The following is a 56,494-nucleotide window of genomic DNA, read 5'->3' as shown; positions in this document are numbered from 1 at the left end:
CATGCTCTTCGGCGTGCCGGCGGACGAGAAGAAGGACGCGGCCGGTACGGCGGGTACGGACCCGGACGGCATCCTCCAGGTCGCGATCCGCGATGTCCGCGCCGAGGTGGGCGACGACCTCGTCATCATGTCGGACCTGTGCCTGGACGAGTACACGGACCACGGCCACTGCGGTGTGCTCGACGCCGAAGGGCGGGTCGACAACGACGCGACGCTGGAGCGGTACGCCGAGATGGCGCAGGTCCAGGCCGACGCGGGCGTCCATGTGGTGGGCCCGAGCGGCATGATGGACGGTCAGGTCGGTGTCATCCGCGACGCGCTGGACCAGACCGGTCACGAGGACGTGGCCGTGCTCGCGTACACCGCGAAATACTCCTCGGCCTTCTACGGCCCGTTCCGGGAGGCTGTCGGCTCGTCGCTGACAGGCGACCGCAAGACGTACCAGCAGGACCCGGCGAACGCCCGGGAGTCCCTGCGGGAGCTGGCGCTCGACCTCGAAGAGGGCGCCGACATGGTGATGGTCAAGCCGGCCGGTCCGTACCTGGACATCCTGTACCGGGTGGCGGAGTCGGTGGACGTGCCGGTGGCCGCGTACCAGATCTCCGGCGAGTACGCGATGGTCGAGGCGGCGGCGGAGAAGGGCTGGATCGACCGGGACAAGGCGATCCTGGAGACCCTGACCGGCATCAAGCGCGCGGGCGCGAGCATGATCCTGACGTACTGGGCGACGGAGGTCGCGCGCGGGCTGTGACCCGCGAGGTGTGGCTGCGGGCCGGGGATGCGTCGTCCCCGGCCCGCAGCCTTTCCCGTGGGGGGTCTTGTCAGCAGCTGAGGTTGCCGCCGGGGGTGGTGCCGAGGATCTGGACGAACCGCTGGTAGTTGTTGATGCGGCTCTGGACCTGGGCGGGGTTGCCGCCGTTGCACTCCAGGCTGCCGTTGATGCTGCGGATCGTCTCGCCGAAGCCGCGGCTGCCCACCATGGCGTTGTGCGGGGTCACCGTGCCGGGGCCGGTCTGGGTGTTCCAGTACCAGAGGCCGGTCTTCCAGGCGACCGCGGCGTTGTTCTGTACAAGCCAGGGGTTGTTCAGCAGGTCGAGTCCTAGTGCGTCGCCGGCGGCCTTGTAGTTGAAGTTCCAGCTGAGCTGGATCGGTCCGCGGCCGTAGTACGCGGCCTGGCCGGCCGGGCAGCCGTACGACTGGCTCCAGTCGCAGTAGTGCGGGTAGTTGGCGGTGTTCTGCTCCACGATGTGGACCAGGCCGCCGGTCTCATGGCTGACGTTGGCGAGGAAGGCCGCGGCCTCCTGCTTCCTGATGGTGTCGCTGCCCGTCTTCGCGAAGCCGGGATACGCGCTGAGCGCGGCGGTCAGACCGCTGTACGTGTAGAAGGAGTTCCGGTTCGGGAACATCTGGTTGAACTGGGCCTCGCTGACGACGAAGCCGGAGGGGTCGGGCGTGGTGCCGCCGCCGCTGCAGGTGTACGGGTCCCAGTACCAGGTGCTGATGGTGGGGTCGTAACCCGGGTTGTCGTGCTCGGCGATGTAGAACTTGCCGTCGGTGTATTTGACAACGTTGCCAGTGGTGTAGGACCTGCCCTGTACCCACTGGGGGGCGGTGTCGCAGGGACCGGTGGCGGGGGCCGAGGGGGCGGCGGAAGCGGCGGAGGCGGGCATGAGGGCCGCCAGGCCGATGGCGACGAGCATCGCCATCGGCAGGGACATGACACGGTTACGCATCGCGCGCTCAACTCCTCTGCGCGGGTGGGGGGTTGTGGTGCCGCCGCCCACTCAAGCGTTTTGGTCTGGACCAGTCAAGGGTCCAGGCCAATGTGACCGATGTTCAGGCGGGCAGGGGTGGTGATAAGCGCCCGCGCGGCGCACTCTGGAAGCGGAACCACTGGAGGTGATCGGCCATGCAGACACTCGTCGGATGGCACATCGAGATGGAGTTCCGCGAGGAGGGCGACAAGACCAAGGCCGCCGCGATGGTGCGGCTCGGTGACGGCACGGAGTTCCGGGCCCACGGGAACGCCAGCCGCCACCCCTCCGATCCGGAACAGCTGCGGGTGGGCGAGGAGATCGCGGGCGCGCGGGCGCTCATGGACCTCGCGTCGCAGCTGCTGCAGAAGGCGCACGCGGAGATCGACGAGGCCACGAGCAGACCGTCGCACCCGCTGACCTGACCCACCCCGGGCATGACGAGGCCCCCCACCGGGAACCGGTGGGGGGCCTCGCCGTGGCGCGTGTGATCAGAGGCGCTCGGGAGTACGGATGCCGAGGAGGGCCATGCCCTGGTGGAGCGTGCGGGCTGTCAGGTCGCAGAGGAAGAGGCGGTTCTCCACCATTTCCGGAGTCTCGGCCTTCAGGACCGGGCAGTCGGCGTAGAAGGCCGTGTAGTGCGACGCCAGCTGGTAGAGGTATGCGGCCAGCTTGTGCGGCTCGTACGACGATGCGACCTCGGCCAGGACCTCCGCGAACCGGTCCAGGTGCAGCCCCAACGCGCGCTCTGCCGGGGCCAGTCCGAGCTCCGGGTGGGCGGCCGGCTTCGCGTCCCCGGCCTTGCGCAGGATCGACTGGATACGGGCGTACGCGTACTGGAGGTAGACGCTCGTGTCACCGTTGAGAGACACCATCTGGTCCAGGTCGAACTTGTAGTCGCGAGAGGCCGACGTCGACAGATCCGCGTACTTGATCGCGCCGATGCCCACCTGGGCGGCGCGCTCGGCGATCTCCTCCTCGGTCAGGTCCTGGGCCTTCTCCCGTACGACCGCCGCCGCCCGCTCGACCGCCTCGTCCAGCAGGTCCACCAGCCGGACCGTCTCGCCCTCACGTGTCTTGAACGGCTTGCCGTCCTTGCCCAGCACCGTGCCGAAGGCCAGCTGGACGGCCTTTTCCTGGTCGTTCAGCCAGCCCGCCCGGCGCGCGGTCTCGAAGACCATCTTGAAGTGCAGGGACTGGCGGGCGTCCACGACGTACACCAGTGTGTCCGCGCCCAGGCTCTGGACGCGGTCGCGGATCGCGGAGAGGTCGGTCGCGGCGTACCCGTACCCGCCGTTCGACTTCTTCACGATCAGTGGGACCGGGTTGCCGTCCGGGCCCTTCACATCGTCGAAGAAGACGCACAGCGCGCCCTCGGAGCGGACCGCGACGCCCGACTCCTCGAGGATGTGGCAGGTCTCTTCGAGCATCTCGTTGTAGCCCGACTCGCCGACGACATCGGCGTCGCGGATCTCCATGTCGAGCTTGCCGAAGACCGAGTAGAAGTAGATCTTCGACTCGTCGACGAACCGCTGCCAGAGGGCGAGCGTCTCCTTCTCGCCGGCCTGGAGGTCGACGACCCGGCGGCGCGCGCGGTCCTTGAACTCCTCGTCCGAGTCGAACAGGACCCGCGCGGCCTTGTAGATCCGGTTGAGGCTGGACATGGCCTCCTCGCCGGAGACCTCCCTGCTGCCCTCGTGGTCCAGCTCGTGCGGGTGCTCGATCAGGTACTGGATGAGCATGCCGAACTGGGTGCCCCAGTCGCCGATGTGGTGGCGGCGGACCACCTTCTCGCCCGCGAACTCCAGGATCTTTACCATCGCGTCGCCGATCACCGCGGAGCGGAGGTGGCCGACGTGCATCTCCTTGGCCACGTTGGGCTGGGCGTAGTCGACGACCGTGGTGCCCGGGTTCTCGGCGTACGGGACACCGAGCCGCTCGTCCGCGGCCCGCGCGGCGAGGGTCTCGGTGATCGCCCGGTCGGCGATGGTGATGTTGAGGAAGCCGGGGCCCGAGACCTCGATCTCCTTGATCACGTCGTTGGCGGGCAGGCCGCCGGCGACCTGGGCGGCCAGCTCACGCGGGTTCGCCTTGGCCTTCTTGGCGAGCGCGAGGATCCCGTTGGCCTGGAAGTCGGCCCGGTCGCTTCGTCGCAGCAGCGGGTCGGCGGTGCCGGCCTCCGGCAGGGCTGCCGAGAGGGCGTCCGCGACGCGCTGATGGACGGTTGAAGCGAGGGAAGGGACCGAGGCCATGAGGTGCCGTTCCTGTCGGTATGTATGGGTGGGCAGCCTTGAGTATCCCATGGTGGAGACACCCTCTTCGCTGAATAAAGGGCAACCCCGGACAGGGCTGTTCCGTCTGGGAGAATGGCCTACGCCAGCTTTCGAGAAAGAAGGACGTGCCGATCGTGGCTCAGAGCAGCACCGAGACCGACTGGGTCTCCCGTTTCGCGGACGAGGTCATCGCCGAGGCGGAGCGACGTGCGCCTGGCGCGAAACACGCGGGCGCCACTGCCGCTCCGGTGGTCGTCGTCGCGTCCGGACTCTCCCCCTCCGGGCCGATCCACCTGGGCAACCTGCGTGAGGTCATGACCCCGCACCTGGTCGCCGACGAGATCCGGCGGCGCGGCACCGAGGTCCGGCACGTCCTCTCGTGGGACGACTACGACCGGTACCGCAAGGTGCCCGCGGGTGTCCCCGGAGTCGACGACTCCTGGGCCGAGCACATCGGCAAGCCGCTGACGTCGGTGCCCGCGCCGGCGGGTTCCGCGTACCCGAACTGGGCCGAGCACTTCAAGGCCGCCATGGTCGCGGCGCTGGACGAGCTGGGTGTCGAGTACGACGGAATCAGCCAGACCGAGCAGTACACGGCCGGTGTCTACCGCGAGCAGATCCTGCACGCGATGAAGCACCGGGCCGACATCGACGCCGTCCTGGACCGCTACCGCACCAAGGACAAGCCCGCCGCCGCGGGTTCGAAGGGGAAGCAGCAGCAGAAGCCGGTCGACGAGGCCGAGCTGGAGGCCGCCGAGGGCTCCGGCGCGGCGAACGAGGACGACGGCAGCGGCGGCTCCGCGGGCTACTTCCCGTACAAGCCGTACTGCACCGTCTGCCAGAAGGACCTGACGACGGTCACGGCGTACGACGCCGTGACCACGGCCCTCGCGTACACGTGCTCCGCCTGCGGGCACGCCGAGACCGTGCTGCTGAGCGAGTTCAACGGCGGCAAGCTGGTCTGGAAGGTCGACTGGCCGATGCGCTGGGCCTACGAGGGCGTCATCTTCGAGCCCTCCGGCGTCGACCACTCCTCGCCCGGCTCGTCATTCGTCGTCGGCGGGCAGATCGTGCGCGAGGTCTTCGACGGCGTGCAGCCGATCGGCCCGATGTACGCCTTCGTGGGGATCTCCGGGATGGCGAAGATGTCGTCGTCCAAGGGGGGCGTGCCGACCCCCGCCGACGCTCTGCAGATCATGGAAGCCCCGCTGCTGCGCTGGCTGTACGCGAGGCGCCGGCCGAACCAGGCCTTCAAGATCGCGTTCGACCAGGAGATCCAGCGGCTGTACGACGAGTGGGACTCGCTGGAGCGCAAGGTCGCGGACGGCTCGGTGCTGCCGGCCGACGCGGCGGCGTACTCGCGGGCCACCCGCACGGCCGCCGGCGAGCTGCCGCGTACGCCGCGCCCGCTGCCGTACCGCACGCTCGCCTCGGTCGTCGACATCACGGCCGGACATGACGAGCAGACGCTGCGGATCCTCAGCGACCTGGACCCGGCGAACCCGCTCTCCTCGCTTGACGAGGCGCGCCCGCGGCTCGACCGCGCCGAGAACTGGATCACCACCCAGGTCCCGGCCGAGCAGCGCACGCTCGTACGCGAGGAGCCGGACAAGGAGCTCCTCGGCTCCCTGGACGAGCAGGCGCGCGAGTCGCTGCGGCTGCTGCTGGAGGGCCTGGACACGCACTGGTCGCTGGACGGGCTCACCACGCTCGTCTACGGCGTGCCGAAGGTGATGGCGGGCCTGGAGCCGGACGCCAAGCCGACGCCCGAGCTGAAGACCGCGCAGCGGTCGTTCTTCGCGCTGCTGTACCACCTGCTGGTCGGCAAGGACACCGGCCCGCGGCTGCCCACGCTGCTGCTGGCGGTCGGCGCGGACCGGGTGCGGAAGCTGCTGGGCGCGTAGCCGGTACGTACTGCTGGCGTAGCCGGTACGTACGTCAGGGCCGCCACCCGCGAACCAGCGGGGGGCGGCCCTTTTCGTCTAGCTAGGCGATGTGCTCGGCGTCCAGCTCCTGCTGGTAGCGGACCTCGAAGCGCTTGGCGTAGCGGCTCAGCTCGCTGTCGAGCAGGGTGTGGTTGTAGCCGAGGTCGTGGAGGTACGCGCCGAGGGTGCGGGCGCTCGGGGTGAGGCCGTTCTCCCCTATGAACTTGCGGAACGCGAGGTAGTACTCCTCCTCGGGAGGCAGCGCGTCCGGATCGGCCTGCGGGTACTCCGGCTGCTCGGGCTGTGCGTACTGGTCGGGCTGCTCGTACTGCGCGGGCTGCGTCGCGGGCTGCTCGGGCTGCGCTTCGTACCCGCCGAGCGGCCTGGTGCGGCCCGGGCCGGCCGGGACCATGACCGGGGTGGGCTCCAGGCCCTCGACGTACTGCGGGTTGTAGCCGTTGTCGTACGCCGCCTGGGCCGCCGCGGGCGCCGCGAACCAGGGGCTCTCGTGCCCGCTCGGCCCGTCGGCGTCCGGCAGTTCCGGCGCCGCTTCCGCCTCCTGCGCCTGCTCCTGCGGCCGCTCGTCGGCGGTGGCCGACGGCAGCGCCGGGGTGGTGGCGGGCTCCGCCAGGGCGGGCCGGGCCTGGGCCTGGGCGGGGACGGGGGCCGGCGGGAGCAGGGCGGGCTCGATGCCTGCGGCGGCGAGGCCGGCCGGGCCGGTCTCCGACAGCGGGACACCGAAGCGGGCGAGACGCAGCGGCATCAGGGATTCGATCGGCGCCTTGCGCCGCCAGCTGCGGCCGAAGCGGGCCTGGAGCCGGGCCTGATAGATGAGCCGGTCCTGTTCGAGCCTGATGACCTGCTCGTACGACCGCAGTTCCCACAGCTTCATCCGGCGCCACAGTTTGAATGTGGGTATCGGGGAGAGCAGCCAGCGGGTGAGGCGGACGCCTTCCATGTGCTTGTCGGCGGTGATGTCCGCGATCCGGCCGACGGCGTGGCGGGCGGCTTCGACGCAGACGACGAAAAGCACGGGGATCACGGCGTGCATGCCGACGCCGAGCGGGTCGGGCCAGGCGGCGGCGCCGTTGAAGGCGATGGTCGCCGCGGTGAGCAGCCAGGCGGTCTGGCGCAGCAGCGGGAACGGGATCCGGATCCACGTCAGCAGCAGGTCCAGGGCAAGCAGGACGCAGATGCCCGCGTCGATACCGATCGGGAAGAAGAGGGAGAACCTGCCGAAGCCCTTCTGCTCGGCGAGCTCGCGCACGGCGGCGTACGACCCGGCGAAACCGATCGCGGCGATGATCACCGCGCCGGCGACGACGACCCCGATGAGTATCCGGTGCGTGCGTGTCAGCTCCATCGCGGCCACCCGCGATCCCCTCCCACTGTTCCCACTGTCGACATCTGGCGGGCACAGCCTGGCACATGGTCACCGAAGGCGTTGCGCGGGGACGGCCGGAGCCCGGCCCCCGCGAGGGACCGGGCTCCGTAAACCTGCGCAGAAGCCGCGCCGAATCCTGCTTACCTGCTGGATCCTGCTTACCGCTGGTTGGCCGCGGCGATGGCCGCCACGACCTCCTTGGCCGCCTTCTGCGCGTCCTTCAGCATCTCCGCGGTGACCGGGACCTTTCCGCCCTCGTAGGACGTGCCGTTGTAGTCGAGCGTGAGGACGACGTTCTGCGTGCGCACCACGATCGTCTGGTTCCGGAAGTCCACGTTCTTGCGCATCGTGTACGTGACGGACGTCGCCTGGTCGCCGACGCCGGACACGGCCGCGGTCTTCAGGCCCTTGGCGCCCTGCGCCGCGTTCGCCGCCGCGAGCTGCTTGGCGTACTGCTCCTCGGCGCGCTTGTTGCCGCTGCCGAGTGCCTGGTCGGAGTCGTAACGCATGAGGGAGACCGACAGCCAGCGGTACTGGGAACCCTTCAGGCCGTCGTCTTCGAGACCGTTCCAGGAGCAGCTGCCGCGACTGTCGATGTCGTTCGACTTCGACTTGGTGCCGGACTTGTCCTTCGCCTCCGGCACGAGGGCGTTGACGGTCTTCTGCGTGACCGACTTGCAGGGGTCGGGCAGCTTGTCGAACGCCGCCTTCTCGACCGTCGGGGACGGCTTGACGCTGGGCGACTTCGCCGCGGACGAGGCGTCGGAGCCCTTCTTGCCGCCGGAGTCGGAGCCGGAGCCGGAGTCGGAGGAGCAGCCGGCGACGACGAGCATCACCGGAACGGCTGCGCAGGCGAGTATGCGGGTGAGTCGCTGGGCTGATCGGTGCATGGTTCCTTCACTCATCGGTCTGTCTGTCTACTCGTCGAACTGCTCGGAGAGCTTGCGGGCCAGGGCCTGTGCCTTGTCCTGCATGTTCTCGCTGTCGGGGACGGCGGCCGCGAGGGCGGGCTGCTCGGCGTACTCGACCGTCACGATGACGTTGGAGGTGCGGAAGACGACCGTGACCGTGCGGGACTGCGAGGTGGAGCCGGCGGTGGCGAGGCGGTCGTCCAGGAAGGCGTCGCCGCCCAGCCCCTCCAGCAGGCGCGGCTCGAGGCCTTCCCCGGGCGTCTGAGTCGGGTTCTGCGGCGGAGTCTGGGCCGGCGACTGGCTGCTCGGGGGCTTGGCAGTGGTGGCCGAGCCGTTGGGAGCCGTACCGGAGGGAGACTGTGTGCCGTTCTTCCCCAGGTCGTCACGCGGGTCGACGGTCTTCGCGATGTCCGCGGCGGCCACCTTCTTCTCGTACACCTCCTGCGCCTTGTCGTCGTCGCTCACCGCCCGGTCGTACGACACGACGCGCTCGAAGCCGACGAAGAGGTGGCGCGTGGCGTCCGCGGACTCGACCTTCCAGTGGCAGCCGACCCGGCGGTCGCCGTCATGGGTGGCGTCCGCCCTGCCCTGATACGCCTGGTCCTGTTGCTCCGGCGTCAGCTCCTCGGCGCCCGGCAGCATGCCCTTCAGCCGGTCGCGCTCGATGGAGCCGCACGGCTCGGGGAGTGTGCGGTACTTGCCGGGGGGCGCGGCGACGGTGGTCCCGCCCGGCTTGGAATCGACCGGGGTGTCGTCGGTTCCGGAGCCCCCCGTGCAGCCGGCGACCAGCGCTGCGAGGAGCGCGATGCCCGGTACGTACGCCTTTCGCTGCACGGTCCCTGGCTCCCTTCCACAGGAAAAACGGTTGCCGCGTGACAGCGGCCGGTGGACACAATGTGTATCGCACGCACTGCCGTGGACGCCGGTCCGATGTCTCTTTTACTGGCTGAAGCGAGGTTTTTGCGTTTCCATACTTTTCGGGGGAATGAGGCTGTTATGTCGTATGTAGAGGTGCCGGGCGCGAAGGTTCCGATCCGGATGTGGGCCGATCCGGCGTCCGTCGAGGACGTCGCCATGCAGCAGCTGCGGAACGTCGCCACGCTGCCGTGGATCAAGGGCCTGGCCGTCATGCCGGACGTCCACTACGGCAAGGGCGCGACGGTCGGCTCGGTGATCGCGATGCACGGGGCGGTCTGCCCGGCCGCGGTCGGCGTCGACATCGGCTGCGGTATGTCGGCGGTGAAGACGTCGCTGACGGCCAACGATCTCCCCGGAGACCTGTCGCGGCTGCGGTCGAAGATCGAGCAGGCGATCCCGGTGGGCCGCGGGATCACGACGACGCCGTGGAGCCGGGACGGCTGCACGGGTTCCCGACGGCGGGCTGGGACGACTTCTGGAAGCGGTTCGACGGGATCGCGGAAGCGGTCAAGTTCCGCCAGGAACGTGCCACAAAGCAGATGGGTTCGCTCGGATCGGGAAACCATTTCATTGAGTTCTGTCTGGACGAGTCGGGTTCGGTCTGGCTGATGCTGCATTCCGGCTCCCGGAACATCGGCAAGGAGCTGGCCGAGTACCACATCGGCCAGGCCCAGAAGCTGCCGCACAACCAGGGTCTGGTCGACCGGGACCTGGCGGTGTTCATCGCGGACACCCCGCAGATGGGGGCGTACCGGAACGACCTGTTCTGGGCGCAGGAGTACGCGAAGTACAACCGCGCGATCATGATGAGCCTCTTCCGGGACGTGGTCCGGAAGGAGTTCAAGAAGGCCAGGGTGACCTTCGAGCCGGTCATCTCCTGCCACCACAACTACGTGGCGGAGGAGCGGTACGAGGGCATGGACCTGCTGGTCACGCGGAAGGGCGCGATCCGGGCGGGCAGCGGCGACTACGGGATCATCCCGGGCTCGATGGGCACGGGCTCCTACATCGTCCGCGGTCTGGGCAACCCGAAGGCGTTCAACTCCGCATCGCACGGGGCCGGCCGGAAGATGAGCCGGAACGCCGCGAAGCGGCGCTTCTCGACGCGGGACCTGGAGGAGCAGACGCGGGGCGTGGAGTGCCGTAAGGACTCCGGCGTCGTGGACGAGATCCCGGGCGCGTACAAGCCGATCGAGAAGGTCATCGAGCAGCAGCGGGACCTGGTGGAGGTCGTCGCGAAGCTGAAGCAGGTCGTCTGCGTGAAGGGCTGAGGCGCAGCACACCACGTGATCGACAGAGCCCCGGACGACTCCGGGGCTCTCTGGTGTTAAGGGCCGGCGGGCGAACCGATGCGGATCGCAGAGACATCGTGCAAGCGTCGGCCTGGGCGGCGTGCTGGACCGCGCGGCCGGCTGGAGCGGCCTGGCCAGTGTCCTGCCCGGTCTGGGGTCGGGCGTGGCCTGGCGGCCGTACGCTGTCCGGCTCTCGGCCAGGCTTGTCCCCTGTGCGCCGTGCGCCCCCCCGCTGCTCGCGGTGGGGCCGGCCCCGTTCCTGGAGCCCGCGTCAGAGTTCGCGGTGGACCTTGGTGTTGGAGGCCTGGGCGCGGGGGCGGACTACCAGGAGGTCGATGTTGACGTGGCTCGGGCGGGTTACTGCCCAGGTGATGGTGTCCGCCACGTCGTCCGCGGTGAGGGGGTCGGCCACGCCCGCGTAGACCTTGGCCGCCTTCTCGGTGTCGCCGCGGAAGCGGGTGGTGGCGAACTCGTCCGTCCTGACCATGCCGGGGGCGATCTCGATGACGCGGACCGGGCGGCCGAGGATCTCCAGGCGCAGTGTCTCGGCGAGGACGCGGGCGCCGTTCTTCGCGGCGACGTAGCCGGCGCCGCCCTCGTAGGTGGCGTGGCCCGCGGTGGAGGAGAGGACCACGATCGTGCCGTCGCCGCTCTCGATGAGTGCGGGGAGCAGTGCCTGGGTGGTGTTGAGCGTGCCGATGACGTTGACCTCGTACATCGTGCGCCAGTCGGCCGGGTCGCCGGTCGCGACGGGGTCGGCGCCGAGCGCGCCGCCCGCGTTGTTGATCAGCACGTCGCAGCGGTCGAGGGAGGCGGCGAACGCGTCGACCGCCGGGCGGTCGGTGACGTCGAGGGCGTATGCGGTGGCGCTGTGGCCGGCGTCCGTGAGCTCTGCGGCGAGTGCCTCTATCCGGTCCTTGCGGCGGGCGGTGAGGACGACGTGGTAGCCGGCCGTGGCCAGTTGCCTGGCGGTGGCGGCGCCGATACCGCTGCTCGCGCCGGTGACGACTGCAGTGCGTGCGGCGGCGGTCATGGGCAGCTCCTCGTTCGTACGATCGATACGCGGCCAGAATAGGCGGCCGGATCAGTGCCCGCGCGGGGCGTACATGATGACGGCCATCCCGGCGAGGCAGATGAGGGCGCCGGTCACGTCCCAGCGGTCGGGGCGGTAGCCGTCGGCGACCATGCCCCAGGCGAGCGAGCCGGCCACGAAGACTCCGCCGTACGCGGCGAGGATGCGGCCGAATTCGCTGTGGGGCTGGAGCGTGGCGACAAAGCCGTACGCGCCGAGGGCGATGACGCCGGCGCCGATCCAGAGCCAGCCGCGCCCGCCGCCGGTGTCAGTGCCGCGAACGCCCTGCCAGACGAGCCAGGCGCCGCCGATCTCGAAGAGTGCGGCGAGTGCGAACAGGGCGGCGGAACGGGCGACGAGCATGAGAGCACCCTGTCATGGCGGTGCGGTGCCCGTTGCGCCCGTCCACCGGGCCAGTGCCGTGCGCAGCGCGTCGCCGTCCCGCTCCTTGTCGCTCGCCCAGGCGATGTATCCGTCGGGGCGGACGAGCAGCGCGGTGCGGCGCTCGCCGGCCCAGTGGGCGTGCACGATGTGCGCGGGCGCGCCCACCGGCGCGCCGTTGGCAGGGGTGACCAGTACGAACGTGCCGGCCCGCAGCAGTTCGTAGAGGCGGCCCTCGGTGAGGTCCAGGTCGGGGGCGCGCTTGCCCGCGAGGGTGTGCGCTCCGCGTTCCGCCGCGTACGCGATGCCGATTCCGGAGAGCATGCCTCTTGCCTTGGCGGCGGCGGGGCGGACGGTGTTCAGGAGGCGGGCGGCCAGCGCACGGGCTGCCCGTTGCACCGGGTTGTGTGCCATCGCGAGGCGCACGATGGTGCCGCTGCTGCGCAGTACGGCCCGGCCGACCGGGTGGCGCTCGGCCTGGTAGCTGTCCAGGAGGGATTCGGGGGAGTGTCCGCGCAGGACGGCGGCGAGTTTCCAGGAGAGGTTCGCCGCGTCCTGGATGCCGGTGTTCATGCCCTGGCCGCCGGCCGGGGAGTGGACGTGCGCGGCGTCCCCGGCGAGGAAGACCCGGCCGACCCGGTATTCGGGGACCTGCCGCTCGTCGCTGTGGAAGCGGGAGATCCAGCGGGCGTCGTGCATGCCGTAGTCGGTGCCGAGGCGGGCGATCTCCTTGACCTCGTCGAGGTCGACCGGCTCGCTGTCGGCGACCTGGCGGCTGCGGTTCCAGCCCATGACCCGGTACCAGCCGTCGCCGAAGGGGGCGATGAACGCGAAGGCGTCGCCCATGCCGTTGACTGTGAGCAGGCCCTCGGGCTCCTCGGCGAGCCGCACGTCGGCGAGGACGATCGAGCGGATCACGGAGACGCCGGGGAAGGGGAGGCCGAGTGCCTTGCGCACGGAGCTGCGCACACCGTCGGTGCCGACGAGGTAGCGGGCGCGGACCGTGGTTTCGGTGCCCGACACGTCCCTCACTTGGGCGGTGACCCGGTCGGCGTCCTGGCGCAGGCCGAGCAGCTGGGTGCCGTACTGGAAGTCCACGCCCGAGGACAGGGCCCTGCGCTCCAGCAGGTGCTCGACCTCGTACTGCGGGGCGATGAGCAGATACGGGAAGCGGGTGGGCAGGCGCGTGAGGTCCAGGGAGAGCCGCCGGAAGAGCTGCAGCCTGGTGACCTTGCTGCCCTTCTTGGTGAGCTCGTCGGCCAGATCCCGCGCGTCGAGCATCTCCAGGGTGCGGGCGTGCACACCGAAGGCCCGGGTGATGTTGCTGGTCTCGTGCGGGCGGCGCTCGACGACGGTGACGGACAGCCCGGCGGCGGCGAGGTCGCCGGCGAGTGTCATCCCTGTGGGGCCCGCGCCCACGACAAGCACATCGGTGGTGCCGTTCTCTGTGCTGGGCTTGCCGGTCATGGCTACCTCCTGAGTGGCTGTCGACGTCTGGTGCCAACGCTTGTGGGTCAACATGCGTTGGTCAACGCTTGTTGGCAAATGTAGAGCAGTCCGGCCTGGCGTGTCAACAGCTGTTGGCCTACAGTTGTTGGCATGAACGAAGCCCCGCCCGCCCCCCGCCGCTCGGACGCCACCCGGGCCGCGATCCTCGACGCTGCCCGTGAGCGCTTTGCCGCCGACGGCTACGAGCGCGCCACCATCCGTGCCATCGCGCGCGACGCCGGAATCGACCCGTCGATGGTGATGCGCTACTACGGCAACAAGGAGGGGCTCTTCGCCGCCGCGTCCGAGATCGACCTGCGGGTCCCGGAGCTGGGCGGACTTCCGGGCAAGCACATCGGGGCCGTACTCGTCGGCCACTTCCTCGACCGCTGGGAGCGGGATGACGTGCTGACCGCGCTGTTGCGCGTCGGTGTCACCAACGCCGCCGGCGCGGAGCGCATGCAGGCCGTCTTCAAGGAGCAGCTCGGCCCGCTCGCCGCCGGTGTCTGCCCCGACCCCGCCGAGGCCCCGGCCCGCGCCGCGCTCGCCGCCTCGCAGATCCTCGGCATGGCGATGGCCCGGTACGTTCTGTGCTTCCCGCCTGCCGTGGCGATGAGCCGGGAGGAGGTGATCGCCTGGCTCGCACCCACCGTGCAGCGATACCTGACGGCGGAGCAACCGTAGCGGCTACCTGCGTCATACACTCTCTGTATGACGCAGAAGAACGCCGGCCGGCGCAGCGGGCTGATGGCCGAGCTGTCCGCCGAGTCGCGCCGCTACATGGCCTCGTACGCTCTGTTCAACCAGGCCCTCGCGGACCATCTGCAGCTCCACCCCACCGATCTGCAGTGCCTCAATCTGCTCGGTCTGGAACCGGGACCGGTCACCACCGGCCGGATCGCCGAGTTGACCGGTCTCACGACGGGATCGGCGACCCGGCTCGTCGACCGGCTGGAACGGGCGGGCTACGTCGCCCGCCGACGCGACACCGAGGACCGGCGCAAGGTGCTCGTCGCCACGGTGCCGGAGCGGATGGCGGAGTTCGGCGCGCTGTGGGACAGGCTGGGCGGCCCCTGGGACGCGCTGTTCGACGGGTACGCGGACGACGAAGTCGCCCTGCTCATCGCTCACATGCGCCGGACGGTCGAGCTGAGCGCCGCGCAGGTGCAGCGCCTGCGCACGGGAACCGTCTGACGGCAGTGTGGCTACGCCGCCGCGTCGCCGAATTCGCGCAGCGCGTCCTCGACGATCGCCTGCAGGCGCGCGTGGTGGGCACCACGCCAGTACACCCGCTCGCAGTTCGCGCACTGCGCGAAAACGTCGTACGTGCGCCGTGTGCCGTGCTCCAGGAGTTCCCCGACCGACTGCTTGTCGGCGTCGCGCAGCGGCCCGTTGCAGGCGGTGCACCGTGTCCATGGGGCGAGCTCCGGGGTGAACCGGCCCAGTACGTCGCGCAGCTGCTCGTCCGGCCGGTCGCTGTAGATGTACGCCCCGGCCCAGATCTCGCGCCGCCGCAGCAGGCCGCGGTCCCGGGACAGCAGCACCCGCCGTTCCGCCGCCGAGCGGGTGGCGAGCGCCGGGTCGCCGATGTCCTCGTTCTCGTACGCCGCGTCGACGCCGAGCAGCCGCAGCCGCCGGGCGAGCGTCCCGAGGTGTACGTCGAGCAGGAAGCGCAGCGGCGCGCCCGGCACCCGCTGCGGCCGTGCGACCCCGTACACCTCTACCGTCTCGCCCGCGCGCGGCACATGTGAGACGGGCATCTCGCGCCCGTCGACGAGCAGCCGGCCGACCTCGGTCAGCGGCACGCCCATCGACTCGACGACATGGCCGAGGCTGGACGACCCGTCGGTGACGGCCTTCGTCGGCCCCTGGCGGCGTTCGGGAGCGGCGAAGAGCTGCAGCTCAGGGGCGAAGGTGAGGTGGATCTCCGGACCGTTCACGCCGCCAGCATGCCACCGGCCGAAGCGCAGGGCCCACAGATTTCCAGTCGCGGAACGCCGCCGCGTTCTCCTCCGCCCAGGTGGCGAAGGTGCGGCCGGGGTGCCCGGTCAGGTCCTCGGCGGTGCGCGTCAGAGGCACCGGCGAACCGTCCGAAGCGCGCCAGTAGTTGAGAAGCGCGTCCGCGAAGTGCTCCGGTACGTATCCGGCGACCTCGGCCTTCCAGTCCTGCGGGCTCACGGTGTGCACCGTGATCGGCCGGCCCGTCACCCCCTCCAGGATGGCGATCTGCTCGGCGAACGTGATCGATTCGGGGCCGGTCAGCAGATGGCGCCGGCCACGCACCGCGGCCCCGGCGGGCGCGGTGAGTACGGCGAGCGCGGCCTCCGCGAGGTCCGTCTCATGGATCGCGTCGCAGTGACTGCCGGGGTACGGAAGGTTCACCGCCCCGGTCGCCCGGACCGACCAGGACCACTGCTGGGCGTTGCCGGCGAAGGCCCTGGGCCGCAGGATCGTCACCTCGACGGCCGGGGAGGCCGCGCGCAGGGCCTCCTCCACCGCCAGGTGGGAGGGCGCGATGGGGCTGGCGGCGGCGTCGGGCGTGAGCACCGCGCTCGAGGGTGCAGGCCGGCGGGCTGGGGTCGCCCGCTGCGGCGGTGGAGGGTTTCGGCGGGTTCGCCGCGCAGTACGAGCAGATCGAGAAGGTCTCCGCCCACCACGGCAACAACTGGGAGATCCTGCTGTACGGGCAGCTGCGCAAGGACCGCTCGCTGATGTTCGACCTGACCGCCCCGGGGCGCCTTCAGCTGACCTCGACGTCGGAGGACTGGCGGGTGCTGAACGCGCTGGCGCACGCCAAGGCGCACAAGGCCGCCCGCGACTACATCCCCGAGCTCGACGAGAACGGCGATGCGGTGGACGTCTCCTTCGCCACCCTGAACTGGCAGAAAGCCATCCGGGACAAGGACCGGCCGGGCTACTTCGTGCGCAGGCACTTCGAGGCGATGGTCTTCGCGAACCTCGCCGACGAACTGCGCACCGGTGACATCGCGGTGCTCGGCTCCGAGGAGTACGCGGACTGGTCCAAGCAGCTGCTCGTCTGGGAGGACGTCAGGGACAAGCTCGGCGACTACCTGGTGGAGGTCGGTCTCAAGGAGCCGGGGGACGACACCGAGTACGACGCGGCGTCCTTCCGGCGGCAGCTCCAGGACATGCTCACCGCGGCCGCCGCGTCGGCGGATGCGGGATACCCGGACAACGAGGGGCTGTTCATCGACCCGAAGACCGGCGTGCCCACCCTGAGCCCGCACAAGGCCGACGGGCAGCGTCCGAGCGCGAGGAAGCTGGAGCAGGAGATCAAGGCGAGGCTGCCGGAACGCTCCCTGATCGGGATCCTGGCCCGCACCGCGTTCTGGATCGAGTGGTGGCGCCGCTTCGGGCCGGCCTCCGGCAACGAGCCCAAGCTGACCGACCCCTTCGGCCGCTACGTCATCACCACCTTCGTCAAGGGCACCAACCTGGGCCCGTATGAGGCAGCGAGGCACATCCCCAACGTGTCGGGGCACGAGCTGTCGCTGGCGGCGAACCGGCACTTCTCCATCGCCCTGCTGAACGAGGCGATCACCGACGTGGTCAACGCGCACGCCAAGCTCGACATCTCCCAGGCGTGGGGAGACGGGACCACGGTGGGCGCGGACGGCACCCACATGGACACCTACCTCAACAACCTGCTCTCCGAGACCTCGGTGCGGCTCGGAAAGTCCGGCGGCATCGCCTACCACCACATTTCCGACACCTATATTGCGCTCTTCACCCATTTCATTCCGTGCGGGGTGTGGGAGGCCGTCTATATCATCGAGGGGCTGCTGAAGAACGCTTCGGAGCTGAAGCCGACCACGATCCATGCGGATACGCAGGGCCAATCGTATCCAGTTTTTGCATTGGCTTATTTGCTGGGCTTCGATTTGATGCCCAGGATTCGGAACTGGAAGGATCTGACGTTCTACCGGCCGTCCCGGCAGAGCCAGTATGTGCACATCGACGCCCTGTTCGGCGAGAGCGGCCAGAACGTCATCGACTTCGCCCTGATCGAGTCGCAGTTTAGGCACCTGATGCGCGTCGCGGTCTCCGTGCGCGAAGGCCAGCTGTCCTCCACGCTGCTGCTGCGCCTGCGCTCCGGCTCCCGCCGCAACGCCACCTACACCGCGTTCCGGGAGGTCGGGCGGGTGATCCGTACCGTGCAGATGCTGCGCTACCTCTCCGATCCGGCGATGCGCCGGCGCGTGACGGCGGCGACCAACAAGGTCGAGTCGTACAACGGATTCATGCAGTGGCTCTACTTCGGCAACCGGGGCATCATCACTGACAACGACCCCGTCGAGCAGGAGAAGTCGATGAAGTTTAATGCCCTGCTCACGAACGCGGTGATTTTCCATCAGGCCACGGACATCGCCATGATCGTGCGGGAACTTCAGGCCGAGGGAACGAAGGTCGAACCCGAGGATCTGGCGGAAATCTCGCCGTACATCACGGAAAACATCAACCGGTTCGGTGAATACTCCACACACGAACTCGGAATCATCCCGGACGCGTACGAGCCGCATCTGGACGTCGATTTCACCAAGCTCCGCGACGGCGAAGCCGCGTGAGACCCGGCCCGGGAGGGGTATCGAGAAGACCGGCGGAGTGATGGTCATCGACCTGCGCGAGGCAGTACAGGCGGTACGCCGGGCGGGTTCGGCATCATGAGGGCCATGGACGATGTCGAGCTCACCGAGGACGAGATCAACGACCTGCTCATCGGTGAGGACCGCGAGGCCGGGTGGGATGAGGAGGACGGCTACGAGTGGGTGGGCTGATCACCGCATCGCCAGTGTCCCGCCGGCTCTGCGGCGCTGATGGCGTTCTCGTCGGGTCTCGAACGGTCGGCCCCGGCGGCGCCCCACGGGGGGAGGGCGCCGCCTGGCCGACTGTGCGAACGCCCTGACGCGGGGCCGGTCAGTGGGCGGGGATGACGTAGGCGCGGGCGAAGTGGGTGCCGATGTGGGCTTCGTGGAGGTGTCCGGCGATGGCGCGGTCGCCTTCGACGCCCAGGACGACGTGGATGTGTGCGAAGCCGTTGCGGATCTCGCCGGTGCCGGTCATCTCGCCGGGCAGGTCGTACTTGGTGATGGTGTCCTTGAGCGCGTCGCCTTCGGGCATGGTGGAGACGGTGAAGGAGTCGGCGGCCCCGATCAGGGAGACGATCGCCGCGTCGGTGATGCCGGCCTCGGCGGCCTGGCGGTTCAGCTCGTCGACGAGCTCGCCCTGGGGGATTTCAAAGACGATCATGCGGGACTCCGTCCGATCATGGGGCTCAGCTCCCGCAGCATGACCGAGGAGCACCAGCGGGCGCCAGAGTCTTGAGGGTTGAGGGCCTCTTTCGCGAAGCGGGTGGCGAGGAAGTCCGCTCGGTGGGCGTACGTGGCGGGCCGGGAGGCGATGCGTCCGGCGGTCGTCCAGTCCACGGCGCAGACGCGGGAGGTCACCGCGGTCATGTAGAGGTGGCGGACCTCTTCGTCGTGGGCGAGGACGCGGGCGACGTCGTCGGCCTGGCCCTGACCGGGCACCTTGGCGAGGATGCCGGCGGCGTTGACGCGCAGGATCGGTACGTCCCCGTCGAGCATCCACCGGCGCAGGTTCGCCGCGGACGCCTTGTCCGCCAGCGAGGCGGTGACGATGTCCGCGCCGTGGGTGGTCTGGACGCGGGCCAGGGGGCCCGGGTCGCGGCCGGCGATGCTGGCCGCCATGTCCGAGGCCAGTGCGCCGTGCGGGAGCGCCAGGGCGGACAGTCCCAGGAAGGCTCGTCGGTTCACGCGGTCGAGCGTAGCCTCCGCTGCCAGTTGCCCGTCAGGGACGCCCAGCACGCGGGACAGGTGCCCGATCCAGTGCTTGCCGGGGATGACCTTCCCCGTCTCCCACCGCTTGACCGCGTCGCGGCCCGGTGCCCCGGTGGGGTCACCTGCGGAGAGGGCCAGCTCGTCGGCGAGCTGGGCTTGCGTCCACTGCTTGAGGCTGCGCAGATCACGGATCAACTGTCCGATCGGCATGGGCACATGATGCCCCTCAAGATGCCCCTCCGCGGTGGTCTCGGCACGGTTCACCCTTGCGGGAGCCCCGAACAAGGAGGTTGCGCCATGGGCACCGCACACCGGTCCGTTTCCCACCGCACACTGCCCGCCTGGCTCAGCGAGGGCGCCGCGGTCGTCGACGAAGGCGGCCACGGCCGCCGGGGCATCGTGCAGTTCATCGGCGCGTGGGAGGACCCCGCCACCCGCCGCGTCACCGACTGCGCCGTCTTCCTGCGCCCCGAGGGCGGCGGCAAGGAATGGATCGTCGCCGACCACTGCACCCTCGCCAGGGGCTGACGACTTCCCGTCCTGACCAGGGGCGGGCAGGCGGGCCCCGGCCCGCGGCACCACCGGTACGGGCAACCGGTCCGCACCGTCGCAAATCGCAGTGAACGAAGGAGAAGGCCCGTGGAGCAGTCCAAGTCCGAGCTCGCCGCCCAGGCCGCGCCCGTCTGGGCACAAGCGCCCGGCATCGCCGGGATCGTCGCCCCCTCCGGCGTCGTCCGCATCGAGGACGTGGAGGACGAGGGCCCCTGACCCAGCCGCGGGACCGCGAGGTTCCGCACGTTGACCGGCGCGGGGAGACCGGAGAGCAACGGCCCGGCTCCCCGCGCCGACCAGTCCACAGATGCCCTGAAGGCAACGGTGCCGGAGACATCTCGCGGGAAATCCGGCTCCGGCCCATTTTCCGCCCAGGTACGGGAGGTTGTGCGGTGATCCACGTGTACGTCGGGCCGACCCTGTCCCGCGACGAGTCGCTGCTGAACGCGCCGTCGGTGCGGGTGCTGCCGCCGGTGCGGCACGGAGACCTCTTCGACCCCGCTGTCGCCGACGGCGACACCGTGGTGATCCTCGACGGGGTTTACCACCAGGCGCCGGCACTGCGGCACAAGGAGATCCTGGCCGTACTCGGCCGGGGCGTGCGCGTCTTCGGCGCCGCGAGCATCGGCGCTCTGCGTGCGGCCGAGCTGCACGAGTTCGGGATGCTCGGGGTGGGCGCCGTCTTTAGCGCCTACGTGAGGGGCGACATCGACGGCGACGACGAAGTGGCGGTCGGCCAGGAGCCGGGCGGCGGCTTACGGGCGCTGACCTGGCCGCTGGTGAACTTACGGCATGTGCTTGGGATCGCCGAGCACGAAGGCGACGTGACCGGCGAGACGGCGTCCGGGCTGCTGGAGGCGCTGGGTGCCGTGTACTACCCGCAGCGCACGATGGCCGCGGTGCTGGCCGTCTGCCGCCGGCACGGGGCCGAAGCCTTCGGAGCCTGGCTCGCCGAGCGGCGCCGGGCGGACCGGCACTTCGGTGACCTCAAGCGGCTTGATGCTCTCGAAGCAGTCCAGGCCGCGCTCGACGGCCCTCCGCCGGGTCCCGGCCTGCCGCCGGGGACACCTTGGGACACGGGCTACTACCGGCGGTGGGCCAACTTTTTTGCCACGGAGAAGGCGGACGGCCTGGAGCTGGCGACGGCGCACCGGATCGCCTACCAGCAGATCTTCGACCCGCAGTTCCCCGCCGTGTGGCGGACCCACCTCGATTACCTCTCGCGTCACCCCGACGACGGCAGCGAAGGGGTGCCGCTAGCCGAGCGGATGACCCGTCTGACCGGCGAGCACCCCGGCCCGCTTCCTGTCCACGCGGTGTTCCGGCCGCCTCTCGACCTGCGCGATGCACAGGCTGTGGCCCGGCTGCTGGCGGGCGAGACGGCCGCCGACCGGGCGACGATCGCCCGCTACGAGGTGTGCAACACCGAGGCCCGACGGTCCACCCCGGGCTTCATGCCCGAGGCCGTCGACGGCGAGGTCACCCGCCGCACCCTGCTGCGGCTGTGGCGATGCGATCTGGGCCGACTGGAAGAGGAGGCCGCGGGCCGCGGCTTCCGGAGCAGCGCAGACGCGATCGAGGAGACGAAGCACTTCATGGCCGGACTCTTCCACGACCAGACGCAGGCTGCCTCCGCGAAGGAGCTGGCCTGCGATGCGATGTGAGCGGGTGCTGCTGGATGGCACGGTGCGGGCCCTCAGCCCCGAGGACACCTGGGCGGGCCTCGCGCCACAGCTGCCGCGCTACGGGATCACGCGGGTGGCCTCTTTGACCGGGCTCGACTACCTGGGACTGCCCGTGTGGACGGCGATCCGGCCCGGCTCCCAGACCCTGACGGCCTCCCAGGGCAAGGGCTCAACCGACCTGCTCGCGAAGATCTCCGCCGTGATGGAGGCCGTCGAGCTGTGGCACGCCGAACAGCCCATGGCGCCCGCGATGTCCGCACCGGCCCGGGACGTCGAGCTTCCCTATCCGCTGGCGGCGCTGCCGGTGAAGGTGTGGCACGACGCGCTGGAGCGGGTGCCGTTGGAGTGGACGATGGGCGCGGGCGTCATCAGCGGCCACACCGTGCCGGTGCCGCTCGGCCTGCTACAGCGGTCCGCACGCCGCCCGACGTGGCAGCCCGACGTCTTCCGGGCGACCAGCACTGGCCTGGCCTGCGGCAACGGGCGCGAGGAGGCGATGCTGCACGCGATGTACGAGGTCGTCGAGCGCGACGCCCTGTTCGCCGACGAGAGAAGCGGCGGGGCCCGTCGCACGCTGGTCGACCCCCGGTCGGTCGACGATCCGTACTGCCGCACGCTCATCGACCGGCTGCTGGGTGCGCACGCCGCCCTTGAGCTGGCGGTGGTGGACAACGCGTACGGCATTCCGGTGTGCCTGGCCTACCTCTGGTCCGAGGACTATCCAATCTGGTTCGCCGGCGCCGGGTGCCACACCGACCCGCACATCGCCCTGTCCCGGGCGATCTCCGAGGCGGCCCAGTCCCGGCTCACCTGCATCGCCGGAACCCGGGACGACCTGGTCTCCCACGAGGAGGCGTTCGACGCGCCCCCTCCCCGCCCGCAGGCCGCCGAGGACCTGCACCCCTGGGCCGAACTGGCGAACGGCTGCGAGCCGTGGCGCGGATGCTTCGCCGACCAGGCCCAGGCGGTCGCCGCGCGGATCGGGCAGGTCACCGGACATGAGCCGGTCTGTCTCGACCTGTCGGCCCCCGCCGATCCCCTGGCCGCAGTCAAGGTCATCTGCCCCGGGACGAAGTCACGGACCAGGAGGTCGATCCCGCGATGAGCACGCTGTCCCTGCGCGAACAGGAACTCCAGGCGCACTTCAACGCCTTCCACGCCGCGCGGGCGTCGTCGGATCTGGCGTCGAGGCTGTACGCCGAGGCGATGCGCGACGCGTACCCGGCTGAGGTCGCCGCGTCCAGCTCCTGCGACGTCACTCTCCTGGGCACGATGGTGACCCGGCTGTGCCTGCGGCCCGGCCAGATCCTCGCCGATGTCGGCTGCGGCACCGGCGGCGTGGGGCTGTGGCTGGCGCGCGCCCTCGCCGTGCGCCTGGTCGGCGTCGACATCTCCTCCACCGCTGTTGAACTCGCCGCCGCACGTCGGTCCCAGTTCGTGCCAACCGAGCATGCCCAGTTCCGGGTGGGGACGGTGGAGGCAACCGGCCTGCCCGAGTGCCACGCGCACGCGGTCGTCTGCGTGGACGCGATGAGCAACGCCGCCGAGCGGACCGCGGCCCTGGGCGAGATCCAGCGCATCCTGCACCCCGGGGCCCGCGCGGTGATCACCCGGGCCGTGCGCCGGGACTCCGGCACGGCGCCCGTCGAACAGGCCGCCGTCGATGCCGGGTTCGAGGTGGAGCACATCGACGAGCGGCCCGGCGAGCCCGCCATGTGGCGCCGCTTGTACGGGCTGTGGATCGCGCACGAGGCCGACCTTCGCCGCGACCTGGGCGACGTCCAGGCGGAGAACATGCTGCGCGAGGCGAACCGGGTACTTCCCCATCTCGACGGGCGCCGCGCGCTCGTGATGACCCTGCGGCGTCCAGGGCCCTATCCGGCCGCCCAGCCGGATAGGGTCGCCTCCCAGGCCATCGCTTAAAGAGAGAGGGCCAGATGAACCGGGTTGCGGTGCTGTCGGCCGGGTCGTGGGGCACGACGTTCGCGGCGGTGCTCGCCGACGCCGGCAACGAGGTCGTCCTCCACGGCCGCAGGCGCGAGGTCGTCGACGCGATCAACGCCCGCCACGAGAACCCCGTCTACCTGCCCGGCGTCGCCCTGCCCCAGTCGCTGCGGGCCACCACCGATGTCGCCGAGGCCCTGGCGGGCGCGGACCACCTGGTGGTGTCGATCCCGGCGCAGTCCCTGCGCGCCAACCTCACCGCGTGGGCGCCGCTGATCGAGCCGCGCACCCTGGTCGTCAGCCTGATGAAGGGCATCGAGACGCACACCGGGCTGCGGATGAGCGAGGTCATCACCGAGGTGACCGGGATTCCGGCCGAGCGGGTCGCGGTGGTCTCGGGCCCGAACCTCGCGCGGGAGATCGCCGCCCGCCAGCCCGCCGCATCGGTGATCGCCTGCCGTGACGAGACCGCGGCCAAGGCACTCCAGAACGCCTGCGTCACCCCGTACTTCCGCCCCTACACCAACACGGACGTGGTCGGCTGCGAGCTGGGGGGCGCGGTGAAAAACGTCATCGCCCTCGCCATCGGGCTCGCCGCCGGGATGGGCCTGGGCAACAACGCACGCGCCCTGCTGATGACCCGCGGTCTCGCGGAGACCGCCCGACTCGGCGCCGTGATGGGCGCCGACCCGCTCACCTTCTCCGGCCTGGCCGGAGTAGGCGACCTCATCGCCACCTGCTCCTCGCCGCTCTCCCGCAACCGCGCCTTCGGCGAACACCTGGGCCAGGGCATGACCGTGGCCGAGGCGACTACCGCGACCAGCCAGACCGCCGAGGGCGTCAAGTCGTCCCAGTCCATCCTGGAACTCGCGCGCCGACACGGGGTGGAGATGCCCATCACCGAAGTCGTCGTCGCCGTCATCAACGGCACGGCCACCGTCGACGAGGCAGCCAGCATGTTGATGAACAGGTCGCCCAAGCCCGAACGCTACGGCGTCTGAGCCCCCTTCCTACTGGCCACCCCGAGACCCTGCTCTACGAAGACGACCGCTGGAACCTCCTCCAGCGCTGCCTCACCGACGACACCCTGCCCCTGGACGTCCGGGCCGCTGGCGCGATCACCCTGCTCTTCGGCCCGTCCACCGAGCGGCTCTGCAACCTGACGCCGGACCACCTGCAACTCGGCGACAAGCACATCCACCTCATGCTCGGCCGCCACCCGGTCCTACTACCCCCACGGCTGGCCGGGCTGCTGCAACAGCTGGCTGATGAGCATCAGCCTGGCCCTCGGGCTCTATTCGCCCAGGCCACCCAGGTCCCCGATTGCTCTTCCCAGGGTTGGTCCCGGGGAAGCCAATCGCGACACACACCATGACGCAGAAGCTCAACCGACACGGGATCTCGGTCCGCGCGGCCCGCAACTCCGCCCTCGCCGCGCTCGCCGCCGACCTCCCCAGCCCCATCCTCGCCGACCTAACCGGCATGCACCGCCACACCGCGATCCGCTGGGTCACCTACGCGCGACGCGACTGGGCCGAATACCTCGCCGCACGGACGGCTGACCTCCAGGAGGACTAACGATGACCGACACCACAGGCGACAAGGGAGGCCGCACGGCGGAGGAGGTGCGCGACTACCTGCTCACGCAGCTCTACGTCGACCGGGAATGTACGGCGGTGAGGTCGCCATCAGGCTCTTCTTGGAAGCCGTGGCGTTCGCCGACAATCGCGAGCATGCCTGGGGCGAGGAACTTCAGACCCTCCGGACCCGGCATGCCTCCCTTTCTACCGGGGTGCGCGGCGCCTTCCAGCAGCTCTGGGGTGACGGAAGCGAGGGTGCCGTGGCATCGGTCTATGCGGATATCGCCCACCGTCATCGCTGGCTCAGACTCGACCGGTCTCTCTCCCAGGCTGAGTACGACGAGATGCGCCACACCAGCACGACCTGGTGCAACGAGGATCGATACCTCAGCGAGATCATCGCCATATTCGGTCCGCCATCGATGCTTCTCGGAGGGAGCAACCCCAACTACCCCAAGACCCTGGCCTACACGACCGACCGTCCGGAGGACGCACTGCTCTGCTTCCACCTCTGGAACGGCTCCGCCCCCGGCTCCCCACTCATCGCAGATCCGGTCCACGCCGAACCGGTACTCCTGGCCATCCGGCACGACGGCGGACAGTTCAACGCCGGCTTCACCTTCACTCCCGCAGGAAGTGCCCGCCGCGAGCTGGCCACATGACCAGCTCGGCCCGGCCTCCGGAGATCACCCCGGACACGACGGCCCCAGCCGAGCATGAGCGCTTCGCGGAGTACCTGCACGCGCTGGCGATGGTCCCCGACGCCGAGGAGACCGCATTGGTGGCCGCGGTCCTCTGGCGCAGTCGGCGGTGGTCCGACACCTGGACGCGCGGGCGGCGGCCCTGCACCGAGACCCGGAATTCTCCACCTGGGCCCGGAGGATGACAGCTGCCGTCGACCTGCTGTCGGCGTACACGTGAACGTGCCCAGTCACGTACGGATGAAAAGAGTACGCCCACAACGGGTGCTCCCTCGGCCCTACGCTACCGCCAGGACGTCGACGATGAAGACGAGGCTGGACTTGGCCGGGATGTCTTTCTGGGCCTGAGCACCGTAGGCAAGGGCCGGAGGAACGACGAGCAGCATCCTGCTGCCCGCCTTTGCGCCTAGCAGGGCTCGGTCCAGTCCTTTGATGAGGTTGCCGCGGCCGATGACGACGGCGGCGGGCCCGTTGAGCCAAGAGGAGTCGAAGAGCTCGGCCTTCTCCCTTCCACGGTTGGTGGCCCAGACCGCGCCGGCGTGCCGGAGCACCACCGTCTGGCCTGCCTTGACGGTGGTGCCGGAGCCGTCGATCAGAGTCCTGGAAATAAAGCGCTTAGACGGAGCCGTGTCTGGCACGGCGATCGAGATAGAAGAGCGGTCCGCATGCAGCTGAGGCAGTGCTTCAGGCACGGCCTGCTGCTGCCCGTGGACAGTCGACTTCGCACCGATGACCTTCGCGATGTCGACAACGAAGACGACAGTGTCGGTAGGCGAAACGCCGATCTTGGCGTTCCCCGACTTGCCGTAGGCAGCAGCCGGTGGAGCCACCACCAAGACCCGGCTGCCGACAGGCTGTCCCATGACCGCTTGATCCAGGACGGGGATCACCGCCCCACGGCCAACAGGAAACAGGGTGGGGGCGCGGCCCTTGTCGTAGGTGCTAGGCACATCCCTGCCACGATTCCACGTCTTGGCGGTGTAGTTGACGATCACGATGTCGTTCTTACTGGCTTTCCGCCCGTGACCCTGAAGAACGGAAGCGACGACGAACTTCCCGCTGGGCTTGTGCTTCGGGATGGTGATGGTGGCCTTCCGCCCGAATTCCCCAGAGATGGTGGGCAGCATGCTGTCCGTCGCCGCAGTGGCTGGCACGGCCTGCCGGGATACGGACACTGACGGCACCGGCAGCGGCCGATGACCGTCGCCCGGAGTGGAAGTCGAATCTTCACCACCACTGCATCCCGCTAGTAGCAGAGCAGACGCGAGGAGGAGCGCGGCACTATGACGCATGAAAATCCTTACTTGAAACTTGAAATAATTGCGACATAAACTGGCGAGGTGCATGCAGAATCCATCACGGAATCTTCACCTGGCGGGCGGCACTGCCGGAGGCCCTAAGAATGCCCTGCCGCAGCGGCGACGGTCTTTCCTTAAACGCTGGAACTCACGATTCCTGCCCGTTTTCGGGTTCTTGGGGGGAGTCCTGCCGTGCGAGCCATGCGGCTTGCTCGGCCTTGCTGTTGAACCGATCGCAGAGCTTGGCACCGTACATGAGCCCGATGCCAAGGAAAAGGAAGAGAGGCATAAAGAACTCGGCGTCGGCCTGGTCCATGGACGAGAGTTCGACGGCAACCGGTACAAGCAGGGCAACGTACATGATGAGTGTGGCGATCCCCTGCACGCGGATTCCGCCGGCACTGGAATGTTTCCGGATCCACTCCGGCGCCCACCCGCCCAACAGTGCGATCCCGAAGGGCAGGGCGACGGCCGACGAGACGATGACCCATATCCAGTAGAGCGATTCCATCTGTCCTCCGATAGAGAAAGGAGCGGCGCCTAATGCTGGTGGAACTATCCGCGAGGGAAGCAAGTTTCCCCCGGGTATTTCACCTTGTGACTATCCGATCGCTTGCTTGGTCTCTGCTTGTGAGCCTTTCCCTCCTCGAGGCCTCTGATTCGCCGCCATTAAGCAGCAGTGAGGCGAACCCGGCAGCGAGGAGATCATTGCAGAACTTAGACGCTCCAAGACCTGGCCAGCGACGATGGCGGTCCGAGCAGCTGTGTGTTAACGACGCAACCTGTGTGTGCTTCCTTGCAAGGTCGCTGAGTAACTCCGTCGGCATGGAAGGCGGCTGATCAGAACCATTCTGATCAGCCGCCGGCCAGTTACGGCGGTGAGGCGCTCATCGTCAGCCCCTCTTGCCCCTTTTCGGGCTGGGAGATCGGGCGGGGCGATAAGAGAACATCGCCCCGCCCGGTTGTCGATCCCGGGTTCTCTGCTACAGAGAAGGAGTCACTAGCAGCGACCCACCGATGGATATCCGTATGATTGCCAATGCCAGTACTTGTACTTCACCGTAACTTTCAGCCGGAGGCACTTTTTGCGAGAGTCCGCTTCCCTTGCTTTCCTGACAGACCACCAGGCCATGATGTTCAGGATTTCAGCGAACGTGGCCACGTATATGTTCGGGACCCTGGCAACGAGGAACCCAATGATGCCGAAGAGTATCTCAGGCGTCCGGGATATCTTCTTCGTGTATCGACGGTTGAAGGTGACGTACATAGAGGCTCCGGTGTGCACCCCACTGCGCGATCTGATGAACCACCAGGTGTGCAGCGTGGCCCTTCCCCAGTGGTGGTACCGGGTCCGCCAGTAATGCCATCTGCCGTCGAGGTCGAGCTTGTTTACGGGGTCGGCGGTTGTGTAGTCGTACGCGTTGGCGTTTCCTCCGCGCACGGGGTCAATGGAGAGGAATCGCCCGATTGCGGGGTCGTAGAGCCGGACGCCCATGAGCGTTGCCCCGGTGGGGGTTTCGCTGGAGCGCTGCTTGCCGCCGAGCCATCCGTAGCGGGCGGTGGTGCTGCCGGGTACGGGGTTGCCGTACTCGTCCTGACGCAGGACCGTAGGGCTCTTGGTCGTGTCGAGTGGGAGTTGCACACCGACGTCACCGTGGATGGTGGTGAGCTCAAGGACGGTGTCACCGGATGCCGAGGTGATCGCTTCGAGGTTGCCCGTCAGTCCTTGGACGTTGCGGGCGATGGTGCTGCTGGAGTCCTCCACGATCCAGGAGGGGCTGTCGTTCTCGGAGCCGTAGTGGTTGGTCTTGTGTCCGGTCTGGCTCCAGGTGCCGTCGGTGCCTTGGGTCTCTGTGGTCCAGGAGGCAAGGCGTCCTGCGGCGTCGAGGTCCCAGGTCTGGCGCTGGGTGCCCGTGGTCTGTCGGCGGGCCAGGTCGTTGGCGTAGTAGCCGATGGTGGCGCCGCTGGCCTGGGTGCTGGTTCGGCCGAAGGCGTCGTAGCTGACGCCGGTGGCGATGAGCCGATCGGCGCTGTCATAGGTGCTATTGACGGTTGTGGCGCCGGTGTCAGTGCAGGCCGAGCCGGGAGCGCTGGTGCTGGTGGCTAGGGTCGTGCGGTTGGTGTTGTTGTCGAAGGTGTACCCGCGGCGGGTGCAGGTGCCGTCTGCCGCGGTGTCGTCGGTGCGGGTGAGCCGGCCGAGCTTGTCGTAGGTGTATTCCTGCTCTGTTGTGTCCCCGCTGGTTCCGGTGTGGTGGACGATGCGGCCGTGCATGGAGTAGTCCACGCTGTCGGCGAGGAGGACGGCGTTGTCGCTGTCGCGGGTGTAGATCCGCGAGGTGTCGTCGCCCACCTCGTTGTAGCTGATGTTGAGGGTGTGGCCGCCGGGCAACTGCTCGGTGGTGAGCTCTCCCTCGGGGCCGTAGGTGGCGGTGAAGGTTCCGGCTACCGAGTCGGTCAGGGAGGTGGGCAGGCCGCGGGGGTCCTTGGTGAGGTCGTAGGTGATGGTGGTGGTGGAGGGCGCTGAGTCGGTGGCCTTGACCGTACGGTCGAGCAGGTCGTACTCGGTGGTGGTGTTGCCTGCGCCGTCGTTGTAGCTGACTTGACGGCCGAGTTTGTCGAATGCCGTGGTGATGGTCTGACCGTTTGCCGACATCGTGGCCACGCGACCGGTATTGGGGTCGTAGGTGGTGGTGGAGTCGGGCACCGTGGTGCCCACCCCGCCGGCCATGACGACCTTGGTCATCCGGCCCGCGTTATCGGTGGTCATGGTGCTGGTGCGGGTGATGCTGTTGGCGGTCTCCGTCACCGTGGTCGGCTGTCCCCACCAGCCGTACTCGACTGCCTTGGTGGGCAGTTGGGTGGGGTTGGAGCCACCGCCGGTGATAGCCCCGGCTGGCCCGGTGGAGCAGACCAGGTCGGCCCACTCTGGACGCCCGTTGCAGGCGCCGGTACCGCTCGACGACCAGTAGGTGGTCACCGTGGCGCCGGCGTCCGTGGCGTCCGACTTGGGCAGGGTGGTCTTGATGACACGGCCGTGGGCGTCATAGGACGTCGTCTTGGTGACGTTCAGCCCGCCCGCATCATCGATCGTGCTGGTGGGCAGGCCCTTGGACCAGTCGTAAGTGGTTTTCGTGGCTTGAGCGTCCGCGTCGGACGGATAGCCGTCCACGTGTGTGCCCCCGGTGACGGTCGTCGGCATGTCGCTGACCTTCGCCGTGCCGTCGGTGGGCCGACCCTCGTCGTAGGCGGTGACGGTGTGCTCCCGGGCCGCCACTTCGGTGCCGGCCGGCACATCGGTGCCGCCGGTGCCGGCCTTGAGTACGGTGGTGAGGGTCGTCAAGTGCAGCGGCCCGTACTCCTCCAGTTCCCGATCGCTGTCGCTGCTGAAGATATGGCTCGTGGACAGTAGCTGAGCTCGTTCAGCGGTGGATGCGTTATTGATGCCGAGGCGGGTGAGCTTGTCCAGGCTGTCTCCGCTGGTGGCCAGGGCCAGCTTGCGGTTGCCCGCGGTCAGCTCGCGCACCGCGTTGCCGAAGCGGTCGTACTCGGTCGTGGTGATGTGGCCTCCGGGCGCTGCGGTGTTGACCTCGCGCCCGGATGAATCGACGTAGCTGATCAACGCGCGCTTGTAGGCGTCGGCGGCCAGGGTACGGCCGTCGTGCGAGGCCGGCACGGCGTCGGCAGGAAATACGGCGGTAGCATCAACCGGCACGTCGCTCTGGCCCCAGGCAGCGATATCCGCCGTACCCATGGCGTTGGGCGCCGTGGTCCCGCTGAGCGGAACGTCGTAGACGAGCGAGGTAGCTGCAGTGCCCTCGGTGACATCAGTGCTGCCCTGTCTTAGCCCGGGTCGGGAGGCTTTGAGGAGCATGCCTTCAGCGGCGGTGGCAGCGTTGCCGGCCTTGCCGTAGGTGAGGGTCCACGGCAGCTCGCCCGCCGGGGTGAGCGTGTTGACCCGGCCGGCGCTGTCGTAGCTGTATTCGGTCTTCAGCGATGGGCTGATCTGCGGATTCCACGTCTGGCGCAGCCGTCCGGCACTGTCGTAGAGATATGTCTGTACTGCCTTGGCGGTCGCCGCCGACGCAGCCGCCTCGGTCGACCACAACCGGATTTCCTTCACCTGACCGGCGTAGTCACCAAAGGTGCTGTCGGTCGCGGTGGTGGAAGTGGCGTAGAGGAACTGCAGCAGCCGGCAGCCCTTGGTCGACGGAGTCGTCACACACGTCTCGGAGGACACCGCGGAGGTCGGTGCGATCACATGCTTCGGACGAGCGAGGGTCTCGCTACCGGAGACCACCTTTTCCGATACGACCGTGGTGGATGAGTTGGACGTTGGCAGATACGTCGTAGAGGCCTGCCAGGTGGTGGCGGCAGGATCGACCTTCGCGAAGGTCGTGGTCGTGCCGTGCGTGTTCTTCAAAGTGAAGGAACTGGTCAGCGAGCCGGTCAGTGTCAGAGACTCGTCACCGGGCTCCGGCTGCCAGCCGCCCGCGCTGGTGGCAGTGAACCCGACCTGATTCCCGCTAGAGTCAACCACTTCCACTGACGTGGAGGAGGTTTGCCGAATGCTGCTCCAGTCAGATCCGCTCACGTCAGCCGTGATACCGGAGATCCAGTCGGGACCGTAGATGGCCGCCTGGCCCTCCATGTCCTCATCTGAGGTGGCGCGACGTGAAGACGTGCTGCGTTCGACGCTCAGCCCGAATGCTGATGCATCTGTTTCGGAGAGGGTGAAGTCTCCGGTCAGCATGTTCACTTCGCCGGGACCCAACGGTTGCGCGGGAGCATCGCCAGCGTTCCGGTCGACGGTAACGGTGACCAGCTGAGAGTAGCCGGTGCTGGTGCCATCGGTGAACGCAGCCCGCACGTCGATGGGGCCGTCCTCGGCAAACGTGCCGGTGATGTTCCAGGAGAGCGCAGGCGGAGCACCGTTAGGGGCTGCGAGCGGCCAAGAGGTGATGGCGGAGCCGTCGGAGTTCTTGGTCACGTCGGCCAGCGGCACGGTGTGCCAGGAGTCGGTCTCGCCGCGCCGGTACTGGTAGGTCACCCCGGTGTAGCTGGTCCTGCCGGTGGCAGAGAGTGCCACGCGCCGTGCAGGGCGCTCACCATCGCCCGGTGTGAGTATTGCGGCGCCGTCCGCCCCCACGCCGAACTTGTACTCAGTCGTCGTGGTGGACAGGCTGCCACCGGAGTCAACGGTCTTGGCATACAGCGTGTGCCAGCCGTTGTCCGGCTTGACGGTCACGGTCTTCGGATCGCCGCCGTTGCCATCGGCCGTGTCGTCGATCCGGTTGGGAGTATTGGGGTCGTTCAGGCCCCAGTAGTAGCCCTGCCCGTCGCTGGAGGTGGTGTCGAGGGTGCACTGCGCACCATCGGTCGCCTTGGCCGTCCAGGTCTCCTTTGTGTACGGGGTGCAGGTGATGCTTGGAGCCGCGGGCTTACCGGTGTTGAGGACGAAGATGGAGTAGCCGGTCCACGACCCGTACAGCGACCCGTCGTAGCCGCGGACCCGATAGCGCAGGTGCGAGCCCGCTGGGAAGGCGTTCGCAGAGGGGATCGTGAGCGAGGCGGTCGATCCGGAGGCCATGCCGATGGTGGTGCCAGTGTAGGTGTAGGTGGTGTCGTTATAAACCGGGTCCGGGGTGACTTCGAACTCGGCCTTGACCGTCCCCCCGTCCGCGTCGCTGATCTTCGCCGACAGCTGCGGCGTCAGCGAGGTGACGTACCGCTTGCCGTTGTAGGCGTTCACCACGCTCGGGGAGATCGCCGGCGAGATAGGCAAGGCTGGGTAGGAGTTGTAGGTAACCGTCAGCGACGGCTCGATGTCGGGGTTGTGTGACCCGTCGACGTAGTTCGCCGACCGGAAGCGCCGCCAGGTGAGCACATCGGTCTCATCGACCGCGGCCATACGGATGCCGTAGTTCGGCTGACCGTCCGCCCATGCCTGTACGACCGCATCCACATCCCAGGAGACATGGCCCGCCGGGCACGAAGAGTTGTAGCCCTTGGCAGCGGTCGAGGTCACCGCATCGGTGGTGGTCGTCGAGGGCTGCGCGGACCAGGAGATCGCCGACGAGTCCCAGTCCGAGGTGATCCGCCGCACCTGCACGCCTGAGCCGGTGGTGGAGCAGGTGGAGGAGTAGTACGAGTACAGCCGCAGATCGGTGTCGACGATCTTCTTGCCCGAGTACTTCGCCACATCGAACTTCAGGAACGACCGGGCCTTCTGCACCCCGTCGTAGGTGCCGGCCTTCAGCTCCGTCGACCCGCGCTGGCTGGTCGGGTAGGCGTCGTACTGGATCCAGGTGTCCGTGGTCGGCCCCGCCAGCGTGTTTGTCGGGTCGACCACCACCGGATACGTGACATCCGGATCGGACAGGAACTGCTCACTCGGCTTGAGCACCAGCGTCTGTCCGCCGTTTGCGGCCGTCTCGACCGTGGCGTTGACGTTCGCGGTGTGCTCCGGCTCCTGGGACTTCGCATCCTCAGCGGCGCCCCACATCAGCGGCGGCGGAGCGGCAGCGACCTGCTTGCCCTTGGAGTCCTCCCAGTACAGCCGCTCATCGGCCGTCTCCTCGAGGGTTAGCCCCTCGGCCGCCACCGGCAGGCGGAACTCCACCGGCCCGCTCGGCCTCTCGCGCAGCACCACCGAGTGGGAGAAACCTTCCGGCAGCGCCGTGACAACCACATCGCCACCGGGAACCGCGTCCCGGTAGGTGGCGGTGTTGGCGTTGAGCACCGGCTTGGGCAGCGTGCCAGCCCAGGCCACGCCCAGGGTCTTCTCCCCCCGGGTGACCTGCGCCAGCGGCGTGTTGCTGCCTCCGGCGGAGAAGGCGATCTCCGCAGCGGCGGCCTTCGGCGCCACCTTGCCGTCCACTTCGGCAAGCGTCACATCTACCGGCTGCCAGTTGTCTTGGGCATCCTTCACCCGGATTGGCCCGGTGAAAGACTCCACCGTCACGGTCCCGTTCGGGTTCGCCCAGCTGGTGGTGTCCTCCGTGCGGGCGTCCAGGATCTCGATGCGCCGGTCCTGCAACTGGGCCATCAGCCGTGCCGACGCCTCATCCGCGGCCTGCGCCGGCCCGGAAGGCGGCGGCGTCTGGGCAACCGGCGCCTGCGACTGCAAGGCCACCGCCTGTCCGGTGGTCGCTACCGTCACCGCCGTCTCAGCGGCAAGCAAAATGGCCAAAGAGGTAGCCAACCGCCGCACTTGACGACCGGTGAAGACAGCACTGCGGCTGCGACGTCTCCCCAGAGAACGTGGCTGCCCACGCCCTGCTGAAGTGAGCCAATGCCTGCCCATTGTGGACTCCGTATCTCCTGATCAGTGTGATCAGGTGACCGGAAGGTATCCAGAGAGAAAAGATCAAATACGATCCCAGAGAGCCCCATAGAGGACCAGTTGAACCCACGAGAACGACGTGACTCTCGTCACAATATCGGACTTTCGGGAACCAACTCACGCGCAATGGCATAAGCGTGCCCTCCAACTCCCGCTGTACGTAGGAACTTTGCTCACGGTGACCCCGCGCGTGGTACAAACCCGCGTCGCAGACGTCGCGTCCTCGGTCAAGGGCTCCATCGGGGACACGCGCGGACGTCGTGGGGATCGCTTCGCAGCCGTTCTGGCTGCACTGGCACGACGGCGAGCGCAAGCGGCGGCACGCGCTGTGGATAGGGTTGGCGTTCGCGCAGGTCACTGCCGGTGCTGTCGCCCCTGGCGCCTACGGTGGGCCATTTTGAAGCCCTGACCGCCCGGGTTCACCTACGGCGGCGGGCGGCGGGCGGCGGGCGGCGGGCGGCTGGGTCGCGCTCGGCGACGTGCTGGGCGACGGCGTCGACGCTGGGCCGGGCGTACCTCTCCAACGACCGTACGGAGGCGTGCCGGGAGCGGGCCAGCAGCATCGGCGTTGAGGTGCCGTCTTCGGCGTCGTGTGTCAGCGCACTGTGGCGGAGCCGGTGGAGCGTCCACCCTTCCAGGTCGTCGAAGCCGTCGGGGCTGGCGAGGGGGTTGGCCAGCAGCCGGGTGCTCTCCTCGAAGATTCTTCCGCGCGGCGGTAGGACAGCCTCGCTCGGCCGGCGGTCGGGCAGATGTCCAGGCTGGGGGTGCGGGCGGGGGCTTTGCGGTCGGTGAGGAAGAGCGGGCCGTGGGTGCGGCCAGCGGTGAGGCGGGGCAGGAGCTGGGCGGTGCCGGACTGCCAGTGAATCCACTCGATGGCGCCGCCCTTGGAGACGACACGGCCGCGTTTGTCGGCGGGGAACAGTTCCTCGATGTTCAGGCACAGGATCTCCTCCGCCCGTGCGGCGCTCTCGTAGAGGAGCTTCCAGAACGTCTTCTCCCGCACGGACGCGTCCAGTTGCCACAGGGCGGCGATCTGAGGCTTGGACAGTGCTTTCGTGCGGTCCGGCGGCGCCGGGCGGCGCTCGATGCCGATCGTGGGGTCGGCCTCGATCCAGCCCTGGGCCTGCCCCCAGCCGATCGCCTTGCGCGCGATGGACAGTTCGCGGTTGACGGTGTCTGCGTCCATCTCGTCCGCGCGGGCCGCCGCGAGTTCGGCGAGCACCGGTGGCAGGCCGGGGTCGTCGATGGCCGTCAGGTCGAAGGGTGCGGGCTTGGCGCCGCGGCGGGCCGGTCCGGTCGGCGCCGGCTCGCCGCGCAGCATCCACCCCCAGGTGGTGAGCGAGATCCGGTAGATCCGTGCGGAGGACTTCGCGATGCCAGCGCCGGTGAGATACCGCTCGACCGCGGCTTCGTACGACGGGGGCGGACAGCGGCACGACCCGGGCGCGCGGCACCCGCAGCGCGCCCCCGTTCTCCGGCGCGGTCGCCCGTTCGATTGCCACCCGTCGACTCCTTCCGGCTCTGCCGCAGTAAATGCGTACACCTCGCCTCCTCCGCTCGTGATCATGCTCGGTCGAACATGCGAGGCCGTCGGCGGGGTGCCGGGGAGACCGTATCGGCTCTGCCGCAGTAAATCCGGCATTTACTGCGGCAGTTGCGGCCGAGCCGCCACGGTCGAGCATCCGCCCGAATTCGGTTCTGCTGTGCGGACTTGAGGGGAGGGGACTGTCAGTGCCCGTTGCGATGCTCTGCGTACACGATTCGGGTGAGTTGAGAGGAGTGTCCGGTGCTGGACGACCTGCTGGTGGTCGGGTTCGACCTGGAGACGCAGACCGAAGTCCACATTGGCGACCGCCCCCTGGAACAGTGGCGGGCGCTCGGCTACGGGCGGCGGGAGACGGTGGTGTGCTTCTACTGCTGGCGCGGCGTCGACGCGCCGGTGGCCACGAAGTGCCGCTGCTGGCCCGCGGCCGGATCGGCGGCCTTGTCCGGCCGCACTTCGCGCACCCGGCCGGAACCGCCCCGCCCGGCGGGCACAACCGCGAGACGGTCTGGCACATCAACGCCAAGCACCGGCTCGCCCGCTGGGCGGCCACCCTGTCCAACGTCACCCGGGTGCGACTGGAGCAGTGGACCGAGCACCGCGACCGGCGCGCGGACGTCCACGTCGTCCTCGACGACGGCGCCCGCCTGGCGCTGGAAGCCCAGCGCGAGCTGATCACCGACGAACTGTGGCAGGCCCGGCACCGCGACTACGCCGCCGCCGGCGTGCGGGACGTGTGGTTCATGCGCCCGGACACCCGCATCCCGCACGTCCTGTTCGCCGAAGGCACCCCGGCCTGGACGCTCTACCACCGCGACGAAACAGCCGAGGCCCGACTCGGGGAGCCCCACGAGCGCTGCCCGCAGTGGTGGACGAAGGACCTGCGCCTGTTCGGGCCGCACCACCCGCCGTGCGCCGGCGACCCGGTTGTCCGTGAACGCTTCCCGCTCGCCGACCTCGGCCTGGACGCCGACGGCGTGACGTTCCCGCCCGCGATGACCGAGCGCCTGGCCGAACAGGCCGCCCGCGTACGGCGGGACGCCAACCAAGCCCAGCGTGATCACGAACAGGCCGTGCGGTGGCGGCGCGAAGCCGCCACCCGCCAGGCCCGGCGCCCCTGGGTGCCCACTCCGCTGCCGCCCGTGCGGCCGGTGCCCCGGCCAGCGAGCGGGGAGCCGGTCTGCGAGATCTGCCACCGTCCGCTCGCCGAGCCCCTGGTGCGCTACGGGCGGCACATCCTGTGCTGAGCAGGGCCCGGTCAGCTCTGCTCGCGCTCCTCGTTCACCAGCTCGTCGCACAGCTCCGTCAGCGCCCACGCCTGCTTCTGGAGCGCCTCGACGACCCTGGCCAGCTTCTTCTCCCGCTTCGCGCCGGCCGCCGTCCCGTCCCGGTCGGCGACGATGCCGCCGACGAAGTGCGAGAGGTGGTTGAGCACTGGGGCGGTCAGGCGGAGCTGGCTGATCGCATCGAGGTCCGGCTCAGCCACCGGGCCGTTCTTCGTCGGGTAGCCGTTGGGCCGCCGCTCGGTGACGCGGGTCTGGGTCAGCCGCAGAGAGGCCGCCACCAGCCGCGCCAGGTGGACGCTCTGCGGTCCCACCACCGGGGCCTCGGCATCGGCCGGGCCGGGCGGAGCATCCCCGGGAAAGCCCACGACACTCGCTCCGAGCAGCTTCAGGATCTCCTCGGTGCACCGCTTCGGCCGGGCGATGCCCTTCTCGTCCAGAGGCGTCAGGACATCGAACGAGTCGCGCTCGAACGCGCTCATCGTGTACGGGGTGAAGTGCCGCACCACCGTCACCGAAGGGCCAAATTCCCGCACGCAGGCCCGCACCAGGCTTTCGGCCACGTTGATCAGTCCGGCGCCCAACTCCAGGTCGGTGGCGACGACCAGATGCCCACCCTCCTTGGTCGGCCACACCCGCAGCCGCACGTGCGTGCGGTGGCCGTTGATGTCCGGGAAGTGCCAGGCATGGTCATCGCGGATCGGTGACAGCCGCGTCGGGGTGGGCAGTTCGGGCACCAGCGGTCCTCTCGTCGTACAGCAGACAGACGACGATCACGCTAGCCAGCGCCACGGACGCCCATACCCGAACGCGGGATTTCGGCCGTATCTCAGCTGGCCCCCTACGAAAGCCGTCCCGGTGGCACGGGGGAGGCCACCGGGACGGCTCCGCTCAGCGTAGAGCCTCAACGGTCCTACAGGCCCACCGACTTGAGCATGTTCAGCAGCACGTCGGTGTTGTCCATCGCGTTCTGTAGCGCCTCGCGGGCCGCCTCCAGCTGTCCGGCTTGCGCGGCCAGGGTCTCCACATCGCCGGTGGCAACGGCATCCTGGCTGGCGGCGATCACGCCGAGCAGCAGGTGCAGCCCGGTCGCAGCGTGCGCGGCGGCCAGCGGGATCGGCCCGACCTCCCGGTTCTGCGCCATCAGCCTCAGCGGGGTGCCGGCCCGCAGGACCTGCCAGCGGATGAACTCCAGCCGCCGCCCCGGGTCGTCCAGCCCGGCCCCGGCGGCCTTGAGCTGTTCCTCCCACGCCGCGTGGTGGGCCTCTTCGTCCAGCTTCACCCCGTCGGCCATCGCCGCCTCGGCCTGGACCACGCCGAGCAACGCGTTGACCATCCGCACCCGGTACGCGTCCGCCCCGCCGAGCCGGGCCGCCTCCTCCGCGTGCTCCTCCGGGGTGTTCTCCCCGCCGTACAGCCCCAGCGCGGCCATCGCCGCGGCGACCTGCTCGACCGTGGCCGGAGCCTCGCCCCGCCTCATCTGCTCGCTCATCCCGGCAGGCTATCGACGCCGCGAACCCCACGTCCGCCGAAGCGGGAAGAGGCTGCCTTCACGGCTTCAAGATCATCCCATGGCCCCTTTTGGGCTTACCTCGGCGCTACCCCGTCATGGGGTTCCTCAAGGCAGTGAGATTGCGTTGCACAGAAACTGCGTCACGCAGATAAATATCCGCGAAGAGGCCCCGCGCGTCAAGCGGCGGGCGGCGGTCGGGCCTCGCTCACTGGCGCAGGCCGTCGTTCAGTGCGGAGTCAGGGCCATGCGCCAGTCGTTGGACTCCATGAAGTGCCCCTTGGGGTACTCGAAGGTGCACGCGCCGACGAGTTCGAAGCCGGCCTTCCGGCAGACCGCGTTCGACGCGGCGTGGCCTACGGACGGGAACGCGTGGAGGTACCGGTGCATGCCGGCCGCTCCGGCGTGCTCCGCGACGGCCCTGGCCGCCGCGACGGCGATGCCCCGGCCCTGGAACTCGGGCAGCACGCCCCACCCGGTTTCGTACACCGTCTCGCCCTGCCAGACCCGCTCCCAGTACCCGATGGCCCCGACCGCTTCCCCGGTCTCGGCCAGCACGATCCGGAACATCCGGCCCGTACCGGTCGTTTCGATGTTCAGATAGCGCTGATGCCGCGCGGTCAGCTGCTCCTCGGACTCGGGCCCGCCCAGATGCTCGGTCATCTCGGGTGCGTTGTTCCGCCGGAGCAGGCCGAAATCGCCGTCCGACCAGGTCTCCAGCCGTACGTCCGTCTCCATGACCACAATCTACGGCGAGGGTCCGACAACGGGCTGGGGCTGCGGCTGCGGTTGCGCGTACGCCGTCGGCGGCACGCCCACCCGCGCGGTGAAGTCCCGGACCAGGTGGGCCTGGTCGCTGTAGCCGAGTTCGGTGGCGAGCCCGGCCCAGTCCACGGCGGCGTCCGTCCCGGCGCGTTCCAGGGCCTCGTGGATGCGGTAGCGCAGGATGACCCACTTGGGGCTGACGCCCACGTACGCGGCGAACAGCCGCTGCAGCGAGCGCGTGGACAGCCCCGCCGCGTCGGCGAGTTCGGCGACGCGGCGGATCGAACGGTCCCTGCGGATACGGTCCGCGAGGGCCATGGCGCGGTCGGCCTGTGGGTCGGGTACCGGGTGGAGGGCGAGCAGGAAGTCGTCGAGGGCGGCGACGCGGGCGTCGTCCGGCTCCGGCCCGAGCACCAGGGGAGGGGCGGCGGAGCAGCTGGGGAACACGTCGGGGAGCGGGATCCGCCGTCCGGTCAGCTCCGACACCGGCCGGCCCGGCCGGCCCGGACGGCCGTGAGTGCCTGTAGGGCCCGGTCGGCCCGGCAGGAAGGGGCGGAAGCCGCCCGGCCGGAACTGGATTCCGCACACCCGGCCGCGGCCCTCCAGCTTCTGGGTGAAGAGCTCCAGGCCGATCCCGGCGACCTCCCCGAAGTCCCCGGTCTGCCCGTACCGCTGGAAGACGATGTTGACGGACGGGTGCGGGACGACGTGCGACGCGTACGGCTCCGCCAGATCCCAGTCGATCAGCCAGTAGTGCTCCAGATACGGCCGCAACGGCTCGGCCGGCTCGCGGCGGCGGAATCGTACGCGCGCGAAGAGTTCTGGGGCGTCGACGATGCCCCGGGTGTCGCGTCGTGGACCTGCCATGGCGGCGATCCTATGTCGCGTTTCTTCAAGCCGCCGGGGGCTGGGCGCTCATACCGTCGAGGACATGACCGACAAGATCAGTGACCTGCTCGAAGCAGCCGCCGCGCACGCTGAGCCCGTGGTACGTGGCGTGGACGACCAGGAGCTCGGCAAGCGCACGCCGTGCGCCGAGTACGACGTACGCGATCTGCTCAACCACCTGTTCCACGTGGTCGTCAATTTCCAGGCACTCGCGGCCAAGAAGGACTCGGACTTCTCGCACACGCCCGACTACCTGCGAGGAGACTGGCGCGGCCGGTTCGCCGAGGAGACGGGGCTGCTCATCGCGGCCTGGGCGGCGCCCGGCGCCGAGGAAGGCAGCACGGGTGCCATGAACCTCCCGGCTCGGACGGTCGGCTCGATGGTGCTGCTCGACCTGACCGTGCACGTCTGGGATCTGGCCCGGGCGACCGGGCAGGACTTCACGCCGGACGAGGCGGGTGTCCGTGCGCTCGCCGCGCTGGTGGCGCAGATGGGTCCGACGGCCCGGCAGATGAAGGTGTTCGCGGAGCCGTGTCCGGTGCCGGGCGGGGTGACGCCGTTCGAGGAGCTGCTGGCGTCGACCGGCCGGAACCCGCGCTGGACGCCAAGCCCCTGACCGTGGCCGGATTCCGTTGCGGGGCCTGCCCCGCGACCGCGTCCGGCGTGAGGTAAAGGCCGCCGATCACGGCGTACGACTCGGCGACGACGGCCTCCGCGGCGGCCAGCAGCTCACACTCGGCCACCCTCGCGGCGTGCTGGGCGTACGGGGGCGGGGGCGGAGGTGGGGGCGCCGGATGCAGGCGTCGCCACAGGCACTCACAGCCGGCGTAGATCCCGCTCGCGCACACCATGAACGGAATGCACAGAGCCAGCAGAATGTCGCCCACGTCGGGTCTCCCTCGATGTCAGTGCCGACGCTCTGTGCATCGGCACGCGGGGAGTGGGCGCAAGAGGGCTTCACCGGCCAAAAATGGCCTGATCACACCGTTGGTGTCCGCCGGCGGGCGTCCTGGCCGCCGTCCACGACCAGAGTCTGGCCGGTGACGTGCGTGAGATCCAGGGCCAGCGCGGCGAAGGCGCGGGCCACATCGTCCGGAGTGGCCGGTTTCCCGAGGGGGATGGACCGCCGAAGCTCCGCGACGATGGCCGGGTCCTGCTCCCGCCCCAGCGTGCCGTCGTAGGCGAGGACGCTTCCCGGAGCCACGGCGTTGACCCGGATGCCGGCGGGTGCGGTCGCGACCGCGAGCGTACGGGCCAGGGCGAGCAGGCCGGCCTTCGCGGCCGAGTAGGCGGGGCGGCCCCAGGCGCCGAGGGCGTTGACGGAGGAGCAGAAGGTGACCGAGCGGTCGCCGGGGACGTGCCGCATGACGCCGTGGGCGGCGTGGCAGACGTGATAAGGCATCAGCAGGTTGGCGCCGACACTGTCGCGGAAGACGGCCGGGTCCGGCAGATCGAACCCGCTCGGCCCGCCGTCGCGCGGGTCGGCCCCGCCGGCGATGGCCATGACGTGCCGGACCTGGAAAAGGTCGGCGAGGTCCCCGAACAGCGCTTCGGTGGCCGCGGCGTCCATCAGGTCCACGACATGGTGGTGTACGCGCATCCGCAGGCCGTCGGGGACGTGGGGGTCCGGCTTGCGGTCCACGGAGACGAGCCGCCATCGCTCCGGCAGCCGGTCCGCGAGGACCTCCAGGGTGGCTCCGCCGATCTGGCCGCCGGCGCCGGTCACCACGACACACGGAGGCAGGTCGCTGTCACCGCCGTCCGCGCCGGGCCGCTGCTGTTGCCGCACGGTTGGTCACCCTAGACCGGCGGGCACAATGCGGCGACAGGGAACGACTGGGAAGGTGAGCCTCAGGGCCAGACCAGGCAGTACGGCTGGTGCCCCGCCTCGTGCAGGCGGTGGGAGAAGTCCTGCCATTCGCGAAGCAGCTGGTACACATTGAACGCGTCGCGCGGGCCGCCCCGGTCCGGGACCGTCGACCAGATGAACGCCGCCGCGCCTACCGATTCCTCGCCGATGCCGCGCAGCGGGTCGACCACCGTCATCGGAAGCTTGACCACCGCGTAGTCGGGGTGGAGTACGACGAGCTCGAGCGGGGGCACCTTGTGCAGGGGTATGCCCTCGATGCCGGTGAGGACCATCGCGGCCATCGTCTCCGGCTTGATCTTGGTGAACATGCCGCCCATGCCGAGCTCGTCACCGCCGAGCTCCTCCGGGCGCATCGAAATTGGCACGCGGGCTGCCGTGGCCCCGTCGGGAGCACCGAAATACTTGTAGGTCACCCCCACCCGGCCACCACTCCTGCTCCCCGTTCCCACGGCCTCCGCGTCGCGCCCACGCCCACGCCGGTGCCGTCCGCTCCGCTGGGCACGCTCGGGACCCAGGTCGTCGGTCCCCTCGCCCACTCCGCCACCGCGATGCATAACTTTCACCCGAATGCTTTGTAGATGGCACAGCACCCGCCGCGCAACCCGATCACCGTGTCAGTGACCTCCCCCACGGCCGGGCGGTGAAACACCTGTCCGCAAGACCGTCCGAGCCTCTGACACCATGGCTTGTGTGAGCTATCCGTACGAAGCCCCAGTTTCGCAGACGCTTTTCGACCGCGCGTCCCTCGTGACCCCCGGCGGCGTGAACTCTCCCGTGCGCGCCTTCCGTGCCGTGGGTGGTACGCCCCGGTTCATGGTGTCCGGTACCGGTCCGTACCTCACCGATGCCGATGGCCGAGAGTATGTCGACCTCGTCTGCTCGTGGGGGCCGATGATCCTCGGCCACTCCCACCCCGCCGTCATCGAGGCCGTCCAGGCCGCCGTCGCCCGTGGCACCTCCTTCGGTACGCCAGGTGAGGGTGAGGTCGCCCTGGCGGAGGAGATCGTCGCCCGGATCGGTCCCGTCGAGCAGGTACGTCTGGTGTCGTCCGGCACCGAGGCGACCATGTCGGCGATCCGGCTGGCCCGCGGTTTCACCGGCCGCGCCAAGGTCGTCAAGTTCGCCGGCTGCTACCACGGCCATGTGGACGCCCTGCTGGCCGCGGCCGGTTCCGGCGTCGCGACCTTCGGGCTGCCGGACACCCCCGGTGTCACCGGTGCCCAGGCCGGCGACACGATCGTCCTGCCGTACAACGATCTCGACGCGGTGCGCCAGGCATTCGCCGCGCAGCCCGGTGAGATCGCCTGCGTGATCACCGAGGCCTCGCCCGGCAACATGGGCGTCGTACCGCCGCGCGACGGCTTCAACCAGGGCCTGAAGGACCTGTGCGCGCAGAACGGCGCGCTGTACATCTCCGACGAGGTGATGACCGGTTTCCGTACGTCGAAGGCCGGCTGGTACGGCATCGACGGCGTCGAGCCGGACCTGATGACCTTCGGCAAGGTCATGGGAGGCGGCTTCCCGGCCGCGGCCTTCGGCGGCCGCGCCGATGTCATGGCCCACCTCGCCCCGGCCGGACCCGTCTACCAGGCGGGCACGCTCTCCGGGAACCCGGTCGCCACGGCCGCGGGTCTCGCGCAGCTGCGGCTGCTCGACGACGCGGCGTACGACAAGGTCGACGCGGTGTCGCGGGAGATCCGGTCCCTGGTGACGGACGCGCTCAGCAAGGAGGGCGTGGCCCACCGGCTGCAGACGGCGAGCAACATGTTCTCGGTGTTCTTCACGGACGCCGAGGTGCGCGACTACGACGACGCGAAGAAGCAGGAGTCCTTCCGCTTCACCGGTTTCTTCCACGCGATGCTCGCGCAGGGCGTCTATCTGCCGCCGTCCGCGTTCGAGTCCTGGTTCGTCTCGACGGCCCACGACGAACGGGCGGTCGAGCGCATCGCCGCCGCCCTGCCCGCAGCCGCCCGCGCGGCCGCCGAGGCGGAGGCGACGGCATGAGCGGGAGTGCCGAGATCACCGTCGTCCACCTGATCCGGCACGGCGAGGTGGAGAACCCGGACGGCGTGCTCTACGGGCGCCGGTCCGGCTACCACCTCTCCGACCTCGGCCGGCAGATGGCCGACCGGGTCGCCGAGCACCTGGAGAGCCGCGACATCACGCATGTCGTGTCCTCGCCGCTGGAGCGCGCGCAGGAGACGGCCGACCCGATCGCCAAGGTCCACGGCCTCGATGTGGCCACCGACGAGCGGCTGATCGAGGCGGGCAACGTCTTCGAGGGCAAGACCTTCGGCGTCGGCGACGGCGCGCTGCGCAAGCCCGGGAACTGGAAGCACCTGACCAATCCGTTCCGGCCTTCCTGGGGTGAGCCGTACGTCGACCAGGTCGTACGGATGATGGGCGCCCTGGACACGGCGCGCGAGGCGGCCCGCGGCCACGAGGCGGTGTGCGTCAGCCATCAGCTGCCCATCTGGATCGTGCGGAGCTTCGTCGAGCGACGGCGGCTGTGGCACGACCCGCGCAGGCGGCAGTGCACGCTGGCTTCGCTGACGTCCTTCACGTACCGGGGGGACAAAATCGTGTCCGTCGGATACAGCGAGCCGGCCCGGGATCTTGTCCCGGTGCATCTGCTGGCGGGTGCCAAGCCGGTCAAGGGAAAGTCGAAGGCGTTCGGCGCCTAGATCATTATCGCTTTACCAAAAGATGTGGAAGTAGCGCGGAACCCGACTGCCCGTCACGGGCCTCTCAGTCATTGTCCGTTTAGGGACGGGACTTGAGTGGGCGAGTGGGCGAGTTGAGGGCGGGGGACGGTCAAATGCGCGACTTCAGTCGAAGGGGTCTGCTCGGACTCGGACTTGGGGCGGCAGCGGCGGTGGGAATGGCCGGCTGCGGCTCCGGGGGAACGTTCGGGCAGGGCTCTTCGGACCCCGGAAAGGGCGAGGGGAAAGGGAAGGGCGGCGGCCCCGGCAAGGACGATGTGAAGCTGATCGGTGACGGCTCCACCGCCGACACCGGACCGCAGCCGAACCAGCCGGAAAAGCCTGTCCCGCTCGAACCCGGCCAGACCCCGCCGCAGTTCGTGATCTTCTCCTGGGACGGGGCGGGCGAGGTGGGCAACGGCCTGTTCCCGCGCTTCCTCAAACTCGCCAAGGACCATGGCGCCGCGTACACGTTCTTCCTCTCCGGGCTGTATGTGCTGCCCGAGTCGAAGAAAAGCCTGTACAAGCCGCCGAACAATCCGGTGGGCGCCTCGGACATCGGCTATCTCACCGATGACCACGTGAAGGAGACGATCAAGAACGTCCGTCAGGCATGGCTCGACGGGCACGAGATCGGCACCCACTTCAACGGCCACTTCTGCGGCGGTTCCGGCTCGGTCGGCAATTGGTCGCCCGCCGACTGGCGACACGAAGTCGACCAGGCTGTGTCCTTCGTCACCAACTGGCGTACGAACACGGGCTTCACCGACCTCGAACCGTTTCCCTTCGACTACACGAAGGAACTCGTCGGCGCCCGGACCCCCTGCCTGCTCGGCCAGGACACACTGCTCCCGACCGCCAAGAAGCTCGGCTGGCGCTACGACGCCAGTTCGTCCGGCGGTCTGCAGGTATGGCCGGACAAGAAGCAGGGCATATGGGATCTCCCCCTGCAGGCCGTGCCGTTCCCCGGTCATTCCTTCGAGGTGCTCTCGATGGACTACAACATGCTCGCCAACCAGTCGAAGAATTCGACGAACGGCGTGCCCTCGAACTATCCGTACTGGAAGAGGCAGGCGACCGGGGCCTATCTGGGCGGCTTCCGGCGCGCGTACGAGTCCAACCGCGCACCCTTGTTCATCGGCAACCACTTCGAGCAGTGGAACGGCGGTATCTATATGGATGCCGTGGAAGAGGCACTGAAGGGCATGGCGGACAAAAAGGACGTACGGCTCGTCTCCTTCCGGCAGTTCACCGACTGGATCGACGTGCAGGACCCGAAGATCCTCGCCAAGCTCCGCACGCTGGCGCCGGGCCAGCAGCCCGCCGGCGGCTGGAACACCTTCCTCACTGCCACCGCCTGAACGTTTCGCCGGGGGGTGCGCAAGATCCCCAAAACGCTCATGCGAAACTTTTCACATGAGCCGTAACCGCGCCCCCCGCCGCCGCTCGTACCGCCGCCGCGCCGCTCTGCTGACCGCCGTGGTCGGGGCCGGTGCGCTGACGCTCTCGGCGTGCAGCGAGTCCGGGGCGTCGGGCGGCAAGTCCGGCAGTTCGGGCAATACCAACTTCGTCACCGGCTCCGACGGCATCTCCACGGTCAAGAAGGCCGACCGGAAGGCGGCCCCCAAGCTCGACGGCGAAACCCTCGACGGCGGACGGCTGGACGTCACCGCCCTCAAGGGCAAGGTCGTCGTCCTGAACGTCTGGGGTTCGTGGTGCCCGCCCTGCCGGGCCGAGGCGCCGCACTTCGCCAAGGTCGCCAAGGAGACCAAGAGCAAGGGCGTCGAATTCGTCGGCATCAACACCCGCGACGAAACCAAGCAGCCGGCGATCGCCTTCGAGGAGAAGTTCGGGGTCGAATACCCCAGCCTGTACGACCCGATCGGCAAGCTCATGCTGCGCTTCCCCAAGGGGACCCTGAATCCGCAGGCCATTCCGTCGACGATCGTCCTCGACAAGGACGGAAAGATCGCGGCGCGCACGCTGGCCGCCATCGACGACAAGAAGCTGCACAAGATCATCGACCCGCTGATCGCGGAGAAGTGATGAACGAGACCGTCCTCAGCGGCGCCCTGCTGCTCGCCCTGCCCATCGCAGTGCTCGGCGGACTCGTCTCCTTCTTCTCGCCCTGTGTCCTCCCCCTGGTCCCCGGCTACCTCTCCTACGTCACCGGAGTCAGCGGCGCGGACCTCGCCGAGGCCAGACGCGGCCGGATGGTCGCGGGTGCGGGGCTCTTCGTCCTGGGCTTCACCGCCGTGTTCGTATCCGGCGGCGCGCTGTTCGGCTTCTTCGGCTCCACCCTCCAGGAGCACCGGGAGATCATCTCCAAGGTGCTCGGCGGGCTGGTGATCCTCATGGGCCTCTTCTTCATGGGCATGATGCCCTGGCTCACGCAGCGCGAATTCCGCTTCCACAAGCGGCCGGTCGCGGGCCTCGCGGGCGCGCCGGTGCTCGGCGTGATGTTCGGCATCGGCTGGACGCCGTGCATCGGCCCGACACTCTCCGCGGTGCAGACCCTCGCCATCGACCAGGCCAGCGCCGGCCGCGGGGCCATACTGACCGTCGCGTACTGCCTCGGCCTCGGCCTGCCCTTCGTGGTGGCCGCGGTGGCGTTCCGCAAGGCGCTCGGCGCGTTCGGCTGGGTCAAGAAGCACTACGCGTGGGTGATGCGTATCGGCGGCGTCATGATGATCGCCACCGGCCTGCTGCTCGTCACCGGCGTGTGGGACAGCATGGTGAGCGACATGCAGGCGTGGTCCGACGGCTTCACGGTGGGGATCTGAGTCCATGAGCAAGGCAGAAACGACGGACGAGCAGGACCTCGGCGCCGCCGGATCCCAGCTCTCCACCGCCCCCCGGGAAGAGACCGGCCAGGTGCCGACGATGGGCGTCATCGGCTGGACCCGCTGGTTCTGGCGGCAATTGACGTCGATGCGCGTCGCGCTGATCCTGCTGTTCCTGCTCTCGCTCGGGTCGATCCCCGGCTCGCTCGTCCCGCAGACCGGCGTGGACGAGCTCAAGGTCGCCGACTGGAAGGCCACGCACGAGTTCTGGACGCCGCTCTTCGAAAAGCTCCAGCTCTTCGACGTCTACAGCTCGGTGTGGTTCTCGGCGATCTACATCCTGCTGTTCATCTCCCTCATCGGCTGCATCGTGCCCCGCACCTGGCAGTTCGTCGGCCAGCTCCGCGGCCGGCCGCCGGGCGCGCCGAAACGGCTGACCCGGCTGCCCGCGTACACCACCTGGCGCACCGGCGGCGAGCCCGAGCAGGTGCTCGCGGCCGCGCGGGACCTGCTGACCAAGCGCCGCTTCCGGGCCCACACGGTCGGCGACGCGGTCGCCGCGGAAAAGGGCTACCTGCGCGAAGCGGGCAATCTGCTCTTCCATATCGCGCTGATCGTGATGCTGGTGGCCTTCGCCGCGGGACAGCTCTTCAAGTCCGAGGGCGGCAAGCTGGTCCTCAAGGGCAGCGGCTTCGCCAACACGCTCACCCAGTACGACGACTTCAGGTCCGGCAGCCTCTTCAACACCGACGACCTCCCGCCGTTCAGCTTCACCCTGGACCGCTTCGACGCGTCGTACGAGCGGAGCGGCCCCCAGAAGGGCACGCCCCGCACCTTCAAGGCGTACGTCACCTATGCCGAGGGCGCCGACGGGAAGCCGCGGAAGGCCGCGATCGAGGTCAACAAGCCGCTGGTGGTCGACGGTACGAAGGTCTACCTCCTCGGGCACGGCTACGCACCCGTCGTCTCCGTCACCGACGCGCGCGGCAAGAAGGTCTTCAACAGCGCCGTCCCGCTGCTGCCCATCGACTCCAACATCACCTCGACCGGCGCGGTCAAGGTGAGCGACGGATACCGCGACAAGAACGGCAAGGAAGAGCAGCTCGGCTTCAACGCGTTCTTCGTGCCGACCTTCGCGGGCGAGGGCAAGGGGCAGATGTTCTCGCAGTTCCCGGCCCTGGACTTCCCGGTGCTCGCGCTGAGCGCCTACCACGGCAGCCTCGGCGTCGACGCGGGCCTGCCGCAGAACGTCTACCAACTCGAAACCAGCAAGATGAAGGAGTTCAAGGACCCCGAGGGGCAGCTGTTCAAGCAGCGGCTGCTGCCCGGTGAGTCCATGACGCTGCCGAACGGCGCCGGCAAGGTGAAGTTCGAGGGTGTGGAGCGCTGGGCCACCTTCCAGATCTCCCAGCAGCCCGGCAGCGGTCTCGCCCTCGCCGGTGCGATCGCGGCCATCGCCGGACTCGTCGGCTCGCTGTTCATCCAGCGGCGCCGGGTGTGGGTGCGGGCCGTGCGGAACGCGGACGGTGTCACCGTCGTCGAGATGGCGGGCCTCGGCCGCAGCGAGTCCGCCAAGCTCCCGGAGGAGCTGGCCGATCTGGCCGTTGCACTGCTTGCGGAGGCGCCCGCCGCGCCTGCCACCGATCCCGCGGATCTCGCAGATTCCACAGATCCCGCGGATTCCACAGACTCCGACAATCCTGTCGAAGGAGCGCGCGCGTGACTCTCGCTGCCGCGGCCAACGAGAACCTGGCCAACATCAGCAACGTTCTCATCTATTCGTCGATGGCGGTCTACACGCTCGCCTTCCTCGCGCACATCGCCGAGTGGGTCTTCGGCAGCCGCAGCAAGGTCGGCCGTACCGCCGCCGCGCTGACCGGCAAGTCCGGCCAGTCCGCCGCGGCGCCCGCCGTCACGGTCAAGGCCGCCGCCCAGGGCGGGGGGACCGCCGTCCTGGACAAGCCGAAGGTCGTCACCCGGTCCGCCGCTGGGACGCGCGACGTCCCGGACGGCCCCGGCGCGGCGGGCGGGGATGCGCAGGGCGACCTTTATGGACGTATCGCCGTCTCGCTGACCGCACTCGCGTTCCTCGTCGAGGCGGGCGGCGTGGTTGCCCGCGCCCTGTCGGTGGAGCGGGCGCCGTGGGGCAACATGTACGAGTTCTCCATCACCTTCTCCACGGTGGCGGTCGGCGCGTACCTCGGCTTCCTGGCCGCGCGGAAGAACGTCCGCTGGCTGGGGCTGGCGCTGGTCACCACCGTCCTGCTGGACCTCGGCGTCGCCACCAAGTGGCTCTACACCGAAAGCGACCAGCTGGTCCCGGCCCTCGACTCGTACTGGCTGTGGATCCACGTCTCCACCGCGATCTTCTGCGGGGCCGTCTTCTACCTGGGCGCGGTGGGCACCGTGCTGTACCTCTTCCGGGACGCGTACGAGGGCAAGCTCGCCCGCGGCGGCAAGCCCGGTTCCTTCGCCACGTCGGTACTGGAGCGGATGCCGTCGGCTGCATCGCTCGACAAGTTCGCGTACCGGGTCAACGCCGCGGTCTTCCCGCTGTGGACCTTCACGATCATCGCGGGCGCGATCTGGGCGGGCGACGCCTGGGGCCGGTACTGGGGCTGGGACCCCAAGGAGGTCTGGTCCTTCGTCACCTGGGTCGCGTACGCCTGTTACCTGCACGCCCGCGCGACGGCGGGCTGGAAGGGCCGCAAGGCGGCGTACCTGGCGCTGTTCGCCTTCGCCTGCTGGATCTGGAACTACTACGGCGTGAACATCCTGCTCAGCGGCAAGCACTCCTACGGCGGCGTCTGACGCCGGGCCCCGCATCACACAAGGTCCTGGCGTTAAGTATCCACGCAGGGTGCGGATCCCATCCGTCCGCGTCAGGCTGGTGGCATGGCCGAAACCGTCGCGTACGGCACCAGCGAGACGCGGGACGGTGATCTCCACGTCCTGCGGTACGAGCTCCATCTGCCGCATACCGCGCAGCGGATCTGGGCGGCCGTGACCACGCCGGAGGGCCTGCGGGAGTGGCTCGCCGCCGCCGACGAGCTGGAGCACCACATCGGCGGCGCGGTCACCCTGCGGTGGCTGAACACCGACACGGAGGGCCGGTCCACGGTGGCCACCGGTACGGTCACCGCCTGGGACCCCGAGCACGTCGCCGAGTACACCGTGAGCGTCCACGGGCGGATCCGGTTCCACCTGGAGGCGGTCGGGACGGACTCGACGGTGGTGCGCTTCACCAACGAGAGGCGGGGCACGGACGCCGAACGGCTGGACTGCCTCGCCGGATGGCACAGCCACCTCGAGTACCTCACGGACGCGCTCGACGGGCGGCCGCACGACGCGTCGGCCTGGTCCGACTGGACGGCGGACCGCTGGCGGCGGCTACGGGCGGAGTACGCGGACCGGGCGTGAGCGTCAGCCTTCGCCGATGTCCTCGTTCCAGAGGGCCGGGCGATCCCGGATGAACTCCCGCATCATGGCCGCGCACTCCGGATCGTCCAGCAGCACGACCTCCACCCCGTGCGCCGCCAGCCAGTCGTGCCCGCCCCGGAACGTCTCGGCCTCGCCGATCACCACCCGCGAGATCCCGAACTGCCGCACGAGCCCGCTGCAGTACCAGCAGGGCGAGAGGGTGGTGACCATCGTCGTACCGCGGTACGAGCGCTGTCGCCCCGCCGCCCGGAAGGCGGCCGTCTCCGCGTGCAGCGACGGGTCGCCGTCCTGGACGCGCCGGTTGTGGCCGCGGCCCAGCAGGGTGCCGTCGGCTGCGTACAGCGCCGCGCCGATCGGGACGCCCCCCTCGGCGAGACCGGCCCGCGCCTCGGCGACCGCGGTCTTGAGCCAGTCCTGTGCCTGTGCGCGGTCCATGGGCGTCAGTCCATCAGGAGGCGGGCGGATTGTCGTCCTTGCCGCCGTTGTCGTCGCGCTTCTTGAGCTCTTCCTCGCGGCGGCGCAGGTCCGCCTCCCAGTCGTTCAGGAGCGACTCGTCCTTCACGCTTTCAGAAGATGCAGCCTCGTCCTTGAGCTGCTTCAGGAAGTCGGGATTGTCGTCGGGGGCTACCCACTCGGTGCGGTGATTGCGGTGCCACTCCGAAGGCGTACGGCCCCCGGCGGGCGCGTGGCGCAGCTTCCCCGCCGCGAACCAGACGATCGGGCCGACGATGGAGAAGAGCAGGATGATGATGACCCAGACGACCTTGGGAAGGTGCCTGACCTCGTCCTCGGGGGTGTTCAGGCAGTCGATGAAGGCGTAGATCGTCAAGGCCAGGATCAGGATGAATGGCAGATATCTGATCATGGTGGCGCAGGTCCCCCCAGGGAGCGGTGACGGGCCTGTCCGGCCCCGGTGACGGGGCCAGGGTAGCGGGTGGCCGATACTGGACGGCATGGCTTACGACGATCTTCGCTCGCTGCTCCGGGCGCTGGAGCGCGAGGGTGACCTCAAGCGCATCAAGGCCGAAGTCGACCCATACCTGGAGGTCGGGGAGATCGTCGACCGGGTGAACAAGGCGGGTGGCCCGGCGCTCCTCTTCGAGAACGTCAAGGGCTCGGCGATGCCCCTGGCGATGAACGTCTTCGGGACCGACCGCCGGCTGCTCAAGGCGCTCGGTCTGAAGTCGTACGAGGAGATCAGCGACAAGATCGGCGGGCTGCTCAAGCCGGAGCTGCCGCAGGGCTTCATCGGGGTGCGCGAGGCCTTCGGGAAGCTCGGCGCGATGACGCACGTACCGCCGAAGAAGGTGAAGTCTGACCACGCTCCGGTCCAGGAGGTCGTCCTCACCGGCGACGACGTGGACCTCGACCTGCTGCCGGCGCTGTTCACCTGGCCGCAGGACGGCGGCTCGTTCTTCAACCTCGGTCTCACCCACACCAAGCACCCGGAGACCGGGGTCCGCAATCTGGGGCTGTACCGGCTCCAGCGCCACGACCGGCGCACCATCGGCATGCACTGGCAGATCCACAAGGACAGCCGCAACCACTACCAGGTGGCCGCCAAGCGCGGCGAGCGGCTGCCGGTCGCGATCGCCTTCGGCTGTCCGCCCGCCGTGACGTACGCGTCCACCGCGCCGCTGCCGGGGGACATCGACGAGTACCTCTTCGCCGGCTTCGTCCAGGGCAAGCGGATCGAGATGGTCGACTGCAAGACCGTGCCGCTCCAGGTGCCCGCGCAGGCCGAGGTCGTCATCGAGGGGTGGCTGGAGCCCGGGAAGATGCTGCCGGAGGGGCCATTCGGCGACCACACCGGCTTCTACACCCCGCAGGAGCCGTTCCCCGCGCTGACCATCGACTGCGTCACCATGCGCAAGCGCCCGCTGCTGCAGTCGATCGTGGTGGGCCGCCCGCCGACGGAGGACGGGCCGCTGGGCCGCGCCACCGAGCGCTTCTTCCTCCCCCTGCTCAAGATCATCGTGCCGGACATCGTGGACTACCACCTGCCTGAGTCGGGCGGCTTCCACAACTGCGCGATCGTCTCGATCGACAAGAAGTACCCGAAGCACGCGCAGAAGGTCATGCACGCGATCTGGGGCGCGCACATGATGTCGCTGACCAAGCTGATCGTGGTCGTGGACTCCGACTGCGATGTGCACGACCTGCACGAGGTCTCGTGGCGGGCGCTCGGCAACACCGACTACGCCCGCGACCTCACGGTTGTCGAGGGCCCGGTCGACCACCTCGACCACGCGTCCTACCAGCAGTTCTGGGGCGGCAAGGCGGGCATCGACGCGACGAAGAAGCTGCCCGAGGAGGGCTACACCCGGGACGGCGGCTGGCCCGACATGGTCGAGTCCGACCCGGACACGGCGGCGAAGGTCGACCGCCGCTGGAAGGAGTACGGGCTGTGACCTCAGCCGCCGCTGCCGTTCCGCAGCCCGGACGCACCAGGGCCTTCCTGCGGCTGGTGATGATCGAGCACTCGGTCTTCGCCCTGCCCTTCGCCTACATCGCCTCGCTCACCGCGATGTTCCAGCTTGACCGGAACATCGACTGGGTCACGCTGCTCCTCGTCACGGTCGCCATGGTGGGCCTGCGGACCTTCGCGATGGCCTGCAACCGGATCATCGACCGCGAGATCGACGCCCGTAATCCCCGTACCGCCGGTCGCGAGCTGGTGACCGGCGCGGTCTCGGTACGGTCCGCCTGGACCGGCGCGGGTGTCGCCGTGGTCGTCTTCCTCGGCGCGGCCACGCTGCTGAACCCCCTCTGCCTGGCCCTCGCTCCCGTCGCCGTGATCCCGATGGTCGTCTATCCGTACGGGAAGCGATTCACCAACTACCCGCACGCGATCCTCGGTCTCGCCCAGGCCATCGGCCCCGTCGGCGCCTGGATCGCCGTTACGGGCGAGTGGTCCTGGGGCGCGGTGATCCTCGGGCTGGCCGTGGGCATCTGGATCGGCGGATTCGACCTGATCTTCGCCTGCCAGGACGTCCAGGCGGACCGCGCCGAGGGCGTGATGTCCGTACCGGCCCGCTTCGGTGTGCCCGGTGCGCTGTACGGGGCACGGGCCTGCCACCTCCTGACCACGGTGCTGCTCGTCTGGTACGCCCTGGCGACCGGGGCCGGCACGTTCTTCTGGTTCGGCCTGGCTGTCGTCGTGGCGGCCTTCCTCTACGAGCACACCACCGTCAAGCCGCACGACCTGTCACGCCTGAACCGGGCGTTCTTCACGGTCAACGGCTTCATCGGGATCGTCCTCTTCGTCTGCGCCCTCCTCGACCTGGTCGTACGGGGACTGAGCCCTTAGGTCCTGTCCGGTCAGCCCCCGGCCGAGGTGCCGATGGGTATCCGGCGCCGGAACAGGAACGCCGCCACCACGCCGCCGATCAGCCCGAACAGGTGCCCCTGCCAGCTCACCTCGGTGTCGCCGGGCAGCACACCCCACAGCATCGATGAGCCGTACACCGCGGCGACCACCACGCCGATGACGATGTCCGCCGCCCGGCGGTCCACGAAACCGCGCACCAGCAGATAGCCGAAGAGACCGAAGACGACGCCCGAGGCGCCGGCCGAGATGCTGTTGGCCGGGGCTGTCAGCCACTCGCCCAGCCCGCTGGCCAGGACGATCACGGCCACCACGGCCGCGCAGCGGCGTATGCCCGACAGTGCGGCGAGGAAGCCGAGGATCAGCAGTGGGACGGTGTTCGACGCCACGTGGTCGTACCCGAAGTGCAGGAACGCGGAGGGCACGACGTCCCGCAGCTCGCCGATCTCGCGCGGCGATACGCCGTACTGGTCGAGGGCGTGCCCGCTCGCCGTGTCGATCACTTCCAGCGCCCACAGCAGCGCCAGCCAGCCGGCCATGAGCACAGCGGCCGTCCTGATCCGGCCGGTCCGTGCCGCCGCCACGGTCGCCGGCGGCGTCGGCCCCGAAGACCGCGGCGCCACCGGTTCGTATGGTCCGTACGCCATTGCGATGCCCCTTCCCCTTGCCGGGCACAACGCACGGGACGGGCGGCCAGGTTCCAGCCCGGCGCGGCCGGATAGGCTCGGACGCGTGAAGCCCGGAACGTACGGAGATGAACACACCCAGCAGCGGCGCCCGTGGGTCGTCGGTGTCTCCGGCGCGTCCGGGACTCCGTACGCCGCCGCCGTGCTGCGCGGGCTGCTCGCGGCGGGCGAGAGTGTTGACCTGATTGTCAGCCGGGCCTCGCGGCTGACGCTCCTGGACGAGACGGGCATCGCGTTCCGGGACGCGCACTGGCGCGAGGACCTGGCGGCGTGGCTGGCGCGCGGTGCGGACGGCAAGCCGTACCCCGCCGGCCCGTCCGCGTCCCGCCGCATGGACGATGTACGGTACTGGGCGGCCGGGGACCTGGCGGCGGGGCCGTCCTCCGGTTCGTACCCGGTCAAGGGCATGCTGATCGTCCCGGCGAGTACGGCGTGCGTGGCCGGAGTGGCGCTGGGCCTGTCGAAGGATTTGCTGCAGCGGGTGGCGAGCGTGACGCTCAAGGAGCGGCGCCGACTGGTGGTCGCGGTGCGGGAGACCCCGCTGAACGGACAGACGCTGAAGCATCTGGTGGCGCTGGACGAGGCGGGCGCGGTGGTGCTGCCCGCCTCTCCGGCGTTCTACGCGGGGGCGACGCACATCCAGGATCTGGTGGACTTCGTCGCGGGGCGGGTGCTGGATGCGGCCGGTGTGCCGCATCAGCTGTACCGCCGTTGGGATGGAGAGCTCGGTGGCTCCCGGGCGGACTAGCAGCACCGATCATTGATAGAATTCGCAGGGATTAAGCCCTGCATGCCTTAGATTCTGTATACAAACTTGCTGGATTGCTGAACAATGGAAGGCTCCAGGCATATGGACGCGGTGGACAGGCAGCTCATCCAGGCCCTCCGGGAAAACGGCAGGGCCTCGTACGCCGAGCTGGGACGGCTCGTAGGGCTCTCCGGGCCCAGCGTCACCGACCGGATCAACCGCCTCGAGACGGCGGGCGTCATCACCGGCTACCGCGCGACCGTCAACGCGGCCTCGCTCGGCCTCGGCGTCACCGCGCTGATCGGCATCTCCCTCTCCGACGCCGCCGACCACGAGGACGTGGCGCGCCGGCTGAAGGATCTCGCCGAGATCGAGGACTGCTGGTTCATCGCGGGCGACGACTCGTTCATGCTCAAGGTGCGGGCGAACGACGTGGACGGCCTGGAGAAGACGATCCGCCGGCTGTCCGGCACCAAGGGCGTCTCGCGGACCCGTACGACCATCGTGCTCTCCACGAAGTGGGAGAACCGGGTCGGCGATCTGCCGGACGAGGGCTAGTGTCCTGCGCCAGTAGTTGATCGTTAGTTGTTGTGTGACTTCTGCTGCTGGTGCGTCTATTCCTCGTCGGGGT

The 56,494-nt window shown here is 69.2% G+C and carries 55 protein-coding genes and 1 pseudogene (1 of these 56 cut by a window edge); 30 read left to right on the top strand and 26 right to left on the bottom strand.

The annotated features are described in order from the left end of the window. Nucleotides 1-751 carry the 3' portion of a porphobilinogen synthase gene (gene hemB / locus NLX86_RS29755; RefSeq protein WP_254374911.1) on the top strand. The gene continues 239 nt to the left of window position 1, outside the view, so only the last 751 of its 990 coding nucleotides appear in the window; the start codon falls outside the window, past its left edge; its stop codon occupies nt 749-751. A 70-nt stretch (nt 752-821) separates the two neighbouring features. Here hemB and NLX86_RS29750 read toward each other — a convergent pair whose 3' ends face one another. Further along, nucleotides 822-1,733 carry a chitinase gene (locus NLX86_RS29750; protein ID WP_254374910.1) on the bottom strand — a complete coding sequence of 304 codons (912 nt, stop codon included), beginning with the start codon at nt 1,731-1,733 and terminating at the stop codon, nt 822-824. Nucleotides 1,734-1,909: 176 nt separating this feature from the next. Between NLX86_RS29750 and NLX86_RS29745 the strand changes: the two genes are divergently transcribed. Next, on the top strand, nt 1,910-2,179 hold the full coding sequence (locus NLX86_RS29745) for a DUF1876 domain-containing protein (RefSeq protein WP_254374909.1): 270 nt from the start codon (nt 1,910-1,912) through the stop codon (nt 2,177-2,179). Between the two features lie 66 nt (nt 2,180-2,245). Here NLX86_RS29745 and argS read toward each other — a convergent pair whose 3' ends face one another. Further along, complete coding sequence (argS, locus tag NLX86_RS29740; RefSeq protein WP_254374908.1) at nt 2,246-4,006, bottom strand: arginine--tRNA ligase; 1,761 nt, start codon at nt 4,004-4,006, stop codon at nt 2,246-2,248. A gap of 146 nt (nt 4,007-4,152) precedes the next feature. Between argS and lysS the strand changes: the two genes are divergently transcribed. Next, the gene (lysS, locus tag NLX86_RS29735; protein ID WP_254374907.1) at nt 4,153-5,931 is read left to right on the top strand and encodes a lysine--tRNA ligase; all 1,779 of its coding nucleotides are present in this window, start codon (nt 4,153-4,155) and stop codon (nt 5,929-5,931) included. A gap of 82 nt (nt 5,932-6,013) precedes the next feature. On the opposite strand, the gene NLX86_RS29730 is transcribed toward lysS, so the two are convergent. The 3 genes from NLX86_RS29730 to NLX86_RS29720 form a co-directional block, all read right to left on the bottom strand. Then, entirely contained in the window at nt 6,014-7,324 is a 1,311-nt protein-coding gene (locus NLX86_RS29730; protein ID WP_254374906.1) for a DUF2637 domain-containing protein, read from the bottom strand. A gap of 170 nt (nt 7,325-7,494) precedes the next feature. Next, nucleotides 7,495-8,226, bottom strand: a complete 732-nt coding sequence (locus NLX86_RS29725) for a DUF3558 family protein (RefSeq protein ID WP_254374905.1) — start codon at nt 8,224-8,226, stop codon at nt 7,495-7,497. Nucleotides 8,227-8,253: 27 nt separating this feature from the next. Continuing rightward, entirely contained in the window at nt 8,254-9,081 is an 828-nt protein-coding gene (locus NLX86_RS29720; RefSeq protein WP_254374904.1) for a DUF3558 domain-containing protein, read from the bottom strand. A gap of 162 nt (nt 9,082-9,243) precedes the next feature. On the opposite strand from NLX86_RS29720, the pseudogene NLX86_RS29715 reads away from it, so the two are divergent. Further along, nucleotides 9,244-10,436, top strand: a pseudogene (locus NLX86_RS29715) (RtcB family protein). Between the two features lie 292 nt (nt 10,437-10,728). Here NLX86_RS29715 and NLX86_RS29710 read toward each other — a convergent pair. The 3 genes from NLX86_RS29710 to NLX86_RS29700 are packed head-to-tail and all read right to left on the bottom strand — an operon-like array spanning nt 10,729 to nt 13,377. After that, entirely contained in the window at nt 10,729-11,490 is a 762-nt protein-coding gene (locus NLX86_RS29710) for an SDR family NAD(P)-dependent oxidoreductase (RefSeq protein WP_254374903.1), read from the bottom strand. Nucleotides 11,491-11,541: 51 nt separating this feature from the next. Next, nucleotides 11,542-11,892, bottom strand: a complete 351-nt coding sequence (locus NLX86_RS29705; protein ID WP_254374902.1) for a YnfA family protein — start codon at nt 11,890-11,892, stop codon at nt 11,542-11,544. Nucleotides 11,893-11,904: 12 nt separating this feature from the next. Next, on the bottom strand, nt 11,905-13,377 hold the full coding sequence (locus NLX86_RS29700; protein WP_254374901.1) for an FAD-dependent oxidoreductase: 1,473 nt from the start codon (nt 13,375-13,377) through the stop codon (nt 11,905-11,907). Between the two features lie 132 nt (nt 13,378-13,509). On the opposite strand from NLX86_RS29700, the gene NLX86_RS29695 reads away from it, so the two are divergent. Both NLX86_RS29695 and NLX86_RS29690 read left to right on the top strand, forming a co-directional pair. Beyond that, nucleotides 13,510-14,082 (top strand): TetR family transcriptional regulator, encoded by a 573-nt coding sequence (locus NLX86_RS29695; RefSeq protein WP_254374900.1) that lies wholly within the window; start codon nt 13,510-13,512, stop codon nt 14,080-14,082. A gap of 27 nt (nt 14,083-14,109) precedes the next feature. After that, nucleotides 14,110-14,592: a MarR family winged helix-turn-helix transcriptional regulator gene (locus tag NLX86_RS29690; protein WP_254374899.1), complete on the top strand. Its 483-nt coding sequence runs from the start codon at nt 14,110-14,112 to the stop codon at nt 14,590-14,592. 11 nt (nt 14,593-14,603) lie between these two features. On the opposite strand, the gene NLX86_RS29685 is transcribed toward NLX86_RS29690, so the two are convergent. Next, a complete protein-coding gene (locus tag NLX86_RS29685) occupies nt 14,604-15,338 on the bottom strand; it encodes a Mut7-C ubiquitin/RNAse domain-containing protein (protein WP_254374898.1) in 735 nt (244 codons plus the stop codon). After that, on the bottom strand, nt 15,301-15,945 hold the full coding sequence (locus NLX86_RS29680; protein ID WP_254374897.1) for a hypothetical protein: 645 nt from the start codon (nt 15,943-15,945) through the stop codon (nt 15,301-15,303). Before NLX86_RS29680 ends, NLX86_RS29685 begins: the two co-directional genes overlap by 38 nt. Before the next feature lie 47 nt (nt 15,946-15,992). Here NLX86_RS29680 and NLX86_RS29675 point away from each other — a divergent pair, with 47 nt between their 5' ends. After that, nucleotides 15,993-17,984 carry a transposase gene (locus NLX86_RS29675; protein ID WP_254374896.1) on the top strand — a complete coding sequence of 664 codons (1,992 nt, stop codon included), beginning with the start codon at nt 15,993-15,995 and terminating at the stop codon, nt 17,982-17,984. Between the two features lie 349 nt (nt 17,985-18,333). Here the strand turns inward: NLX86_RS29675 and NLX86_RS29670 are convergent, their stop codons facing one another. Beyond that, on the bottom strand, nt 18,334-18,666 hold the full coding sequence (locus NLX86_RS29670; protein ID WP_254374895.1) for a PCC domain-containing protein: 333 nt from the start codon (nt 18,664-18,666) through the stop codon (nt 18,334-18,336). Next, the gene (locus tag NLX86_RS29665; RefSeq protein WP_254374894.1) at nt 18,663-19,424 is read right to left on the bottom strand and encodes a helix-turn-helix domain-containing protein; all 762 of its coding nucleotides are present in this window, start codon (nt 19,422-19,424) and stop codon (nt 18,663-18,665) included. The genes NLX86_RS29670 and NLX86_RS29665 overlap by 4 nt, the downstream gene beginning before the upstream one ends. A gap of 87 nt (nt 19,425-19,511) precedes the next feature. Here NLX86_RS29665 and NLX86_RS29660 point away from each other — a divergent pair, with 87 nt between their 5' ends. From NLX86_RS29660 to NLX86_RS29625, 9 genes are all read left to right on the top strand, one after another. Continuing rightward, complete coding sequence (locus NLX86_RS29660; protein WP_254374893.1) at nt 19,512-19,742, top strand: hypothetical protein; 231 nt, start codon at nt 19,512-19,514, stop codon at nt 19,740-19,742. A 111-nt stretch (nt 19,743-19,853) separates the two neighbouring features. Then, entirely contained in the window at nt 19,854-19,982 is a 129-nt protein-coding gene (locus tag NLX86_RS34605) for a hypothetical protein (RefSeq protein WP_302061922.1), read from the top strand. 176 nt (nt 19,983-20,158) lie between these two features. Beyond that, nucleotides 20,159-21,430: a TfuA-like protein gene (locus tag NLX86_RS29655; RefSeq protein WP_254374892.1), complete on the top strand. Its 1,272-nt coding sequence runs from the start codon at nt 20,159-20,161 to the stop codon at nt 21,428-21,430. Next, nucleotides 21,420-22,556, top strand: coding sequence for a YcaO-like family protein (locus NLX86_RS29650; RefSeq protein ID WP_254374891.1), 1,137 nt, complete (start codon nt 21,420-21,422; stop codon nt 22,554-22,556). Before NLX86_RS29655 ends, NLX86_RS29650 begins: the two co-directional genes overlap by 11 nt. After that, on the top strand, nt 22,553-23,374 hold the full coding sequence (locus NLX86_RS29645; RefSeq protein WP_254374890.1) for a class I SAM-dependent methyltransferase: 822 nt from the start codon (nt 22,553-22,555) through the stop codon (nt 23,372-23,374). Before NLX86_RS29650 ends, NLX86_RS29645 begins: the two co-directional genes overlap by 4 nt. 14 nt (nt 23,375-23,388) lie before the next feature. After that, nucleotides 23,389-24,396, top strand: coding sequence for an NAD(P)H-dependent glycerol-3-phosphate dehydrogenase (locus NLX86_RS29640; protein ID WP_254374889.1), 1,008 nt, complete (start codon nt 23,389-23,391; stop codon nt 24,394-24,396). A 370-nt stretch (nt 24,397-24,766) separates the two neighbouring features. Continuing rightward, entirely contained in the window at nt 24,767-24,973 is a 207-nt protein-coding gene (locus NLX86_RS29635) for a hypothetical protein (RefSeq protein WP_254374888.1), read from the top strand. A gap of 88 nt (nt 24,974-25,061) precedes the next feature. Next, nucleotides 25,062-25,637 carry a hypothetical protein gene (locus NLX86_RS29630; RefSeq protein WP_254374887.1) on the top strand — a complete coding sequence of 192 codons (576 nt, stop codon included), beginning with the start codon at nt 25,062-25,064 and terminating at the stop codon, nt 25,635-25,637. Further along, entirely contained in the window at nt 25,634-25,861 is a 228-nt protein-coding gene (locus tag NLX86_RS29625; protein ID WP_254374886.1) for a hypothetical protein, read from the top strand. The genes NLX86_RS29630 and NLX86_RS29625 overlap by 4 nt, the downstream gene beginning before the upstream one ends. Nucleotides 25,862-25,954: 93 nt before the next feature. Here the strand turns inward: NLX86_RS29625 and NLX86_RS29620 are convergent, their stop codons facing one another. From NLX86_RS29620 to NLX86_RS29600, 5 genes are all read right to left on the bottom strand, one after another. Continuing rightward, complete coding sequence (locus NLX86_RS29620; protein WP_254374885.1) at nt 25,955-26,803, bottom strand: FKBP-type peptidyl-prolyl cis-trans isomerase; 849 nt, start codon at nt 26,801-26,803, stop codon at nt 25,955-25,957. A 319-nt stretch (nt 26,804-27,122) separates the two neighbouring features. Then, on the bottom strand, nt 27,123-27,485 hold the full coding sequence (locus tag NLX86_RS29615) for a hypothetical protein (RefSeq protein WP_254374884.1): 363 nt from the start codon (nt 27,483-27,485) through the stop codon (nt 27,123-27,125). A 489-nt stretch (nt 27,486-27,974) separates the two neighbouring features. Beyond that, nucleotides 27,975-34,184, bottom strand: a complete 6,210-nt coding sequence (locus NLX86_RS29610) for a DNRLRE domain-containing protein (RefSeq protein WP_254374883.1) — start codon at nt 34,182-34,184, stop codon at nt 27,975-27,977. Nucleotides 34,185-34,735: 551 nt separating this feature from the next. Continuing rightward, nucleotides 34,736-34,879: a PmrA gene (locus NLX86_RS29605; RefSeq protein WP_254374882.1), complete on the bottom strand. Its 144-nt coding sequence runs from the start codon at nt 34,877-34,879 to the stop codon at nt 34,736-34,738. A 32-nt stretch (nt 34,880-34,911) separates the two neighbouring features. Next, the gene (locus NLX86_RS29600) at nt 34,912-35,637 is read right to left on the bottom strand and encodes a hypothetical protein (RefSeq protein WP_254374881.1); all 726 of its coding nucleotides are present in this window, start codon (nt 35,635-35,637) and stop codon (nt 34,912-34,914) included. 584 nt (nt 35,638-36,221) lie between these two features. Between NLX86_RS29600 and NLX86_RS29595 the strand changes: the two genes are divergently transcribed. Continuing rightward, complete coding sequence (locus NLX86_RS29595) at nt 36,222-37,106, top strand: competence protein CoiA family protein (protein WP_254374880.1); 885 nt, start codon at nt 36,222-36,224, stop codon at nt 37,104-37,106. Between the two features lie 11 nt (nt 37,107-37,117). On the opposite strand, the gene NLX86_RS29590 is transcribed toward NLX86_RS29595, so the two are convergent. From NLX86_RS29590 to NLX86_RS29575, 4 genes are all read right to left on the bottom strand, one after another. Next, nucleotides 37,118-37,879 carry a hypothetical protein gene (locus NLX86_RS29590; protein WP_254374879.1) on the bottom strand — a complete coding sequence of 254 codons (762 nt, stop codon included), beginning with the start codon at nt 37,877-37,879 and terminating at the stop codon, nt 37,118-37,120. Between the two features lie 176 nt (nt 37,880-38,055). Further along, nucleotides 38,056-38,634, bottom strand: coding sequence for a DUF6245 family protein (locus tag NLX86_RS29585; RefSeq protein WP_254374878.1), 579 nt, complete (start codon nt 38,632-38,634; stop codon nt 38,056-38,058). A gap of 246 nt (nt 38,635-38,880) precedes the next feature. Further along, entirely contained in the window at nt 38,881-39,390 is a 510-nt protein-coding gene (locus NLX86_RS29580; protein ID WP_254374877.1) for a GNAT family N-acetyltransferase, read from the bottom strand. Nucleotides 39,391-39,399: 9 nt separating this feature from the next. After that, entirely contained in the window at nt 39,400-40,284 is an 885-nt protein-coding gene (locus NLX86_RS29575; RefSeq protein WP_254374876.1) for a helix-turn-helix domain-containing protein, read from the bottom strand. A gap of 64 nt (nt 40,285-40,348) precedes the next feature. Between NLX86_RS29575 and NLX86_RS29570 the strand changes: the two genes are divergently transcribed. After that, nucleotides 40,349-40,921, top strand: coding sequence for a TIGR03086 family metal-binding protein (locus NLX86_RS29570; protein WP_254374875.1), 573 nt, complete (start codon nt 40,349-40,351; stop codon nt 40,919-40,921). Between the two features lie 363 nt (nt 40,922-41,284). Here the strand turns inward: NLX86_RS29570 and NLX86_RS29565 are convergent, their stop codons facing one another. Next, complete coding sequence (locus NLX86_RS29565) at nt 41,285-42,094, bottom strand: SDR family oxidoreductase (RefSeq protein ID WP_254374874.1); 810 nt, start codon at nt 42,092-42,094, stop codon at nt 41,285-41,287. Between the two features lie 62 nt (nt 42,095-42,156). After that, nucleotides 42,157-42,729, bottom strand: a complete 573-nt coding sequence (locus NLX86_RS29560; protein WP_254374927.1) for a hypothetical protein — start codon at nt 42,727-42,729, stop codon at nt 42,157-42,159. A gap of 136 nt (nt 42,730-42,865) precedes the next feature. On the opposite strand from NLX86_RS29560, the gene hemL reads away from it, so the two are divergent. The 8 genes from hemL to NLX86_RS29520 all read left to right on the top strand — a co-directional run bounded on the left by hemL (nt 42,866) and on the right by NLX86_RS29520 (nt 51,080). Continuing rightward, nucleotides 42,866-44,179: a glutamate-1-semialdehyde 2,1-aminomutase gene (hemL, locus tag NLX86_RS29555; protein WP_254374873.1), complete on the top strand. Its 1,314-nt coding sequence runs from the start codon at nt 42,866-42,868 to the stop codon at nt 44,177-44,179. Beyond that, complete coding sequence (locus NLX86_RS29550) at nt 44,176-44,859, top strand: histidine phosphatase family protein (RefSeq protein WP_254374872.1); 684 nt, start codon at nt 44,176-44,178, stop codon at nt 44,857-44,859. The genes hemL and NLX86_RS29550 overlap by 4 nt, the downstream gene beginning before the upstream one ends. 134 nt (nt 44,860-44,993) lie before the next feature. Continuing rightward, a complete protein-coding gene (locus tag NLX86_RS29545; protein ID WP_254374871.1) occupies nt 44,994-46,238 on the top strand; it encodes a hypothetical protein in 1,245 nt (414 codons plus the stop codon). A gap of 55 nt (nt 46,239-46,293) precedes the next feature. Continuing rightward, nucleotides 46,294-46,923 (top strand): TlpA disulfide reductase family protein, encoded by a 630-nt coding sequence (locus NLX86_RS29540; RefSeq protein ID WP_254374870.1) that lies wholly within the window; start codon nt 46,294-46,296, stop codon nt 46,921-46,923. Then, nucleotides 46,923-47,660: a cytochrome c biogenesis CcdA family protein gene (locus tag NLX86_RS29535; RefSeq protein WP_254374869.1), complete on the top strand. Its 738-nt coding sequence runs from the start codon at nt 46,923-46,925 to the stop codon at nt 47,658-47,660. Before NLX86_RS29540 ends, NLX86_RS29535 begins: the two co-directional genes overlap by 1 nt. A gap of 4 nt (nt 47,661-47,664) precedes the next feature. Next, entirely contained in the window at nt 47,665-49,383 is a 1,719-nt protein-coding gene (locus tag NLX86_RS29530; RefSeq protein WP_254374868.1) for a cytochrome c biogenesis protein ResB, read from the top strand. After that, the gene (gene ccsB / locus NLX86_RS29525) at nt 49,380-50,471 is read left to right on the top strand and encodes a c-type cytochrome biogenesis protein CcsB (RefSeq protein WP_254374867.1); all 1,092 of its coding nucleotides are present in this window, start codon (nt 49,380-49,382) and stop codon (nt 50,469-50,471) included. Before NLX86_RS29530 ends, ccsB begins: the two co-directional genes overlap by 4 nt. Nucleotides 50,472-50,555: 84 nt before the next feature. Beyond that, a complete protein-coding gene (locus NLX86_RS29520; protein WP_254374866.1) occupies nt 50,556-51,080 on the top strand; it encodes an SRPBCC domain-containing protein in 525 nt (174 codons plus the stop codon). Between the two features lie 3 nt (nt 51,081-51,083). On the opposite strand, the gene NLX86_RS29515 is transcribed toward NLX86_RS29520, so the two are convergent. Then, a complete protein-coding gene (locus tag NLX86_RS29515) occupies nt 51,084-51,536 on the bottom strand; it encodes a nucleoside deaminase (RefSeq protein WP_254374865.1) in 453 nt (150 codons plus the stop codon). Nucleotides 51,537-51,549: 13 nt separating this feature from the next. After that, on the bottom strand, nt 51,550-51,966 hold the full coding sequence (locus NLX86_RS29510) for a PLD nuclease N-terminal domain-containing protein (RefSeq protein ID WP_254374864.1): 417 nt from the start codon (nt 51,964-51,966) through the stop codon (nt 51,550-51,552). An 88-nt stretch (nt 51,967-52,054) separates the two neighbouring features. Here NLX86_RS29510 and NLX86_RS29505 point away from each other — a divergent pair, with 88 nt between their 5' ends. Together NLX86_RS29505 and mqnP are read left to right on the top strand one after the other, a co-directional pair. Further along, the gene (locus NLX86_RS29505) at nt 52,055-53,512 is read left to right on the top strand and encodes a menaquinone biosynthesis decarboxylase (RefSeq protein ID WP_254374863.1); all 1,458 of its coding nucleotides are present in this window, start codon (nt 52,055-52,057) and stop codon (nt 53,510-53,512) included. Next, complete coding sequence (gene mqnP / locus NLX86_RS29500) at nt 53,509-54,411, top strand: menaquinone biosynthesis prenyltransferase MqnP (RefSeq protein ID WP_254374862.1); 903 nt, start codon at nt 53,509-53,511, stop codon at nt 54,409-54,411. Before NLX86_RS29505 ends, mqnP begins: the two co-directional genes overlap by 4 nt. 11 nt (nt 54,412-54,422) lie before the next feature. Here the strand turns inward: mqnP and NLX86_RS29495 are convergent, their stop codons facing one another. Beyond that, nucleotides 54,423-54,968, bottom strand: a complete 546-nt coding sequence (locus NLX86_RS29495; protein WP_254374926.1) for a rhomboid family intramembrane serine protease — start codon at nt 54,966-54,968, stop codon at nt 54,423-54,425. A gap of 193 nt (nt 54,969-55,161) precedes the next feature. Between NLX86_RS29495 and NLX86_RS29490 the strand changes: the two genes are divergently transcribed. Beyond that, complete coding sequence (locus tag NLX86_RS29490) at nt 55,162-55,863, top strand: UbiX family flavin prenyltransferase (RefSeq protein ID WP_254374861.1); 702 nt, start codon at nt 55,162-55,164, stop codon at nt 55,861-55,863. Between the two features lie 102 nt (nt 55,864-55,965). After that, nucleotides 55,966-56,421 (top strand): Lrp/AsnC family transcriptional regulator, encoded by a 456-nt coding sequence (locus tag NLX86_RS29485; protein WP_254374860.1) that lies wholly within the window; start codon nt 55,966-55,968, stop codon nt 56,419-56,421. Nucleotides 56,422-56,494 lie beyond the last annotated feature (73 nt).

Source organism: Streptomyces sp. A3M-1-3 (assembly GCF_024213665.1).
Taxonomy (GTDB): Bacteria; Actinomycetota; Actinomycetes; order Streptomycetales; family Streptomycetaceae; genus Streptomyces.
Note: the sequence above shows the minus strand (reverse complement) of the source record. Positions and strands in the feature narration are given on the sequence as shown.

Coding starts and splice junctions, on each gene's coding strand:
- NLX86_RS29750 (WP_254374910.1), bottom strand. CDS start 1,733: ATGCGTAACCGTGTCATGTCCCTGCCGATGGCGATGCTCGTCGCCATC.
- NLX86_RS29745 (WP_254374909.1), top strand. CDS start 1,910: ATGCAGACACTCGTCGGATGGCACATCGAGATGGAGTTCCGCGAGGAG.
- argS (WP_254374908.1), bottom strand. CDS start 4,006: ATGGCCTCGGTCCCTTCCCTCGCTTCAACCGTCCATCAGCGCGTCGCG.
- NLX86_RS29725 (WP_254374905.1), bottom strand. CDS start 8,226: ATGCACCGATCAGCCCAGCGACTCACCCGCATACTCGCCTGCGCAGCC.
- NLX86_RS29710 (WP_254374903.1), bottom strand. CDS start 11,490: ATGACCGCCGCCGCACGCACTGCAGTCGTCACCGGCGCGAGCAGCGGT.
- NLX86_RS29705 (WP_254374902.1), bottom strand. CDS start 11,892: ATGCTCGTCGCCCGTTCCGCCGCCCTGTTCGCACTCGCCGCACTCTTC.
- NLX86_RS29700 (WP_254374901.1), bottom strand. CDS start 13,377: ATGACCGGCAAGCCCAGCACAGAGAACGGCACCACCGATGTGCTTGTC.
- NLX86_RS29695 (WP_254374900.1), top strand. CDS start 13,510: ATGAACGAAGCCCCGCCCGCCCCCCGCCGCTCGGACGCCACCCGGGCC.
- NLX86_RS29690 (WP_254374899.1), top strand. CDS start 14,110: ATGACGCAGAAGAACGCCGGCCGGCGCAGCGGGCTGATGGCCGAGCTG.
- NLX86_RS29670 (WP_254374895.1), bottom strand. CDS start 18,666: ATGATCGTCTTTGAAATCCCCCAGGGCGAGCTCGTCGACGAGCTGAAC.
- NLX86_RS29665 (WP_254374894.1), bottom strand. CDS start 19,424: ATGCCGATCGGACAGTTGATCCGTGATCTGCGCAGCCTCAAGCAGTGG.
- NLX86_RS29660 (WP_254374893.1), top strand. CDS start 19,512: ATGGGCACCGCACACCGGTCCGTTTCCCACCGCACACTGCCCGCCTGG.
- NLX86_RS29650 (WP_254374891.1), top strand. CDS start 21,420: ATGCGATGTGAGCGGGTGCTGCTGGATGGCACGGTGCGGGCCCTCAGC.
- NLX86_RS29645 (WP_254374890.1), top strand. CDS start 22,553: ATGAGCACGCTGTCCCTGCGCGAACAGGAACTCCAGGCGCACTTCAAC.
- NLX86_RS29640 (WP_254374889.1), top strand. CDS start 23,389: ATGAACCGGGTTGCGGTGCTGTCGGCCGGGTCGTGGGGCACGACGTTC.
- NLX86_RS29635 (WP_254374888.1), top strand. CDS start 24,767: ATGACGCAGAAGCTCAACCGACACGGGATCTCGGTCCGCGCGGCCCGC.
- NLX86_RS29630 (WP_254374887.1), top strand. CDS start 25,062: ATGTACGGCGGTGAGGTCGCCATCAGGCTCTTCTTGGAAGCCGTGGCG.
- NLX86_RS29625 (WP_254374886.1), top strand. CDS start 25,634: ATGACCAGCTCGGCCCGGCCTCCGGAGATCACCCCGGACACGACGGCC.
- NLX86_RS29620 (WP_254374885.1), bottom strand. CDS start 26,803: ATGCTGCCCACCATCTCTGGGGAATTCGGGCGGAAGGCCACCATCACC.
- NLX86_RS29615 (WP_254374884.1), bottom strand. CDS start 27,485: ATGGAATCGCTCTACTGGATATGGGTCATCGTCTCGTCGGCCGTCGCC.
- NLX86_RS29605 (WP_254374882.1), bottom strand. CDS start 34,879: ATGCTGCTGGCCCGCTCCCGGCACGCCTCCGTACGGTCGTTGGAGAGG.
- NLX86_RS29600 (WP_254374881.1), bottom strand. CDS start 35,637: ATGCTGCGCGGCGAGCCGGCGCCGACCGGACCGGCCCGCCGCGGCGCC.
- NLX86_RS29585 (WP_254374878.1), bottom strand. CDS start 38,634: ATGAGCGAGCAGATGAGGCGGGGCGAGGCTCCGGCCACGGTCGAGCAG.
- NLX86_RS29580 (WP_254374877.1), bottom strand. CDS start 39,390: ATGGAGACGGACGTACGGCTGGAGACCTGGTCGGACGGCGATTTCGGC.
- NLX86_RS29575 (WP_254374876.1), bottom strand. CDS start 40,284: ATGGCAGGTCCACGACGCGACACCCGGGGCATCGTCGACGCCCCAGAA.
- NLX86_RS29570 (WP_254374875.1), top strand. CDS start 40,349: ATGACCGACAAGATCAGTGACCTGCTCGAAGCAGCCGCCGCGCACGCT.
- NLX86_RS29560 (WP_254374927.1), bottom strand. CDS start 42,729: ATGCATCGCGGTGGCGGAGTGGGCGAGGGGACCGACGACCTGGGTCCC.
- NLX86_RS29550 (WP_254374872.1), top strand. CDS start 44,176: ATGAGCGGGAGTGCCGAGATCACCGTCGTCCACCTGATCCGGCACGGC.
- NLX86_RS29545 (WP_254374871.1), top strand. CDS start 44,994: ATGCGCGACTTCAGTCGAAGGGGTCTGCTCGGACTCGGACTTGGGGCG.
- NLX86_RS29540 (WP_254374870.1), top strand. CDS start 46,294: ATGAGCCGTAACCGCGCCCCCCGCCGCCGCTCGTACCGCCGCCGCGCC.
- NLX86_RS29535 (WP_254374869.1), top strand. CDS start 46,923: ATGAACGAGACCGTCCTCAGCGGCGCCCTGCTGCTCGCCCTGCCCATC.
- NLX86_RS29530 (WP_254374868.1), top strand. CDS start 47,665: ATGAGCAAGGCAGAAACGACGGACGAGCAGGACCTCGGCGCCGCCGGA.
- NLX86_RS29520 (WP_254374866.1), top strand. CDS start 50,556: ATGGCCGAAACCGTCGCGTACGGCACCAGCGAGACGCGGGACGGTGAT.
- NLX86_RS29515 (WP_254374865.1), bottom strand. CDS start 51,536: ATGGACCGCGCACAGGCACAGGACTGGCTCAAGACCGCGGTCGCCGAG.
- NLX86_RS29510 (WP_254374864.1), bottom strand. CDS start 51,966: ATGATCAGATATCTGCCATTCATCCTGATCCTGGCCTTGACGATCTAC.
- NLX86_RS29505 (WP_254374863.1), top strand. CDS start 52,055: ATGGCTTACGACGATCTTCGCTCGCTGCTCCGGGCGCTGGAGCGCGAG.
- NLX86_RS29495 (WP_254374926.1), bottom strand. CDS start 54,968: ATGGCCGGCTGGCTGGCGCTGCTGTGGGCGCTGGAAGTGATCGACACG.
- NLX86_RS29485 (WP_254374860.1), top strand. CDS start 55,966: ATGGACGCGGTGGACAGGCAGCTCATCCAGGCCCTCCGGGAAAACGGC.